Genomic DNA, 53,366 nt, shown 5'->3' on the forward strand with positions numbered 1-53,366 from the left:
GGTGGCCCTCTTCACCAACGTGCGCCCGGGCCACGTCTTCTCCAGCCCCAACGTGGAGCACCTCTACGAGGTCCCCCTCCTCCTGGAGGAGCAGGGCTTGGGAAGAGCGGTGGAGAAGGCCTTGGGGCTTGAGCCCGTCTTCCCCAACCTCGCCTTCTGGCAGGAGGCGGTCCGGGTCCTCAAGCACCCCGAGCGCACCGTCAGGATCGCCATCGCTGGGAAGTACGTGAAGATGCCGGACGCCTACCTCTCCCTCCTCGAGGCCCTCAAGCACGCCGGGATCAAGAACCGGGCCCGGGTGGAGGTGAAGTGGGTGGACGCCGAGAGCCTGGAGGAGGCGGACCTGGACGAGGCCTTCCGGGACGTCTCCGGCATCCTGGTCCCCGGGGGCTTTGGCGTGCGGGGCATTGAGGGCAAGGTGCGGGCGGCCCAGTACGCCAGGGAGCGGAAGATCCCCTACCTCGGCATCTGCTTGGGCCTCCAGATCGCGGTGATTGAGTTCGCCCGCCACGTGGTGGGCCTCAAGGGGGCGAACTCCACGGAGTTTGACCCCTACACCCCCCACCCGGTGATTGACCTCATGCCCGAGCAGCTGGAGGTGGAGGGCCTGGGGGGGACCATGCGCCTTGGGGACTGGCCCATGCGCGTCAAGCCCGGCACCCTCCTCCACCGCCTCTACGGCAAGGAGGAGGTCTCGGAGCGCCACCGCCACCGCTACGAGGTGAACCCCCTCTACGTGGACGCCCTGGAGCGGGCGGGGCTCGTGGTCTCGGCCACCACCCCGGGGATGGGGGGCCGGGGGGCGGGGCTCGTGGAGGCCATTGAGCTCAAGGACCACCCCTTCTTCCTCGGCCTCCAGAGCCACCCCGAGTTTAAGAGCCGCCCCATGCGCCCTTCCCCGCCCTTCACGGGCTTCGTGGAGGCGGCGCTAGCATTTGCAGGCTTCTAAAAAGATCGCTGTTAATCGTCAGGGGGGTTTTCGGCAAGGCGATTGCCTAAGACCTCCTTTATTTTTTCCAGAATGAGCTTGCCTCTCTCACGCAAGAAGGTTTCGTACTGATCGTCTGACAAGATGAGAGGGTTTATCTCTCCACCAGGGGTGAATTGAATGGGTAACAAAGCATTCCTTAAGCGATGGTTCGCCACATTTATACCCATACGATCCTTAAGATCGCGAATGTAGTCTGACGGATTTCTGTTTGAAAGGAGTTGATTGCTCTCGCTGGTTAGGGGTACCAAATTTGCGATAGAGTCTACCTTCTTCTTTCCACCAAAAGACCGAGGAAAAATGTGGTGAATTTCCAAAACATCTGATTCTATCCTGGAACCCGAGTAAAAATCTTCAGGGATCACCCGCCTTAAGAGGGCTTGAATGGCTTTATATCTATTATCGCTTTTTGCGAGGTTAATCAAACTTTCAAGATCAAGTTTAACCTCAGGTAGATCATCCTCTGGGATTTGCCCTTCCTCTAAAAGTTTTTGAAGGCTTTTGTAGTGAATGAAGATTCTGTAATTTGTAGCCCTAAAACCACTTTGTAAAACATTTGCGAAAAACCATTGCACCAATTTGTCTCGCTTTTCTACAAGGAATGCCTGTTGCTTCTTGGGCTCTAAATCAGCTAGAGCTCCGGCAAGAGCTACTAACTGACTTTCGCCAACATAATACCTTGGCTCGAGGCCGCACTCGCTTTGCGCCCACTTTATAGCGGAAACCAGAGCTGAAACTGCTTTATCCCAGTTTTTGTTAATGTCTTCTTTTCTAAGTTTGAGTTGTTCGCTGCGAGAAGGCTCGGTGTTTTTCTCAATAAGGACGATAATTTGAAGGATTCGTTCGCCGTCTATATCAAAGCGTTTGAGTAGATTATGAGAGCTTCGGGCTCTTTCGTATAAATTTCTAAGGTCTGGCTCTGGGAAATAACGTGCAACAGCAAGATCAAAGGTAGTTAAGCGCGTTCCGGTTGAATTTATTGTTTCAAAGATGCGGCAAATGGCCTCTATCCCCTCTTGCCCGTCCAAAAGGATATAGGGAACCTCATAATTGCGGATGGTTTCAAATATACGGTTAACTTTTTGTATCGCTTTCATTGCCTTATCTCGCTCCTCTTTAAAGAAACCCAGAAAATAGTCAATGACGTGTTTTTGCTCTTCTCCTTCGGTGACAAGATCTGCGCGCACCCACCGCCCATTATTGCGGGTTGGATCTTTCACTCCCGCAAAAGAAGTTTTCTTGATCCAATCCGACCGCTCATCTTCAAATGAGCTGTATAGCGCTTGCAGATCAAACCAATAAGTTTTCTGAGGGTGGGCGTTTAGCAATACGCGAACAATGGAGGTCATTCTTTGTTGGCCATCCAATATAAGCAATTCCTGCCCCTCAGTTGGCGTATCTTCATCTTCAGGGGGGTTTTCCGAAAGGCTATTTCCCAAGGTGGACTCTGAATCATCCACAGCAACCTGAAGAGGGCGAGTGCTTAGGCGAATCTCAGGGCTTGGCTCTAACAAAAGTAGCGATCCAATAGGGTAATTGCGCGCAATGGAGTCTATGAGTAGAGCAACCTGGGCTTCATTCCAGACAAAATCACGTTGAAATTGGGGAAGCTTAAACTGGTTGAGCCTAACTTTTTTCAACAGCTGATTCATTCGGAATGATCCTGTACGCATACCTCAAATACTGCCACGATAATTGAGCGCCTGTCAACAGCTTTGGGCGAACTGCCTGGCCGCCCGCCCGGAGAAGCCCCGGCTTAGGGCGAAGCGCAGGGCCTCCGCTTCCTCCTCTTGGGTGAGGGGGCGGCCCAGGTGGTGGGCCACGGCCCGGAGGAAGAGGGCCTTGTCAAAGGGCGGGAAGGTGAGCACGAGCCCGAAGCGCTCCGCCAGGGCCAGCTCCTCCTGGAGGGCGTCCCAGGCCTCGGGGGCCTCCCCGGGGAGGGGGTTTTCCCCCAGGCGGCGCACCAGGTGGCGGCGGTTGGAGGTGGCGAGGAGGAGGACGTTCTCGGGGGGGCCCTCGAGGCTTCCTTCCAGGAGGGCTTTAAGGTGGTGGAAGGCCTCGTCCTCGGGGTCCAAGGAAAGGTCGTCCAGGAAGAGGAAGAAGCGGTGGGGAAGGAGGGAAAGCCTTTCTAGAAGCTCCTCCAGGCGGAAAAGGGCGCCCTTTTCCACCTCCACCATGCGGGCTTCGGGCAGGTGGAGGAGGCTTTTGGCCGCGGTGCTTTTCCCCGTGCCCCGGGCCCCATAGAGGAGGGTGTGGAGGGCGGGCCTTCCGGAAAGGAAGCGCTCGGCGTTCTCCCTCAGGGCCTTGAGCTGGCCCTCGTACCCCAGAAGCTCCCCTTCTTTGGGCAGGCGGGGGTGGGGGAGGGGGCGGAGAGCCCCGTCAAAGCGGAAGGCCCTATATAGGGCGAAGGGCCAGGGCCCGTGGGCCCGCAGGACCCGCACCAGCGCCTCGGGGTCCCGGGCGAGGAGGGCCTCTAGGGCCTCTTCCTCCGCCGGGGTGGGGGGGCGTTCCCCGAGGCTTCCTAGGGGAAAGGAGGCCCGCCTTTCCTGGAGCCTTAGGAAGGCCTCCTCGAGGTCCAGCCGGATGAGGTCCAGAAGCCCGGGGGTGGGTCTCAGGGCCCGCCAGGCCCAGGGGGCTTTCAGGAGGGCCTGGGCCAGGGCGTAGCCCCAAGGCTCGCCCTGGGGGAGGTCCAGGGAGAGGAGGTCCAGGGGGCTTTGGGGAAGCTCCATGGGCCCCATCTTAAGGGAAATCCCCGGGTTTCCCCGGGGGCTTTGGTGGGCCGCACAGGACTCGAACCTGTAACCCACCGATTAAGAGTCGGTTGCTCTACCGGTTGAGCTAGCGGCCCAAACGCCAAAGGCTAGTGTAGCTTCCCCCTTTTCCCCTGTCAAGGACTTTCCCTCCGCCCCTCTTGGGGTCAGGGAGGGGCTCAGAAGAGGTAGAGCACCGCCCGGCCTTCCACTACCCGCACCCGGATGGGCCCGAGGGCCTGGTTTTCCAGGGTGAGGGTGGTGGCCTTGAGGGGCGTGGGGGGAAGGTCCCACCGCGCCCCCTCCACCCCCAGGGCGGCCTCGGGGAAGGGGAGGAGGCTGAAGGGGGTTCCGGGCTCCAGGGAAAAGGCGTGGAGGCCCGGGAGGAGGGGGAAGGCCCGGGCGAGCCCGTCCGTGAGCTCCACCCGCACCCCCTTTTCCAGGAGGAGGAAGGCGAGCTCCAGGTGGGCCAGGGTGTGGTCCAGCCGCCCGCCCAAAGCCCCCAGGAGGAGGACCTCCTCCGCCCCAAGCTCCAGGGCCTTCCGGAGGAGGGCCTCCCCGTCCGTGAGGTCCTTCTCCCGGGGAAGGACCTCCTTGGGCGCGGAAAGGGCCTCCTGGAGCCAAGGGGGGCTTGAGTCAAAGTCCCCAAGCCAAAGCTCCGGGGTAAGCCCTAAGGCCAAGGCGTGCCGCCCTCCGGAGTCCGCCGCCAGGAGGCGGTAGCCCTCAAGCCTCTCCTTCAAGGCCTCCGTGGCCAGGAGGGGGCCGCCCAAGAGGAGGGCGAAGCGCCTCATCCCTCCAAGGGTACCGCCTGGGCGGGGTCCAGGCGGAGGGCTATGGGGGCGCCCTCTTCCGGGCCCTCGGGGGCCTCGAGGTAGAGCCGCACCCCCCCCACCCGCGCCCAAAGCCCCACCCGGGGCCCGAAGAAAAGCCGCTCCTCCACCACCCCCTCCAGGCCTCCCCCAAGGGCGAGGGCCTTTGGGGGAAGGAGGTGGACCCTTGGGGGAAGGCCTAGGGCCTGGCTTTCCCCGGGGGAGAGGAGGTTCTTGTGCCCCAGGAAGCGGGCGGCCCAGGCGTCCTTGGGGCGGGCGTAGACCTCCTCCGGCCTGCCCACCTGCACCAGACGGCCTTCCCGCATGAGGGCCACCCGGTGGGCCAGGAGGAAGGCCTCCCCCTGGTCGTGGGTCACGAGGAGGGCGGTGACCCCCTCTTCCTTTAGCGTCCGGCGCAGGAAGAAGAGGAGCTCTTCCCGAAGCCTCAGGTCCAGGGCCCCTAAGGGCTCGTCCAGGAGGAGGAGCCTGGGCCTAGGGGCCAAGGCCCGGGCCAGGGCCACCCGTTGCTGCTCCCCGCCCGAAAGCTCCTGGGGGCGCTTTCTGGCGTGAGGGGTGAGCTCCATGCGCTTAAGGAGCTCCCGCACCCGGGCCTCCCTCGCCTCCCTTGGCCAGCGGGCCTCCAAAAGGCCAAAGGCCACGTTTTCCGCCACGGTGAGGTGGGGGAAGAGGGCGTAGTCCTGGAAGAGAAAGCCCACCTTCCGCCTTTCCGGGGGAAGCGGGGTGAGGTCCTCCCCAAGGAAGCGCACGAAGCCCCCATCGGGCCTAAGGAGCCCGGCGATGAGCCTGAGCAGGGTGCTCTTCCCGCTTCCCGAAGGCCCGAGGAGGGCCAGGGTCTCCCCCTCGGCCACGGAAAGCTCCACGGAGAGGCGGAACCCGGGGAAGGCCTTTTCCAAGTAGAGCTCCAGCACCCTTCCATTAAACCGGAAGGGCCTGGGGTACTCCCCAGGCCTCGTTTTCGCTTTTACCGGGGCCCCCATGCTGGCGCAAGCCAGCATGGGGTGGTATTACTTCAGGCCGAGCTTCTTCCGCTCCTCCAGCACCTGCTGGGGGGTGAGCTTCTGGGCCCGGAGCTTCTTCACCTCCTCGGCGGTGAAGGGCTTGAAGTCCTTCACCTTCTTGTCGTCGCCCCAGGCGGTGGCGATGTGGTTGAGGACCGCGGCGATCTCCTCGTCCTTTAGGCCATTGAAGGCGGGCATGGCCCCGTTGTACTTCATGCCCTTCACCTCAATCTGGCCCTGGAGGCCCCAGAGGAGCGCCTTGATGAGGTACTCCCGTCCCCCCTGTTTGGAGAGGATCTCCGCCACGTGGCCCGCGAGGGCCGGGAAGGCCCCGGGGAGGCCTTGGCCGTTTGCCTGGTGGCACCCCGCGCACTGGGCGTAGAGCTTGGCGCCGTCCGCCTGGGCCAGGGCCAGGCCGCCGAGAAGGAGGAAAGCCATTAGGGTCCGCTTCATCTTTACCCTCCGGGGTATAGGGTAGTTTGTCCCTAACCCCCCGTCAAGGGGTGTACCTTTAGCCTGGCTTAATGCACCTACCCTATTAAGGTATGGATGGGCGGTGTGGGGTAGGGGCGGGAAGCTCGTGAATGGCTACACAAAAATTGTTCCCTGCGACCCTTGATTTTCCCCTGACCGGGGGGTAAGGTATAAATGTCCCTGGGTGTACCCAGGCGGTGTACGCCATGTACGGATACCGGGTACTTTGGGTGCTCCTCCTCACGGGCCTGGCCCTGGCGGCGCCGGACTTCGGGCGCTGGTACCCCTTCCCCCAGGCCCAGACCCTGGCCGTGGACCACAGTCGGGTGCTCATGGTCTACTTCCACAGCCCCCACTGCCCCTACTGCGACCAGATGAACACCTTCGTCCTCTCCGACCCCGCCGTGGCCCGCTTCCTGGAGGAGCGCTTCGTGGTGGCCTCCGTGGGCACCGAGACCCCGGAGGGGCAGGAGCTCGCCCGGCGCTTCCGGGTGCCGGGCACCCCGACCTTCGTCTTCCTCGTCCACCGCAAGGGGACGTGGGAAGAGGTGGGCCGGCTCTTTGGCAGCCGGCCCCGGGCGGAGTTCCTCAAGGAGCTTCGCCAGATGTGTGCCAAGGGAGGTGCGTGTGAATAGGCGAGCGTTTCTGAAGGCGACCGGCGCGGCCCTTGGGGCCGTGGCCCTCTCGGGGCTTCCCGTGAGGGCCCAGGGTCTCGAGGGCGAGGACCTGGCCAACCTGGAAAAGGCCCTGAAGGAGGCCCTGGGCAAGGGCTTCAAGGACCTGACCCCCTCCAACCTGGTCAAGCTCACCATGCCCGCCATCGCCGAAAGCGGGGCCAACGTGCCCGCGGAGGTGGAGGTGAACCTGCCCTCGGCCCAGGTGAAGGCCATCCACCTCTTCGCCGACAAGAACCCCACCCCGCGCCTGGTGAGCTTCATGCCCATGAAGGCCATGCCCTACTACGCCACCCGGGTCCGCCTGGCGGAGACCACGGCCATTCGGGCGGTGGTGGAGACGGCGGACGGCAAGCTCCTTCTGGCCTCGGCCAGCACCCGGGTCACCGTGGGCGGGTGCGGTTAAGGAGGTGAACCATGGCGATTCGCGTGATCGTGCGTCTGACCCCGGCCAAGCCCAAGGCGGGCGAGGAGTTTAAGCTCCAGGCGGTGGCCCAGCACCCCAACGAGCCCGGCACCCGCCGGGACGCCGAGGGGAAGCTCATCCCCGCCAAGTACATCAACCTGGTGGAGGTCTACTTTGAGGGGGAGAAGGTGGCGGAGGCCCGGCCCGGGCCCTCCACCAGCGCCAACCCCCTCTACGGCTTCAAGCTCAAGGCGGAGAAGCCGGGGACCTTCACCGTCAAGCTCAAGGACACGGACGGGGACACGGGCGAGGGCACGGCCAAGCTGGAGTTGGCTTAAGGATGGCGCCCGGGGAAACCCCGGGCGCTTTATGGAGGGGGCTATGCGCAAGGCGGTGGGTTTGTTCCTGGCCACACTTCTCGTGGGGGTAGCCTTGGCCCAAGGGCAGGTGGACCCCCGGGAGGAGGCCAAGCGCCAGAAGCAACTCCTCTTGGAGACCGCGGGCATCCTCCCCACGGAGCTCATCGTGGCCCAAGGGGAGGAGCTCTTTAACCGCAAGGGCCCGAGCGGCAAGACCATGGCCGAGTGCGACTTCGGCCTGGGAAAGGGGGTCCTGGAGGGGGCGGCGGCCAGGCTTCCCCGCTACTTCCTGGACACGAACCGGGTTGAGGACCTGGACAGCCGCATCGTCACCTGCATGACCCGGGTACAGGGCTTCAAGCCCGAACAGGTGAAGCGCTCCGAGGTGGTGGCCATCGCCTTCTACATCGCCAGCAAGTCCACGGGGCACAGGATCCAAGTCCGCCTCCTTTTCCCCGAAGAGCGGGAACTCTACGCCCTTGGGGAAAAGCTCTTCTACGCCCGGAGCGGGGCCAGGGACGTGGGCTGCGCCACCTGCCACGTGACCTACGTGGGCCGGCGCGCCGGGGTCCTGCCCTACGCCGACGTCCTGGGCAAGGACAAGTCCTGGACCCACTGGCCCGCCTACCGCTACTCCAACGACCAGACCTGGACCATGCAGGACCGCATCCGGGCCTGCTACGGCAACATCGCCCACCCCCAGCCCGCCCTTTACTCCCAGCCCATCCTGGCCCTGGAGCTCTTCCTGGCCTACAACAACAACGGGGCCGTGGTGGAGGAGTGGCCCGCCTTCGTGCGGTGAGGAGGGAGCATGCGTAAGGTTCTCGTAGCCCTTTTTGCCCTGGCCCTGGCCCTGGCCTTCGCCCTGGCCCAGCGCTACCTCACCGAGGAGGAGCTGAAGCGGATTCAGGCCGGGGGTAAGGCCTACGCCGAGGTCTTCGTCAACCAGCGCCCCGACCAGGCCCTCTGCTCCATCCACCGGAACCGCCTCCCCGCCGACCTCCTTCCCAAGTTCCTGGAAGAGCAGCGGGCCCTGATCAAGTACCCCGCTTCCGGGAAGCTCATGGGGGACTGGAGGAAGGGCGGGGCCATCTTCAACAACCTGCAGAAGGCCAACTGCTTCTCCTGCCACTATGGCTCCCCCGAGCATCTGGGGGGCGATGTGGGCCCGAGCCTGGAGAAATACGGCCGCAATCGGGGCCAGTCGGAGGCGGTGCAGCGGTACACCTACGAGGTGATCTACAACGCCTGGGCCTTCTTCCCTTGCACCGTCATGTACCGCTTCGGGGCCCAGGGCCTCCTCACCCCCGAGGAGATCGCCGACGTGGTGGCCTACCTCCTGGACCCGGAAAGCGACTTCAACACCAAGCCGGCGGTGGGGTCTAGATGAACCGGAGGGAGCTCCTTCAGCTTCTTTCCGCCCTGGCGGTCCTGGGGCCCAGGGGCTTGGCGAAGGCCCTCGAGGACCCCAGGTCCCTCTACGACCTCCCCCCTTACGGGGACGCCACCCTCCTCTTCTTCTCCGACCTCCACGGCCAGGCCTTCCCCCACTACTTCATGGAGCCCCCGAACCTCATCGCCCCCAAGCCCCTCATGGGCCGCCCGGGCTACCTCACGGGAGAGGCCATCCTCCGCTACTACGGCGTGGAGCGGGGCACGCCCCTCGCCTACCTCCTCTCCCACGTGGACTTCGTGGAGCTGGCCCGGGCCTTCGGCCCCATCGGGGGGATGGGCGCCCTCACCGCCCTCATCCGCGACCAGAAGGCCCGGGTGGAAGCGGAGGGGGGCCGGGCCTTGGTCCTGGACGGGGGGGACACCTGGACCAACTCGGGCCTCTCCCTCCTGACGAATGGGGAGGCCCTCGTGGAGTGGCAGAACCTCACCGGGGTGGACCACATGGTCACCCACTGGGAGTGGACCCTGGGGCGGGAAAGGGTAGAGGAACTCCTGAAGAAATTCCGGGGGGAGCACCTTTCCTACAACGTGGTGGACGAGCTCTTCGGCGACCCCCTCTTCCCCGCCTACCGCATCCACCGGGTGGGGCCTTACGCCCTGGCGGTGGTGGGGGCCACCTACCCCTACGTCAAGGTCTCCCACCCCGAGACCTTCACCGAGGGCCTCTCCTTCGCCCTGGACGAGAGGCGGCTAAAGGAGGCGGTGGACCAGGCCCGCGCCGAGGGGGCGGACGCCGTGGTCCTCCTCTCCCACAACGGGATGCAGCTGGACGCCGCCTTGGCGGAGCGGGTCCGGGGCATTGACCTCATCCTCTCCGGCCACACCCACGACCTCACCCCCAGGCCCTGGCGGGTGGGGAAGACCTGGGTCGTGGCGGGAAGCGCCGCCGGCAAGGCCCTCATGCGGGTGGACCTGAAGCTTTGGAAGGGGGGGATCGCCAACCTCCGGGTGCGGGTCCTGCCCGTCTTGGCCCAGCACCTCCCCAAGGCCGAGGACGTGGAGGCTTGGCTTGCGGGGCGGGTGGGGCCCCACCGGGAGCGCCTCTTCACCCCCTTGGCCCTTTCCGAGACCCTCCTCTACAAGCGGGACACCCTCTACTCCACCTGGGACCAGCTGGTGGGGGAGGCGGTGAGGGCCATTTACCCCGAGGTGGAGGTGGTCTTCAGCCCGGCGGTGCGCTGGGGGACCACCATCCTCCCGGGGCAGGCCATCACCTGGGACCACCTCTACGCCTACACCGGCTTCACCTACCCCGAGCTTTACCTCTTTTACCTCCGGGGGGAGCAGATCAGGGCGGTGCTGGAGGACGTCGCCAGCAACGTCTTTACCCCTGACCCCTTCTACCAGCAGGGGGGGGACGTGAGCCGGGTCTTTGGCCTCCGCTACGTTCTGGACCCCGACGCCCCCACGGGGCAGCGCATCCGGGAGGTGGAGGTGGGGGGCAGGCCCCTGGACCCGAACCGCCGCTATTTGGCGGCCGCCTACGGGGGGAGGCTCCAGCGGGTGGGGGAGGCCAAGCCGGGCTACGAGCCCAGGCCCATCTACGAGGTTCTCGCCGAGTACCTGAAGGCCGTGGGCCGGGTGCGCGTCCGGCCCGAGCCCAACGTGAAGGTCATCGGGCGCAACTACCGCGTGCCGGAGGTGTGGGAATGAGGAGAAAAGCGGTTTTGGCTTTTGGGGTTTTGCTCCTGGGCCTGGGGCTTTCCCAAGGGCCTTTTCGGGCCCGCCTCGAGGCCGCCATCCAAGGAGGGGGCCCCAGGTTCGCCCAGGTGATGCTTTCCCAGGACAAGGCCCAGGCCCTCTGCACCCAGTACCGGGACCGCCTGCCCGCCGACCTCGTGCCAAAGTTCCTGGAGGAGCAGAAGGCCCTCATCAAGTACCCGGCCTCGGGGAAGCTCATGGGGGACTGGAGGAACGGGGAGAAGGTCTTCACCGACCCCAAGCGGGGCAACTGCTACGCCTGCCACGCTGGGGACCCCAAGGAGGTGGCCCACGGGACCATGGGGCCGAGCCTCACGGGCTACGGCCAGCGGGGGCAGTCGGAGGCGGTGGTGCGCTACACCTACGAGAAGATCTACAACGCCTGGGCCTTCGTCCCCTGCTCCCTCATGTACCGGGGCGGGGTGCACGGCCTCTTCACCCCCGAGGAGACCGCCGACCTGGTGGCCTTCCTCCTGGACCCCAACTCCCCCATCAACCGGAGGTGAGCCGTGAGCGTGCGGAAGAAGCGTCTGATCCTGCTGGCCGGGGTGGCCTTTGGGGCGCTGGCGGGGCTTGCGGCGTACACGCAGCAAAGCAAGCCCCTGGACCCCTTTGAGGAGGCCATGCGCCAGCGCCAGATGTACCTGGAGACCTTCGGGGTCCTGCCCGGCGACCTCTTCGTGGAGGAGGGGAAGGAGCTCTTTTACCGGAAAGGCCCCTCGGGCAAGACCCTGGAGGAGTGCGACTTCGGCAAGGGGAAGGGGGTTCTGGAAGGGGCCTACGCCCTCTTGCCCAAGTACTTCCCCGACACGGGCCGGGTGGAGGACCTGGAGACCAGGGTCTACACCTGCATGCAGCGGGTCCAGGGCTTCAAGCCCGAGGAGATCAAGCGGGACGAGGTGCGGGCCATCACCACCTACATCGCCAGCTTCTCCTCCAAGGCCAAGATCCAGGTGGTGCCCAAGCACCCCCAGGAGCTCGCCATGTACAACCTGGGCCGGGAGCTCTGGTACACCCGGGCCGGGGCCAGGGACATGAGCTGCGCCGTCTGCCACGACCAGCACGCGGGGCAAAGGGTGCGGCTTTCCCCGGTGCGGAGCCCTAGGCAGGGCCTTGGCAACGAGTGGCCCGCCTACCGCTTTGAGGAGGACAAGCTCTACACCATGGAGGACCGCATTGACTTCTGCTACGAGTCCATCGCCATCCCCAAGCCCGAGTTCTACTCGGACGTGCACATCGCCCTGACCCTGTACATGCTGGCCGAGGCCACGAAGGCGGGGCACTCCTTTGAGGAGCTCCCCTTCTTCACGAGGTAGCCATGCGCCGCCGGGACCTCCTCGCCCTCTTCCCCTTCCTCGCCCTGGGAAGGGCCCAGGGGGAGGGGGACTGGACCCAGGCCTTCGGCCAGTTCCTCAAGCGGGTGCCCCCGGCGGGCTACCTGGTCTACCCCACGGAGGCCCGGGACCTTCTCCTCTTTGAGCCCTTCGTCCTGGACGTGCGCACGGAGGAGGAGCGCAGGAAGGGGTACATCCCGGGTTCCGTGCACATCTACGCCGGGGAGGTCCCGGACCGCCTGGGGGAGCTCCCCAAGGACAAGGAGGCCCTGATCCTCGTCTACTGCAACTCGGGGAGCGTCTCCGCGGTGGTGGCGGCCTTTCTGCAGGCCAAAGGCTACAAGAACGCCAAGAACATCGCCCATGGCTTCAAGGGCTGGCTGGACGCCGGCCTAGAGGTGGAGGGAGGATCATGAAAAGACTGGTGGCCGTTCTCATGGTTTTGGGCCTGGCCCTCGCCCAGTCCCTGGTGGTGGAGGTCCAAGGCGCCTTGGAGGAGGTGGAGGCCAAGACCCTGAAGGCCCTGGAGGCGGCGGGCCTCCAGGCGGACCGGGTCTTGAACCTGGGCGAGCAGGTGCGCCAGGTGACGGGCCCAGGCTTCCCCGACTACCGGCTCGTGGTGCTCAAGCCCGAGGCGGGGAGCGTGGAGGCGGTGAGCAAAAACCCCATGGCCGCCATCGTCCTGCCCCCCACAGTCTTCATCACCGGCGAGGGGAAGCGCTACACGGTGGGCACCTTTGACGGGAGGCTCCTCTTCTCCATGCTTGGGGTCTACGGGGGCGAGGTGGAGCGCCTGGTGTGGCGCCTCGAGGCCGCCTTGGGCCGCCTGGGCCCCGTGAAGCGGGTGGCCCCCGCCCTCATGCCCGACCCCAGCAGCGGCCTGATGCCCGCCCTCCTCTACCGGGTGCCCTCGGCCAAGGTGGAGGACGTGGTCCTCCTCGTGGAGACCGAGCTCACCTCCAACGGCCTAAACCTTCTCCCCAACGTGAAGGTGGGCCCGGTGACCGTGATCATGCCCTGCAAGAGCGAGTGGGCCCGCATCATGTTCCTCACCCAGCCCGCCGGGGGCTTCGCCGCCCCCTGCCGCTTCTTCGCCATGCAGATGGGGCAGGACGTCCTGGTGGGGGCCATTGAGCCCATGCTCATGACCATCATGCCGGGGGTCATGGGAAGCCCGGCGGTGGCCATGCTGCAGGAGGCGAAGCGGGTGATGACGGAGATCCTGGAAGCCACGGGCGGGAAGCCGTACCGCCCGGGTCAATGAGGAGGCCGTATGGGAAAGGTGAACCGCAGGGACCTTCTTAAAACCGGGGCGGCCCTGGCCGCGGCCGGGGCCTTGGGTGGCAAGGGCTTCGCCCAGGAGTTCTACGCGAGCCCCCCCACCCTCCTCCCCCGCACCCGGGCCCCCCGGGTGGTGGTGGTGGGGGGCGGCTGGGGCGGCACCACGGTGGCCCGCAAGGTGAAGCAGCAGGCCCCCGAGGTGGAGGTGGTGCTCGTGGAGCAGAAGCCCATCTTCATGTCCTGCCCCATGTCCAACCTCTTCCTGGCGGGGGTGAAGCCCTTGGAGTGGCTCGTCTTTGACTACACCAACGTGGTCAAAGACGGGGTCATCTTCGTTCAGGAGAAGGTCCTGGACATCAACCGCGACCGCCGCCTGGTGCGCACCACGGGGGGCTACCTGGCCTACGACCTCCTGGTCCTCGCCCCGGGCATTGACTACATGTACGAGGCCATCCCCGGGTATGCCGAGGTGAAGCACCTCCTGCCCGTGGGCTTCAAGCCCTTTGAGCACGTCGCCCTCCGCCGCATGCTGGACCAGTTTGACGAGACCGGGGGGGAGCTTGTCATGTACATCCCCAACCCCCCCTACCGCTGCCCCCCTGGCCCCTACGAGCGGGCGGCCATGCTGGCCTGGCGGCTCAAGACCAAGGGGGTGAAGGGGAAGGTCATCGTCTTGGACGCCAACCCCCAGCCCGTCTCCAAGGCCCCCGGGTTCTTGGCCGCCTACAACGAGCTCTACAAGGACTACCTGGAGTATGTCCCCAACACCCGCATCACCGGCCTGGACTACGGGAAGAAGGTGGTGATGACCGAGCTCGGGGACGTTCCCTTCGCCCTGGCCAACGTCATCCCCCCCATGAAGGCCGGGGAGCTGGTGCGCACTGCGGGCCTTGGGGAGCGCTGGGCCAACGTGCGCATCCCCTACTTCCTCTCGGAGAAGGACGACCGCATCTACCTGGTGGGGGACATCACCGGGAACACCCCTTACCCCAAAAGCGGCATGGTGGCCTACGTCTCCGGCACCATCGTGGCCCGGCAGATCGTGGAGCGCCTTAAGGGCAAGCCCCTGGCGGAGATTCCCCCCGAGCTTCCCAACAACATCTGCTACTCCTTCGTGGACTCCGAGGAGGCCATCTGGGTCTCCGCCAACTACTCCTGGGACGAGGCGGCCAAGCAGATCAAGGCCCAAAGCGCCGTGGACAACCAGCGCTCCCAGGCCAACGCCACCGCCGCTTTCGGCTGGGCCACGGGGCTTTGGAACGACATGTTCGGCCCGGCCTAAGGGCCTTTCCCCCCGCCCCAAAGGGGCGGGGGTTTCCCTTGCCGGAAAGGGATACACTAGGAGGGTATATGGACCGAAGGAGGTTTTTCCGAATCCTGGGCGCGGGAGGGCTTTTGGGCCTCCTCAAGGCCAAGGCCCAGGGCCTTCCCTGGACGGAGGAGACCTTCGCCCCCACCAAGACCTTAGGGGCCCCCCTTTCCGAGTACGGGGAGCGGAGCCCCTTTGAGGCCGAGGTGGTGCGCTACATCTCCCCCAACCTCCGCACCCGCCACTCGGGGGCCGACTTCGCCCCCCTGGAGCGGTTGGAGGGGGTCATCACCCCAAACGGCCTCCACTTTGAGCGCCACCACGCCGGGGTTCCCCAGGTGGACCCCAAGTACTACCGCCTGGTGATCCACGGGATGGTGGAAAGGCCCCTGGTCTTCACCCTGGAAGAGCTCAAGCGCTTCCCCTCCGTGACCCGCACCTACTTCATTGAGTGCGCCGGGAACGGGCAAAACGGCTACCGCAACCCCCCCGACCCTAACCTCACCGCCACCCGCAGCCGGGGCCTCGCCTCCAACGCCAGCTGGACCGGGGTGCCCCTGGCCCTCCTCCTCAAGGAGGCGGGGGTGAAGCCCGGGGCCAAATGGCTCATCCCCGAGGGGATGGACGCCGCCATGTACACCCGTTCCCTCCCCCTGGAGAAGGCCATGGAGGACGTCTTGGTGGCCTACGCCCAAAACGGGGAGGCCCTGAGGCCCGAGCAGGGCTACCCCGTGCGGCTGGTGGTGCCGGGGTGGGAGGGGAGCATCCAGGTGAAGTGGCTGAGGCGCATCCTGGTCACGGACCTCCCCGCCATGGCCAAGGACGAGACCAGCGAGTACACGGACGTCATGGCGGACGGCCGGGTCCTCGCCTTCACCTGGGTCATGGACCCCGAGTCCATCATCACCTACCCTTCTGGCCTGCAACAGATCAAGCCCGGCTTCCACGAGATCCGGGGCCTGGCTTGGAGCGGCCACGGGCGGATCACCAAGGTGGAGATCTCCTTTGACGAGGGCCGGACCTGGCGGGAGGCCGCCCTCGAGCCCCCGGTGGAGCGGTACGCCTTCGTGCGCTTCAAGATGCCCTGGTACTGGGACGGCAAGGAGGTGGTCCTCTGGAGCCGGGCCTGGGACGAGAGGGGGAACACCCAGCCCACCCGGGAGGAGTTCTTCAAGAAGTGGGGGAGGAACAACCGCTACCACTACAACGCCATCCAAGCCTGGCGCGTTCTGCCGGACGGCCGGGTGGTGAACGGCGACCGCCCCCTGGGCGGCCAGGCCTCTGGCCCCGCCGGGGGGTGCGGGGGGGAGGTGTTTGATGTTTAGGCGCGCGCTTTTGGCCCTGGCCCTGGCCGGTTTGGCGGTGGGGGCCCGGTACCAGCTCGGCACCCCCATCACCGAGGAGCTCGCCGCCCAGTACGACCTTAGGCCCGTGGTCCTCCCCGACGGCCGGGGGCTTCCCCCGGGGGAGGGCAAGGTGGCTGAGGGGGAGCGCATCTACGCGGAGAAGTGCGCCTCCTGCCACGGGGCCCGGGGGGAGGGTTACCCCTTCAACCGGCTGGTCTCCGAGCCCTTCCCCATCACCCCGGACACGGAGCCCGTGGAGTACGCCATCGGCAACTACTGGCAATACCCCACCACCCTCTTTGACTACATCCGCCGGGCCATGCCCTTCGGGCAGGAGGGGACGCTCACGGACGAGGAGGTCTACCACCTGGTGGCCTTTCTCCTCTACATGAACGGGATCACCGAGGCGGACACCCCCATCAACCAGAAGACCCTGCCCACCATCCGCATGCCCGCCCGGGAGCTTCTGGACCTGGACCCCGAGACCAAGCGCCGCTTCCCCTGGCTCACCCTGCCCTAGGATGGAGGCATGACCCTTTCCCTGACGGCGGCCTTCTTGGCGGGGGTGCTCTCCTTCCTCTCCCCCTGCGTCTTGCCCCTCGTTCCCACCTACCTCTTCTACCTGGGGGGGGAGCGGGGGCGCCCCCTCTTCAACGCCCTCTTCTTCGTCCTGGGCTTCGGGGTGGTGTTCTTCCTCCTGGGCCTGCCCTTCACCTTCTTGGGCGGGCTCCTCTTTGAGCACCGGCAGACCCTGGCCCGGGTGGGGGGGGTGGTGCTCATCCTCTTCGGCCTTTACATGCTGGGCCTGAGGCCCAGGTGGGGGGTGGCCCTCCGCTACGAGGGGGAGACGGGCCGCCCCTTGGGGGCCTTCCTCCTCGGGGCCACCCTAGGGCTGGGCTGGACCCCCTGCATCGGCCCCATCCTGGGGGCCATCCTCACCCTCACCGCCGTGGGGGGCGGGGTGGGGTTCCTCCTGGCCTACATCCTGGGCCTGGCGGTGCCCTTCCTCCTGGTGGCCCTCTTCGCCGAGCGGCTCAAGGGCTGGCTCAGGCGGGCCGGGCGGCTTTCCCACTACGTGGAGGTCTTCGCGGGGGTGGTCCTCATCGCCGTGGGGGTGCTCCTCCTCACCGACACCTTCACCGCCCTCAACACCTTCTTCCTCCGGATCACCCCGGAGTGGTTGCAGAAGTACCTGTGAACCCCTTGCCCTAAACTGGGGTAGGCATGCTCCTTCGCCTCGAGGCCCTCTCCAAACGCTTCGGACGGGACTGGGTGATCCGCGACCTGAGCCTCTCCCTGGACCGGGGGGAGGTGGTGGCCCTCCTGGGCCCGAACGGCTCGGGCAAGACCACCCTCCTCCGCCTCATGGCGGGGCTTTTGAAGCCCACCCGGGGCCGGGTGGAACGCCAGGGCCATGCCCTCTTCCTCCCCAACCCCCCCGCCTTCCACCGCCACCTCACCGCCCGGGAGCACCTCCTCTTTGACCTGGCCTTCCACGGGGCAGCGGGGGACTGGGAAGGGGCCTTGAAGCGCTTCGGCCTTCCCGCCGAGCTTCCCCTCGCCGCCTTTTCCAGCGGGATGAAAAAGCGCCTCGCCCTCGCCCGCCTCACCCTCCTGAGGCCCGACCTCTGGCTTTTGGACGAGCCAGAGACCGCCTTGGACCAGGAGGGTAGGGCCCTTCTTCAGGAGACCATCCGGGAAGCTCGCAAGGGGGCTTCCGTGGTCCTCGCCACCCACGACCGGGCCCTGGCCGAGGCGGTGGCCGACCGGGCGGTGTGGCTGGGGGCGGCGTGAGGCGGGTGTGGCTTTTGGCCCTTAGGGACCTCCGCCTCGAGGTCCGCGACCGCGCCGGGCTCCTTTCCGTCCTGGCCTTCCTCGGGGTGACCCTCTTCACCATGGCCCTGGCCCTGGGCCCCGAGGAGGCCCCCCTGCGCCGGGCGGCCCCGGGGGTCTTGTGGGTGGCCCTGGCCTTCCTCTCCACCCTCCTCTCCACCCGGGCCTTCGCCCTGGAGGTGGAAGAGGGCACCTTAGAAGACCTCCTCCTCGCCCCGGGGGGAAAGGAGTGGATCTACTTCGGCAAGCTCCTCTTCCAGATGCTCCTCCTCCTTCCCCTAAGCCTCCTCGCCCTGTTCCTGGCCGCGGGGCTCTTTTACCTGCCCTTGGAGAAGGGCCTTCCCCTCTTCCTCACCCTGGCTTTGGGCACCTTAGGCTACGCCAGCGTGGCCACCTTCTACGCCGGGCTTCTAAGCCGCCTAAGGGGGCGGGAAGCCCTTCTGCCCCTCCTCCTCTTCTCCCTGGTGGTCCCCGTGGTCCTGGCCTCGGTGCGGGCCACGGCGGGGCTTCTGGAGGGGCTTCCCCTGGAGGAGGTGGCCTCCTGGTGGCAGCTCCTCTTGGTCTTTGACGCCGTCTACGTGACGGCCAGCGCCCTCCTCTTCCCCCTGGTGATGGACGGGTGAGGCCACAGACTTCTAAGCCGAAGAGGGCCTATCCTGAAAAGGGAGGTTTGCGATGCTAAACGCGGCTCATCCGGAACGCCCCGACGCCCTGACCTGGGTTTTCCTGGGCCTGGGGCTTCTTCTTCTGCCGCTCGGGCTCTACCTGGCCCTGGCGGCCCCTCCGGACGTGAACCAGGGCTATCTGGCCCGCATCATGTACCTGCACGTGCCCGGGGCCTGGCTCGGCTACCTGGCCTTCGCCGTGACCTTCGTCTACTCCCTCCTCTACCTCTTCCGCCAGGACCCGCGGTACGACCGGGTGGCCTCCGCCAGCGCCGAGATCGGCCTCGTCTTCATGGGGCTCGCCCTGGTGACGGGGATGCTCTGGGCCCGGCCCACCTGGGGGGTCTACTGGACCTGGGAGCCCAGGCTCACCACCACGGCCATCCTCTTCGCCGTCTACGTGGGCTACTTCCTCCTCCGGGGGGCCATAGAGGACCCCGAGCTTCGCCGCAAGGCGGCGGCCGCGGTGGGGATTCTGGGCTTCCTCAACGTGCCCATCAGCTACATGTCGGTGAAGTGGTGGCGGAGCCTCCACCAGACCCAGTCCATTGACCTCACCACGGGAAAGATCCACATGGACCCCGCCATGCTCCAGGCCCTTCTCCTTAACCTGGTGGTCTTCACCTTCCTCTACCTGGGTTTCGTGCGCTTCCGGGGGTTTTTGGCCGCCCTGGAGGAAAGGAAGGAGGAGGCGTGATGGAAGTCTTCGTCACCTGGGTCTACGCCCTCACCTACCTCACGGTCTTCGGCTACCTCGCCTACCTCTTCTGGCGCTACCGGAGGGTGCGGTGAAGCCCAAATACCTCCTCGGCCTCCTCGTCATCCTGGGCGCCTTGGGGTACATGGTCTTCGGGGGGCTCGGGCGGAACCTGGTCTACTTCCTCACCCCCTCGGAGTACCTCCAGGACCAGGCCAGGTACCAGAACCGCCCCGTGCGCCTCGGGGGGCTCGTGAAGCCGGGAACCGTCCAGTACGATAAGGACCGCTTGGAGCTCCGCTTCGTCCTCACGGACGGGGTGGCCGAGGTGCCCATCCTCCACAAGGGCACCCCTCCGGGCATGTTCAAGGAGGGCCAGGGGGTGGTGGTGGAAGGCCGCTTCCAGGGAGGGGTCTTCCAGGGCACCAACCTCCTGGTGAAGCACTCGGAGACCTACCAGGCCCCCAAGGCGGGCTGGACCCCGGAGGAGGTGCGCAAGCTGATTGAGGAGGCCAAATGACCCCGGCCCTTCTCGGCAACCTAAGCGTGAGCCTGGCCCTGGCCTTTAGCCTCCTGGGCCTCGCCCTCGCCCTCCTCGCCTACCTCCAGGGGGACGGGCGCTTCCTAAGGGGGGCGAGGGCCCTCGTGCTCCCCGCCTTCCTCGCCGCGCTCGCCGCCTTCCTCGCCCTGGAGTGGGCCCTCCTCGCCCACGACTTCAGCCTGGCCTACGTGGCCAGGAACCACTCCACCAAAGACCCCCTCTGGGTGACCCTGGTGACCCCCTGGGCGGCCCTCGAGGGCAGCATCCTCCTCTGGGGCCTCCTCCAGACCCTATATACCCTCCTCGCCAGCCGCAAGCCCTTGGACCCCTGGCGGGCCTCTTTGGTCCTCGCCGTGCTTTATGGCATCCAGGTCTTCTTCTTCGGGGTCATGGCCACCATCGCGAGCCCCTTCCAAACCCTTCCCAACCCGCCCCAAGACGGCGTGGGCCCGAACCCCCTCCTCCAGAACCACTGGATGATGGCCGTCCACCCCGTCCTCATGTACCTGGGCTTCGTGGGCCTGAGCGTGCCCTACGCCTACGCGGTGGCGGCCATGGTCGCCCGGCGCTACCAGACCTGGGTGGAGGAGACCCGTTGGTGGACCCTCATCGCCTGGGGCTTCCTCACCGCGGGGAAGGTGGCGGGGATGTGGTGGAGCTACGAGGTCCTGGGCTGGGGCGGGTACTGGGCCTGGGACCCCGTGGAAAACGCCAGCTTCGTCCCCTGGCTCCTGGCCACCGCCTTCCTCCACACCGCCCTCGTGCAGCAGACCCGGGGGGCCTTTAAGGCTTGGAACTTCGCCTTCGTGACCCTGGCCTTCGCCGCCACCGTCCTCGGCACCTTCCTCACCCGAAGCGGGGTCATCCAGTCCGTCCACGCCTTCGCCGAGGGCCCCGTGGGGCCCGCCTTCCTCGGCTTCTTCCTCCTCGCCACGGGGCTTGGCCTTGGCCTCCTCTCCCGGGTCTCCCGGGAGGTGCGGGACACCGCCCTTTTCCACCCCTTTTCCCGGGAAGGGGCGCTTCTCCTCGGGGCCTTCTTCTTCGCGGGCTGGGCCCTCGTGGTGGTTCTCGGCACCTTCTACCCCCTTCTTGTGGAGGCCTTTGCCAAGGCCAAGGTGAGCGTGGGGGCCCCCTTCTTCAACCAGGTCTCGGCCCCCCTGGGGGCGGGGATCCTCCTCCTCATGGGGGTGGGACCCCTTTTGCCCTGGCGAAGGCCCAGGAAGGAGGTCTTCCGCAACCTGTACCTGCTCCTTTCGGTCCTGGCCCTGGGCACCCTCCTCGGCCTCCTTAGGGGCTACACCTTGGGGGCTTCCTTGGCGGTGGGGCTTTTCCTCTACAACGCCGCCGCTATCTACCTCCTGGCTCGGGAAGGGGTCTTGGCCCGGGTGCGGGCGGGGCTTTCCCCCTGGGGCTTCCTGGCGAACCGGAGGCGGGTGGGAAGCCTCGTGGTCCACTTCGCCGTGGCCCTCATGGGGCTTGGCATCGCCTTCAGCCAGACCTACCGCCTGGAGAGCGAGAAGACCCTCTACCGGGGAGAGGCCTGGGAGGTGGGGGGCGTGCGCCTGACCTTCCAGGGGGTTCGGGCCCTGGACGAGGGGCGGCGCTTCGCCGTGGAGGCCCTTCTTGGGACGGGCCGCTTCGGGGAGGTGAGGCCCAGGCTCCACTTCTACCCCCAGATGAATAGCCCCCTTCCCGCCCCCAAGGTGATTTACACCCCGGGGAACGACTACTACTTCCTCCTCATGGACTTTGACCGGGAAAAGGGAGAGTGGGCCTCCATCCGCCTCATCGTCACGCCTTTGGTCTTCTGGATGTGGGTGGCAGGGGCGCTCATGGCCCTGGGCACCCTCTACATCCTCTGGCCCGTGGGCCGGGCCGAGGAGGCTAGGGGGGTGAGCCCGGCGTGAGGGGGTGGCTCTGGCTCCTCCTGGTCCTGGCCCTTGGGGGCCTTTTCTGGTGGGGGATGCAACGGAACCCCAAGGAGCTCCCCTCCGTCTTGGCCAAGGAGCGGAGGCCCGCTCCCGAGTTCACCCTCCCCCTCCTTCCCCCTTACCGGGCGGAGTGGGGGGAGACCTTCCGCCTCGCCGACCACCTGGGCAAGAGGCCCATCGTCCTCAACTTCTGGGCCAGCTGGTGCTACCCCGCCTGCTACGAGGAGGCGCCCATCTTGGAGGCCTCCTGGCGCCGCCACCGGGAGGAGGTCCTCTTCGTGGGGGTGAACACCCAGGACAAGGAGGAGGAGGCCCTAAAGTTCATCGCCCAGTTCGGCCTCACCTTTCCCCAGGTCCATGACCCCCGGGGACGGGTGGGGGTGGACTACGGGATGTACGGGGTGCCCGAGACCTTCTTCATAGACCGGGAGGGCCGGGTCCTCGCCCGGCACGCGGGGGCCATTGACGAGGCCGTCTTAGCGCGTTACCTAGAGGAGGCCTTGCGATGAGGTGGGTTGTCCTGCTCTTGGCCTTTCTCCTTCCCGCCCTGGCCCAGGAGGCGCCGCCCCCAGACCTCTCCCCGGAGGTCTTCCGCATCGCCCGGGAGCTCCGCTGCCCCGTCTGCCAGGGGGAGTCGGCGGCGGAGAGCAACTCGGGGGTGGCGGTGGAGATGCGCCGGATCATCGCCGAGATGCTTCGGGAGGGCAAGACGGAGGAGGAGATCAAGGCCTTCTTCGTGGAGCGGTATGGGGATTGGATCCTCTACGCGCCCCCGAGGCGGGGGGTGACCCTTTGGGTCTGGGTGCTCCCCGTCTTGGGGCTTCTCCTCCTCGGCCTTGGCCTTTTCGCCTACTTCCGGCCCAAACCGCTTCCCAAGGAGCTTCTGGAGGAGGCGGAGCGGCGCCTTAAGGAGCCCCCGAGATGACGGCCACCCTGCTCTTCCTCGCCCTCTTCCTCCTCGGCCTCCTCCTCGCCCTAAGGCCCCTCCTCGGCCCCAGGGAGCCCTTCCCCGAGCCGCCTAGGCGGGAGGAGCTTCTGCGGGAGCTAGAGGTCCTCAAGGAGGAGGTGGAGGCCCTGGAGGGGGAGGAAAGGAAGCGGGCCCTCGCCCGCATGGTGGAGGTGGAAAGGCTTTTGGAGGGCTACCGCCCCCCCGCCCCCCGGCCCTTCAACCCCTGGCCCGTGGCCCTGGTCCTGGGGGCGGTGGTCCTCCTCGGGGTGGGCCTTTGGCGCTACACCCTCCCCCGCCTCCCCGGGGAGACCACGGTGACCCAGCGCCAGGAGGCCCGGGAGCTTAAGGCCCTGGCGGACAAGGCCAAGCGCACGGGAGAGGTGGAAGACCTTTTGGCTTGGGGGCGGAAGGCCTACGAGCTCCAGGCCTTTGACCAGGCCGCCGAGGCCTACCTGGAGGTCCTCAAGAAGGACCCCAGGAACGTGGAGGCGGTGCGCCGGGTGGGGATTCTCCTCTTCATGGGGGGGAGGCTGGAGGAGGCCCGGCTCTTCCTGGAGATCGCCCAGCACGCCGACCCCAAGGCCGCGGAGGGGTGGCTTTTCCTGGGGAACCTCTACTTCCAGGAGGGGAGGATGGAGGAGGCCATCGCCGCCTGGGAGAAGTACCTGGAGGCCGGGGGCGAGGCCAAGGAGCGGGTGGAGGGCCTCATCGCCATGGCCAAAGCCCAAGCCCAAGGGGGAAAGGACGGGAAGAGCGTCTACCAGGCCCGCTGTGCCGCCTGCCATGGCCTCCAGGGGGAAGGGGGCGTGGGCCCGAGGCTTAAGGGGAACCCCATCCTGAAGGCCCCGGAGGCGGTGCGGGAGATCGTCTTAAAGGGCCGGGGGCAGATGCCCGCCGTTCCCCTCTCCGAGGAGGAGCTTAAGGCCCTCTTGGACTACTTGGGAAGCCTCTAGCCATGAAGCGGCGCGACCTCGTCTTCTACCTCCCCGTGGCGGTGGCCGGGGGGTTTTTCGCCTGGTTCGGGGTGCGCACCTACAACCTCCGCTTCCGCCCCCGGCCCGAGGCAGGGGCGCCCACCTGGAAGGCGGGGCCCAGGGTGGCCGTGGCCCGGCTCGGAGAGCTTGGGGTATGGCAGGCGAAGCCCTTCCTCTACCCCCTTCCCTTGGGGGAGCTTAAGGCCTTCCTCCTCCGCCTGCCCGCGCCCGCCCCCGGGGGGCTTTCCCTGGGGGAGGAGCACTACGCCGCTTTTAGCCGCATCTGCACCCACCAGGGGTGCACGGTGAACCTCGTCCCCGATCCCGAGGCGGCCTCTCTCCTCTACAACTTCCGCTACGAGCGGCCCTTTCTGGGCTGTCCCTGCCACTTCGGGGCCTTTGACCCCCTGCTTGGGGGAAAGGCCATCTACGGCCCCCCCCGGTTTCCCTTGCCCCGCCTGCGCCTCGAGGCGGAAGGGGAGACCCTCTACGCCACGGGCCACGAGGTGCCCCTAAGGCCCATGGAGGGGGGCTAAGTACCCCGCCTCGGCGGGGGCCCCAGGGAGGGGCGGGCCCTCAGTCCCCGAGCCGCACCCGCACGAAGCGGTCCCTGCCCCGCTGCAGGATGCGGGGCCGGGAGAGGTCCACCTGGAGCATGGGGTCGGTGAGGACCTCCCCGTCCAGCCTCAGGCCCCGGTTCTGGATGAGCCTCCTCGCCTCGGCGTTGGAGGGGGTGAGGCCCGCTAAGGTAAAAAGCCTCGCCACCCAGATCCGGCCTTCCTTGAGCTCCGAGGGGGGGATGGTGACCTCGGGGATCTCCTCGGGGATCCCCCCTTTGGCCACCTCGTCGTAGCGGGCCTCCGCCCTCCTTACCTCCTCGGGGCCCGCCTCCTTGTCCCGGCCGAAGGCCTCCCAGGCGTAGCCCAGGCCCTCGTAGAAGGCCCGGTCTAGGCGGGGGGGGATCTGGGGCCGGGCGTAGGCGGCGGTGAGAAGGCGGGCGAGGACCCGGTGGGCGGGGACGGGGCCCGCCTTCAGGAGGGCCTCTACCTCCTCCTCCTCCAGGTCCGTGAGGAGGCGGAAGTAGCTTGGGAGGAGAGGGTCCGGCACCCGCATGAGCTTCTTGAACATCACCTCCGGGGGCTCGGCCACCCCGATGTAGTTGTCCAGGCTCTTGCTCATCTTCTCCCGCCCGTCTAGGCCCACCAGAAGGGGCATGAGGAAGGCCACCTGGGGGGGTTGCCCGTAGGCCTTCTGCACCTCCCGGCCCACCAGGAGGTTGAAGCGCTGGTCCGTGCCCCCCATCTCCACGTCGGCCCTTATGGCCACGGAGTCGTAGGCCTGGGCGAAGGGGTAGAGGAACTCGTGCAAGGAGATGGGCACCCCCTCCTCGTAGCGCCTCTTGAAGTCCTCCCTTTCCAGCATCTGGGCCACGGTCATGAGGGAGGTGAGGCGCACCACCTCCTTGAAGGTGAGGCCCTCCAGCCACTCGGAGTTGTAGCGGAGCTCAAAGAGGTGGGGCTCCTGCCTCAGGATCTTCCCCGCCTGCTCCACGTAGGTCTTGGCGTTTTCCCGGGTCTCCTCGAGGGTGAGGGGGGGCCGGGTCTTGGATCGGCCCGAGGGGTCCCCGATCATCCCGGTGAAGTCGCCGATGATGAGGACCACCTTGTGGCCGAGCTCCTGGAACTGGCGCATCTTCCTCAGGACCACCGCGTGGCCTAGGTGGAGGTCGGGCCGCGTGGGGTCGGCGCCGAGCTTCACCGTGAGGGGCCGCCCCTCCTTGAGCTTTTCCAAAAGCTCTTCCTCGGGGACGATCTCCTCGGCCCCCCGCTTGAGGAGGGCGAGGGCCTCTTCCGGGGTGTGGCCAATGCCCGCCATGTGCCCAAGTATACTTAGGCCAATGCGGAGCCTGCTCTTTTTGGCCCTGGCCGCCCTTGGCCTCTACTGGTACGCCGAGCGCTATGGCCTGGCCGTGGGCTACCCGCCCTTCCTCCCGGTCTTCTACTGGAAGTACACCGGGGAGGCCCAGTACCCCATCCGGGTCACCGGCCTTTACGATGCCCTGAAGATGAAGGTCTCGGGGAAGCTGGAAGAAGGAAGCCTGCGGCTCGTCCTCCTGCGCGAGGGCCGGGAAGTGGGAGAAAGGACCTATAGGGGCGCCTTCCAGGAGGAGGTGCGCTTCGGCGTGAGCCCCGGGGACTACCTCCTGCGCCTGGAGCTTCGGGGGGCCAAGGGCCAGGTGCGCTACGACTGGGTGGCCACCAAGTTTGCCCCTTAGGCTTGGGGTGTGCTACACTTAGGCCTGGCTTGCCCTTAGGGGCACGAAGGGGAGAGCGATGGCAGAGAAGAAGCCTAAGAGGAACCTATCCGCCCTCAAGCGGCACCGGCAGTCCCTGAAGCGCCGGCTTCGCAACAAGGCCAAGAAGTCGGCCATCAAGACCCTGAGCAAGAAGGCCGTCCAGCTGGCCCAGGAGGGCAAGGCCGAGGAGGCCCTGAAGATCATGCGCAAGGCCGAGAGCCTGATTGACAAGGCGGCGAAGGGCTCCACCCTCCACAAGAACGCCGCTGCCCGCAGGAAGTCCCGGCTCATGCGCAAGGTGAACCGGCTCCTCGCCGCGCAAGGGGCGAGCGCCTGAGGGGGTAGGGCATGGGTAAGGGCGACCGCCGCACCCGCAGGGGCAAGATCTGGCGGGGCACCTACGGGAAGTACCGCCCCCGCAAGAAGAAGTAGCCTCCCTTCGCTTTCCACCCCAGCCTAGGCCGGGGTGGGTTTGTGCCACCCCATGCGGGCTTGGGCCAGCATGGGGCCCCGGCGCAACAGGGAGAGCGGGGATTACCCCTCCTCCTTTTCCATCTCCCAGAGGAGGTCCCTGAGGAGCCAGCCCCGGCCCGGAGGGGCGATCTCCCCGGAGGCCAGGGCCTGGACCAAATAGCGGCGCACCAGGCCCACGGGCACCCCTTGGGCGATGACCTCCCCGAGGTTGCGGGAGCCGTCCAGGAGGCCTTGGAGCTGGCCGAACTCCTCCAAGGTCTTGGCCCTTTTCCCCTGGTAGCGGATGCGCAGGGCGTACCAGGCGTAGCGGCGAAGGGGGTAGAGGTCCCCTTCCCGCACCCCCATGTAGGCCCGCTCCATGGCGATGAGGAGGGGCACCCCCCAGGCCTTGGCCGCCCCCCGCACGCTCTTTCCCCCCTGGAAGACCTCCAGGGGAGGCTTGGGGCGGATGGCCTCCAGCACCCGGCTCGGGGAGTCTAGGAGGGTGCGGAACCGGTCCCACTCGTCGTTTACCCGGGCCCACTCCCCGAGGAGGGTGGCGAAGGGGAGAAGGGGGGGGTCGGCGGCCGGGGAGCTGGGCTGGAAGCGGAAGGTTCCCTCCTTGGGGTGAAGGGGGAAGGTGAAGAGGGCCTCGAGGCCCTCCCAGTCCAGGATCTGGGCCCCCACCACCTCGCCCTGGGCGAAGCGGAGGGTAAGGGGAAGAGGGCCAGCCCGCACCTCCAGGGTGCCAGAGCGGCGCTGGCCGTGGACGAGTTCCAGGACCTCCGTGAGGGGAATGAGGTTTAAGGCGCCTTCCACCGGTATCCCTCCCCGATGCTCAACACCAGGGTACGCCCCTCTCCCCGGTAGGGGGCAAGGGCTTTCGCCACCTCCTTTTCCTCCCCCTCCCGCACCAGGGCGGCCAGGGTGGGGCCCGCCCCGCCCACGAAGGCCGCCAGGGCCCCGGCCTCCAGGGCGCGTTCTATGGCCCCCAGCACCCCGGGCATCAGGTGGGCCCGGTGGGGCTGGTGAAGCCGGTCGCGGCAGGCCTCCCTTAGGGCCTCGAGCCTCCCCGAGCAAAGCGCCGCGGGCCAGAGGGCGCCTCGGGCCAGGTTGTAGACCGCGTCCTCCAGGGGCACCTCCCGGGGCAGGGCCTCCCGGGCGAGGGGGGTGGGGACCTCGTAGGGGGGCACGGCCAGGACGAAGCGCACCCCTTCGGGCCTCGGCAGGGGGATGGCCAAGGGGGGATGGCTCAGGGCCGCCACGAACCCCCCGTAGACCGCCGGGGCCACGTTGTCGGGGTGGCCCTCGAGCTCCGCCGCCACCCGGAAGACCCCCTCCCGCCCAAGCCTTCCCCCGGAGAACCGGTCCGCCAGGGCCACCCCGGCCACCAGGGCGGCCGAGGAGCTCCCCATCCCCCGGGCCAGGGGGATGGGGTTGAAGGCCCGCACCCACAGGGGCCGGGGCTCAAGCCCCAGGGCCCGCATGCCCGCGCGGTACCCCTCGTGGATGAGGTTGTCCGTGCCCTCCACGTGGCCTTCCCCCTCGTAGAGGAAGGCGTCCTCCGGGGCGGGGTGGGCCTCCACCTCGAGGTAGAGGTCCAGGGCCACGCCCAAGGCGTCAAAGCCCGAGCCCAGGTTGGCCAGGGTGGCGGGGACATAGAGGCGGAAAAGGGGCTCCATAGGTCCCGCCCTAGCATACCAGGACTTTCCCTGGGGCCTTGACAAGAAGAAGCCCTATTTTAGGGGTGGAGGTGGTACAATGAAGCTGGCTACGCTGGGAGGGCTTGTGTTTATGGTCTTGGGTTTGCCGGTGGCCATGGCTCAAGCCATGCCCTTCCCTCAAGAAGGGCTTTCTTGCCCATCGCCGGCCGATGCTTGTAGTGTTGTCGTCTTCAACGAGTGTAAAAAGCAGTGCGAGCCAGTATGTTGGTAAAGGGAGGATGTGGCCATGCTCCTTTTAAACAGAGAAGTTCTGAGAAAAGCCCTGAAAGGCCTGTTCTCGCTTGGCGCGTTCCTGGCTTTTGCGGTTCTTGCCTACCTCTTTGAGCAGTGGAGCCTATGGAGTGGGATTCAGTTCCTACTGGGCTTGGGTGCGGTGTTGGTTTCCCACTTGGCCTGGGGTAAGGGTGTTACCCTTAATCCGCCCAAGGCGTTGGCTGTTTCTCTCCTTGGCTTAGTCCTTTTTTACGTTGTTCTAGATGGTGTTTTTCCCGGGGCTTTAGCCCAACGGGTAAGCGACTTGGCCGTAGAGCCCTTCACCGCTGGTGTTCTATTGGGCTTGTTTCTCTTTAGCCCGATACCTCAGCTAGAAGCCGAGGGCAAGGCTATTCGCTGAATGGGGGTAGGAAGGGGTGCTCATACCCGGGAAAAGGGCCAGGGGGTCCGCCCCTCCGTCAAAAGCTTCCTTGCCCGGGGCAAAGCCTCCGCCACCTCCCGGGCGAGGAGCCCCACCCCCTTCTCCTCCGCCAGGAGGTCCCCGGCGAGGCCGTGGAGATAGACCCCAAGCCTGGCCGCGTCAAAAGGCCTAAGCCCCGCCGCGAGAAGGGCGGCGATGGCCCCTGCGAGGACGTCCCCCGTCCCCCCGGTGGCCAGGGCGGGGTTTCCCGTGGGGTTCACGGAAAGCCTTTCCCCTTCGGCCACCACCGTGGGGTTCCCCTTGAGGACCACGGCGAGGCCCGTCCGCTCGGCGAGGGCCCGGGCCGCCCCTAAGGGGTCTTCGGCCACCTCCTCGGGGGAAGCCCCAAGGAGCCTCCCCGCCTCCCCCGCGTGGGGGGTGAGGACGGCGGGGACGCCCGCCTTCCGGTAGGCCTCGGCCACCTCCGGGTGGAGGGCGTCCGCGTCCAAGACGGTGGGAAGCCGGGCCTCCAGGGCCTTTAGGGCCCACTCCTTCCCCCACGGCCCCCCGCCCATCCCCACGGCCAGGGCCTCTACCTTGAGGGGGGGAAGGGCGGGGTGGGGGACGGGGTGGAAGACGGCCTCGAGGGGCTCAAGGGGTGTGCCCTCCGGGACCACCAGGTGCACGAGCCCCGCCCCCATGCGGTAGGCCCCGAGGGCGGCGAGGAGGGGCGCCCCGGCGTAGCGGAGGCCCTCCCCCCGGTACCCCCCCAGGACCCCCACCCGGCCCACGCTCCCCTTGTGGGCGGTGAGGGGACGCCTGGGGAGGAGGGGCCTTAAGGCCTCGGGCGCCGCCACCTCGGGGAGGTCCTCCCTTTCCAGAATGGCCTTGGGCAAGCCGATCTCCGCCAGGTAAAGCTTTCCACAGGCCTCCCTCTGGAGGAGGTGAGGGGTCTTGAGGGCGGCGAAGGCCACGGTGGCCGTGGCCCGCACGTGGGGGCTGTAGGGGAGGCCCGAGGGGAGGTCTAAGGCGAGGACGGGAAGGCCTGCCCGGTTCACCCGCTCCACAAGCCCTGCGTAGAAGCCGGAAAGGGGTCCCTTGAGCCCGGTGCCGAAGAGGGCGTCCACCACCACCTCCCCCTCCCGGAAGAAGGCCTCCTCCAGGGGCCCTACCTCCACCCCGTGGGCGAGGAGGGCCTGGAGGGCGAGGAGGGCGTCCCCGGTCTGGCCCTCCGCGGCGTAGACCCGCACCCCTACCCCCTCCAGGAGGAGGTGCCGGGCGAGGACCAGGCCGTCCCCGCCGTTATTCCCCTTGCCCGCGAGAACGAGGGCGGGGGCCTTGCCGAAAAGCTCCAGGTAGACCTTCGCCGCCTTCATCCCCGCCCACTCCATGAGGAGGAGGCTCGGGTAGCCCCGCTCCACGGCCTTCCGGTCCGCTTCCCGCATGGCCTCGGGGGTGAAGAGCCTCATGGGTTAAGGATACGATGGGGCCATGGAGCGCTTGGAGGAAGCCCGGAAGCGCCTGGAGGAGGCGAGGCGGGTGGCGGTCCTCACGGGGGCGGGCATCTCCAAACCCTCCGGCATCCCCACCTTCCGGGACGCCGAGGGCCTTTGGAAGAACTTCAACCCCTTGGACTACGCCACCCCCGAGGCCTACGCCCGGGACCCGGAGAAGGTCTGGGCCTGGTACGCCTGGCGCATCCAGAAAGTGCGGGAGGCCAAGCCCAACCCGGCCCACCACGCCCTCGTGGAGCTGGAGAGGCGCGTCCTCTCCCGGGGGGGAAGCTTCCTCCTCGTCACCCAGAACGTGGACGGCCTCCACGCCCTCGCGGGAAGCCAGAACCTGGTGGAGCTCCACGGCAACCTCCTCAGGGCCCGGTGCGAGGCCTGCGGGAAGCGGTTTCCCTTGCCGGAGGCCTTCACCCCGCCCCCCTTCTGTCCCCTTTGCGGCCACCGGGCCCGGCCCGACGTGGTCTGGTTTGGGGAGCTTCTGCCGGAAGGGGCCTGGGAGAGGGCGGAAAGGGCCTTCGCCGAGGCCGACTTCGCCTTGGTCATCGGCACCAGCGCCGAGGTGGAGCCCGCGGCCTCCCTGGGCCGGATCGCCTTCGCCTCGGGGGCCTACCTGGTGGAGGTGAACCCCGAGCCCACCCCCCTTACCCCCCTGGCCCACCTCTCCTTGCGGACGGGGGCGGTGGAGGGGATGGCGCTACTCCTCCCGCCTGCCCCGGAAGACCAGGCGGAAGGGGACCTCCCTTAGGCCCAGGTCCTCGCCGATGCGGTTTTTCAGGTAGTTCTCAAAGGCCCGGGTGACGAACTCCGGGTGGTTCACGAAGAAGACGAAGGTGGGCGGGGCCACCTCGGGCTGGGTGGCGTAGAGGATCTTGAGGGGCTTGCCCTTGAAGTTCGGCGTCTGCACGCGGCTCGTCCAGACGGCCACCCAGCGGTTGAGCTCCGAGGTGGGGACGCGGGTGTGGTTGAGCTCGTGAAGGCGCACCGCCTCGCGGAAGATCCGGTCCAGGTTCTGCTTGGTGAAGGCCGAGGTGTAGACCCAGGGGAGGTGGTCCAGGTGGGCGAGCTTTTCCCGGAGGAGGCGCCGCACCTTGGGGGCGTCTTCCTTGCTCACCAGGTCCCACTTGGTGATGACCAAAAGGACGGGCTTGCCCCGTTCCAGAGCCTCGTTGGCGAGCTTCAGCTCCCGGTCCCCCACCTGGAAGGGGTCCACCACCAGAAGGACCACGTCCGCCTCGTCCATGGCCCGGAGGCTCCGCCTGATGGCGAGCTCCTCCACGAGGCTTTCGGGCCGCTTGCGGATCCCGGCGGTGTCCACCAGGACGAAGCGCTGGCCGCCGAAGAAGAACTCCACGTCAATGGCGTCCCGGGTGGTGCCGGCCTCCTCGGAGACGATGACCCGCTCCTCCCCCAGGATGGCGTTCAAGAGGCTAGACTTCCCGGCGTTAGGCCGGCCCACGATGGCGAGGCGGATGCCCGCCACCTCGGGCTCGGTCTCTATGTGCCGCACGGGAAGCCTCTCCCAGATGGCCTCCACGAGTTCCTCGAGCCCCCTCGCGTGCTCGCTGGAGGTGGGGATGGGGTCGCCGAAGCCCAAGGCGTAGAGGGGGCCCAGGTAGTGCTCGTGCTTGGGGTCGTCCACCTTGGTGGCCACCAGGATCACGGGCTTGCCCTTCTTGCGCAGGTACTCGGCCACCTCGAGGTCCGCCGGGGTGATCTCCGCCCTCCCGTCCACGGCGAAGAGCACCACCTCGGCGTCCTCCAGGGCCTGGTCCACCTTCTCCTGGATCTTCTTCTCCCACTTGTCCCCGGACCAGAGCCCCCCGGTGTCCACCAGGAGGAAGCGGCCCCGGTCGGTTTCCACCACCCCCTCCTTGAGGTCCCGGGTGACCCCGGGGACATCGGCCACCACCGCGCTCCGCTTCTTCAGGAGGCGGTTGAAAAGGCTGGACTTGCCCACGTTGGGCCTTCCCACGATCACGACCTTGTGCATCTTGACCCCACGAAAAGGGGCGGGGAGGCCCCCGCCCGCGCTACCCCCTAGTATAGCACGGCGGGTATACTTTTTGGGATGGAGCGGCTTGCCCGTTTCTTGCTCCGCCTTTTCGGCTGGACCTTGAAGGTGGAGCCTCCTCCCGTTCGGAGTTACGTCCTCATCGGCGCCCCCCACACCTCTAACTGGGACTTCGTGGTGGGCCTTCTGGCCCTTTGGGCGGCGCGCATCCCCGCCCGGTGGCTCGGCAAAAAGGAGCTTTTCCAGCCCCCCTTGGGCTTCCTCATGCGGGCCTTGGGAGGCATCCCCGTGGACCGCTCCCGGCGGGAGGGCCTCGTGGACCAGGTGGCCCAGGTCCTTCGGGAGCGGGAGGTGGCCGTCCTCATCACCCCCGAGGGCACCCGGGGCAAGGCTCCCTACTGGCGCACCGGGTTTTACTACATGGCCCTGAAGGCGGGGGTGCCCATCGCCTTGGGCTACGTGGACTTTCCTCGCAAGGAGGTGGGCATCGGGGGGTACCTCTACCCGACCGGGGACCTCCGCCAAGACTTCGCCGCCATCCGGGCCTTCTACCAGGACAAGGTGGGCCTGAGGCCGGAGAAGCAGGGGCCCATCCGTATCCGGGAGGAAGCGGAAGAGGTGGCCTAGAGCCAGGCTTCCCTTCCTAGGCCCCACCTGATACGCTCGTGGCACCCCTCTCGCGGACGCGGAGCGGACCTGGGCGGCGGAGGTTTCATCCGCCTCGTGCCCTAGCCTCGAGGACCACCACCGCCAGGGCCATCCCCCGCTCGTGGCTTAGGGAGAGGTGGGCGAAAAGCCCTTCCTCCGCCATGCGGGCCCCTATCCGGGGGGCGAAGCGAAGGGCGGGCCTTTTCCCTTCCATCCCCACCCAGACCTCCTTCCAGGAGAAGCTTTCCGGCCAGCACTTCTGGAAGGCCTCCTTGGCCGCGAGGCGGGCGGCGAGGCTCGGGAAAGGGTTTTGGCGGGCCAGGGCGTAGGCCACCTCCTCCTCGTGAAAAAGCCTCTTTAAAGCCCTCTCCCCGTGGCGGGCAAGCAGCCTTTCCACGCGGGCGATCTCCACCAAATCGGCCCCGAGGGCGACGATCATGGGCCCATGGTATCCCTTGAGGCCTTCGGGCCTTCCGTGCTAGGGTACTCGGGTGCTACCCAAGGCCTTCCTCTCCCGCATGGCCGAGCTTCTGGGCGAGGAGTTTCCCGCCTTCCTCAGGGCCCTCACGGAGGGGAAGCGCACCTACGGCCTACGGGTGAACACCCTGAAGCTTTCCCCCGAGGCCTTTAGGAAGATCTCCCCCTGGCCCCTCAGGCCCATCCCCTGGTGCGAGGAGGGGTTTTACTACCCCGAGGAGGCCAGGCCCGGCCCCCACCCCTTCTTCTACGCCGGGCTCTACTACATCCAGGAGCCGAGCGCCCAGGCGGTGGGGGTCCTTTTGGACCCGAACCCCGGGGAAAGGGTCTTGGACCTGGCGGCGGCCCCGGGGGGCAAGACCACCCACCTGGCGGCCCGCATGGGGGGGAGGGGGCTTCTTTTGGCCAACGAGGTGGACGGGAAGCGCCTCAGGGGCCTTCTGGAAAACGCCGAGCGCTGGGGGGCACCCCTCGCCGTGACCCAGGCCCCTCCCAGGGCCCTGGCCGAGGCCTTCGGGGCCTACTTCCACCGGGTCCTCCTGGACGCCCCCTGCTCGGGGGAGGGGATGTTCCGCAAGGACAGGGAGGCGGTGCGCCACTGGGGCCCCTCGGCGCCCAAGAGGATGGCGGAGGTGCAGAAGGCCCTCCTGGCCCAGGCGGCGAGGCTTGTGGGGCCTGGGGGGGTGCTGGTCTACTCCACCTGCACCTTCGCCCCCGAGGAGAACGAGGGGGTGGTGGCCCACTTCCTCAAGGCGCACCCGGAGTTCCGCCTCGAGGACGCCCGCCTCCACCCCCTTTTCGCCCCGGGGGTGCCGGAGTGGGGGGAGGGGAACCCGGAGCTTCTCAAGACCGCGAGGCTCTGGCCCCACCGCCTCGAGGGGGAAGGCCACTTCCTCGCCCGCTTCCGCAAGGAGGGGGGGGCCTGGAGCACGCCCCGCCTGGAACGCCCTTCCCCCCTCTCCCCGGAGGCCGCGCGGGCCTTTAGGGGCTTTTTGGAGGAGGCGGGGCTTTCCTTGCAAGGCCCCCTTCTTGACCGGGCGGGCCACCTCTACCTCCTCCCCGAGGGGCTGCCTGACCTCTCGGGCCTCAAGGCCCCCGCCCCGGGCCTCTACCTGGGCAAGGTGCAGAAGGGCCGCTTCCTCCCGGCCAAGGCCCTCGCCCTCGCCTTCGGGGCCACCCTCCCCTGGCCCGAGGGGCTTCCCCGCCTCGCCCTCCTCCCCGAGGACCCCAGGGCCCTGGCCTTCGCCACGGGGGAGGGGGTGGCCTGGGAGGGGGAGGACCACCCCCTGGCCCTCGTGGTCCTGAAGACAGAGGTGGGGGACTTCCCTTTGGACTTCGGCAAGGCCAAGGGAGGGGTGCTTAGACCGGTGGGGGTTACGCTCTAGGGCGTTCACGGAGGATTCACAAAAAGCCCCTGTTTTCTTCACGGCTTCCTTCCTACCCTAGGGCTGACCCTGGTAGGGGTCGGAAAGGAGGAAGGAAGATGAAACGGCAAGCGTGGATGGTTCTCGTGGGGGTGGCGGCGCTGGGAATGGCCTTGGCCTACGGGCCCCGGTTCGGGGCGGGGCTGGGCGCGGGCGCGCCCCAGGCTGGGGTTGCGGCGGGCTTGGCGGGTACCCTGCACGACGAGGTGGCCGCGCTTTTGGGCGTGACCCCCGAGGAGCTCATCGCCCTCCACCAGCAGGGGAAGACCCTGGCCCAGATCGCCCAGGAGCTGGGGGTGGATTTAGGGAAGCTGGAAGCTCAGCTCGTGGAGGTGCGCAACGCTGCCATTGACGAGGCGGTGGGGGCGGGGAGCCTCGCCCAGGCCCAGGCGGCGCTCATGAAGACCCGCACCCAGGCCGTGGTCCGGGCGATGCTGCAGCGGGAGGTGGGCCCCGCGGCGGGGTTCGTCTACGGTCCGGCCTACGGGGCCCAGGCTTGGGGGAAGCGCACCGGCCAGCCGGTAGCCCCGGCGCCCGGCTACCCCACCTGCCCGTACTTCCCGCAGGGCGGGGCTTTCGGGCCCTTTGGCCCGGCGTGGAACAGGTGAGGGCTTTCTGACGGCCCTGCCCCGGGAAGGGCGGGGCCGCTAAGCTTTAGGTATGCCGGGAGAGCTGGTGCTGGTGGTGGAGGACGAGCCCCAGATCGCCGACACCTTGGAGCGCTACCTGCGGGCCTACGGCTTTCGCACGGAGCGGGCCGGTGATGGGGAGCGGGCTTTGGAATTGTGGCGGGTTCTGAGGCCCGACCTCGTCCTTCTGGACCTGATGCTGCCCAAGCTGGATGGCCTTGAGGTCCTGAAGCGCCTGCGCCAGGGGGACCGGACCCCGGTCATCGTCCTCACCGCTAGGGCGGAGGAGGCGGACCGGCTTTTGGGCTTGGAGCTAGGCGCCGATGACTACGTGGTAAAGCCCTTTAGCCCCCGGGAGGTGGTGGCCCGGGTGCGTGCGGTCCTTCGCCGGGCCCAGGGCCTGGTGCGCCCTCCCAGCCACCTGCGGGTGGGGCCCTTGGAGGTGGACATGGAGGCCTTCAGGGCCCGGTGCCGGGACCAGGAGCTTTCCTTGACCCCCACCCAGGTCCGCCTCCTGTACCTCCTCATGGCCCGGGCGGGCAAGGCGGTCTCGCGCCAGGAACTCCTGGATGGCTTGGGAACGGAAGCGGACGAGCGCACTGTGGACGCCCACGTCAAGAACCTGCGGGCCCGCCTGGGCCCTTGCACCCCCCTCCTGGAGACGGTGCGGGGTTACGGCTATCGTCTACGGGAGGGGCAGGAGGAGGGATGAAGCTTCTTCCCCGCCTGGCCTTGGCCATGGCGCTGGTGGCGGTGTCGGTGGCGGGCTTGTCCGGATTTTTGGCTTACAGGGTGGCGGCGGAGCACGTGGGCCGGGCCTTGGCCTTTAGCGACGGCCTGGGCAACCCCGGGGCGCCCCGGGTGGGTTTGCGCCAGCAGCGCCTTTTGCAGAACCTCCGTTCTTCCCTTTGGATCGCGGTGGGGGGGGCGCTCTTGCTGGGCCTCGGGGTGGGTACCCTTCTCGCCCGGGGCCTCGTGCGCCCGGTCCAGCAGCTGGCGGAGGCGGCGGAGGCCTACCGCCAGGGGGACAGGCGCCGCCGGGCCCGGGTGGTGGGCCAGGACGAGGTGGCCGAGGTGGCCAGGAGCTTCAACCTTCTCCTGGATACGCTAGAGCGTAAGGAGGCCGAGGAGAAGCGGCTTTTCGCCGACATCGCCCACGACCTGCGCACCCCCCTCACCGTCCTTCAGGCGGACCTCGAGGCCATGGAGGACGGGCTTATGCCCTGTAACCCGGAGAACCTGCGGAGGCTTCAGGAGGAGGTGCGCTTTTTGGCCCGGCTCGTGGAGGATATCCGGCTCCTCACCCAGGCCGAGGAAGGCGCGCTGCGGCTATCCCCGACGGCCCTGGATCTCAGGGCCTTCTCCCAAAGAATATTAGACCGTTTTCACACTCGGGCAGAAACCAAGGGGGTGCGCCTTTCCCTGGAGGGGAAGGCTCTTTTGGCTTGGGCGGATGCGGAGGCCTTTTCCCGCATCTTGCAGAACCTCTTGGACAACGCGGTGCGCCATACCCCGCCGGGGGGCAGGGTGGAGGTGGCCCTGGAGGAGGAGGACCGCTGGGCCCGGGTGGAGGTGCGGGATACGGGGCCCGGCCTCCGCCCCGGGGAGGAGGAGAAGGTGTTCCAGCGCTTTTACCGGGGGGACCCTGCCCGCACCCGGGGCGGAAGCGGCTTGGGGTTGGCCATCGCCAAGGCCCTGGCCGAAGCCATGGGAGGGAGGCTCGAGGCGGCGAACCGGGAGGAAGGGGGGGCGGTTTTTGCCCTCCGGCTTCCCAAGGCCCCGGAGGGCCAGGTACCCCCTTAAGCTACGCCCTGGGATTAGGTCCTCAAGAGCCCGAGCCCCTTGAGCTCCTCCCGCCAGGCGCTGTAGGCCTCCCGAAGGAGGCCTTCGGGTAAGGGGCGCACCACAAGCCTCCCCGGGGCCAGGGGCACCACCCAGTGGAGGCTTTCCGAGACCTTCTTCTTGTCCCGGAGGAGGTAGGGGAGGAGGTCTTCAAAGGCGAAAGGCGGCAGGGGAGGGGGGGAGAGCCAAAGGAGGAGGCGGCGCACGGGGAGCAAAAGGTCCTCGCCCCCCAGGGCCCTTCCCAGAAGGGCGGCGTAGAGGAGGCCGTAGGCCACGGCCATCCCGTGGGGGAGGGCGTGGCGGGTTTGGGCCTCCAGGGCGTGGCCCAGGGTGTGGCCGAGGTTTAGAAGGCGCCTTTTCCCCTTTTCCAGGGGGTCTTCCTCGGTGATCCGCACCTTCACCGCCACCGCCCTGGCCAAGAAGGCCTCGAGGCGGGGGCTTTGCGGCGTGAGGTCCTCCACCTTGAGAAGGGCCTCGTCCCCGGCGATGAGGCCGTGCTTGAAGGCCTCCACCAGGCCCTCCTTGAAGGTGGGGAGGGGAAGGGTCCTGAGCGCCCTAAGCTCGGCGTAGACCCCTTGGGGGAAGTGGAAGGCCCCCACCAGGTTCTTCCCCTCGGGGAGGTTGATCCCGGTCTTCCCTCCCACGCTTGCGTCCACGATGGCCAAGGTGGTGGTGGGGAAGGCGAGGTAAGCCACCCCCCGGAGGTAGGTGGCGGCCACGAAGCCCCCCAGGTCCGTGAGGGTCCCGCCCCCCACCACGAGGAGGGTGGCGTTCCGGGGGAGGCCCCTTTCCGCAAGCCAGGAAAGGACCTTCCCGTAGACCTCCAGGGACTTCGCCCCTTCCCCCCCGGGAAGGCCCAGGAGGTGGGGCACCCCAAAGGCCTCGGCCACCTCTTGGGCGAAGCCCTCCACCTTCTCGTCAAAGAGGAGGGCGGCGGGGCCCGGCAAGGGGGGCGCTGCTTCCAGGACACCCTCGCCGATGACGATGGGGTAGGAAACGGGGTTACGGACGTCTAGCCTTCGCATAGGCCCAAAGCTTCTCCACGATCTCCGCCACCACCTCCTCCACCTTCCTGCCGTCCGTGGACACGTGGATGTGGGCCTCCTGGTAGACGGGCCTTCGGGCCTCCAGGAGGGTGCGGATGCGCTCCAGGGGGTTTTCCACCTGGAGGAGGGGCCTCTCCCCGGGCTTGCGCAGGGTCCTTTCCAGGATGGTCTCGGGGCTTGCCCAGAGGGCCACCACCGGCCCCCGCCCGAGGAGGGCCTTCCGGTTCTCCGGGTCCACGAAGGTGCCCCCGCCCAAGGAGAGGACCAGGAAGTCCTTTCCCAAAAGCTCCCGCACCGCCTCCTTTTCCATCTTCCGGAAGGCCTCCTCCCCGAGGTGGCGGAAGATGTCGGGGATGGAGATCCCGGTGCGCCGCTCTATGTAGCGGTCCAGGTCAATGAAGTGGAGCATGAGCGCCCGGGCAAGCTCCTTGCCGATGCGGCTTTTCCCCACCCCCATGAACCCGGTGAGGCTCACGAAGGTGGCGGGGCGGGGGACCTCGAGGCGGGCCATCCTCCTATCCTACCCGGGCTCAGTAGGCCCGCACCCGCTCCCGGTAGCGCTCCACCCGCTCCTGGACTTCCTCCAGGGTATCCCCCCCGAACTTCTCCAGATAGGCCTGGGCCAGGACGATGGCCGAGAGGGCGCAGAGGATGACGCTCGCCGCGGGCACCGCCGTGGTGTCGCTTCTCTCCCTGGCGGCGTCCTCGGGCTCGTGGGTCACCACGTCCACGGTGGGGAGGGGCTTCATCAGGGTGGCGATGGGTTTTAAGGCGGCCCGGACCACGAGCTCCTCCCCCGTGGTCATGCCCCCTTCCAGCCCCCCTGCCCGGTTGGTCTTCCGGTAAAAGCCCCGCTCCGGGCTCCAGTAGATGGCGTCGTGCACCTCGGAGCCCCGCTTCATGGCGTTGGCGAAGGCGGGGCCGATCTCCACCCCCTTCACCGCCGGGATGGAGAGGGCCATCTGGGCGAGCCTTCCGTCCAGCTTCCGGTCCCAGTGGACGTGGCTCCCCAGGCCCGGCACGAGCCCCCGGAAGCGGGCCTCTATCACGCCTCCCAGGGTGTCCCCTTCCGCCTTGGCCTGGTCAATGCGGCGGATGGCCTCGGCCTCGGCCTCGGGGTCGGTCATGCGCAAGGGGCTTTCCTCAATGCGGGGCAAAAGGTCCCAGGAGAAGGGCACCTTGGCCCACACCCCCGCCATCCCCGGCACATACCCCACCCCCTCCACCCCGAGGAGGGAAAGGAGCTTCATGGCCACGGCCCCCACGGCCACCCGCATGGCCGTCTCCCGGGCGCTTGCCCTTTCCAGCACGTCCCTCAGGTCCTTGTGCCCGTACTTCATGCCCCCGGCGAGGTCGGCGTGGCCCGGCCTGGCCGCGGTCAGGGCCCGCTTCCTGGGCCAGTTTCCCGGGGCGGGGTCCATGATCTCGGCCCAGTTCTTGAAGTCGGCGTTCCTTATGGCCAGGGCCAGAGGGGCGCCCGTGGTGCGGCCCGCCCTCACCCCGGCGCGAAACTCCACCCGGTCGCGCTCAATGACCATGCGCCGGCCCCGGCCGTAGCCCTTCTGCCGCTTCTCCAGCCACGGGTTGATGTCCTCTTCCGTGAGGGGAAGCCCGGCGGGAAGCCCTTCAACGATGGCGAGAAGCTCGGGCCCGTGGGACTCGCCTGCCGTGAGAAACCTCATGGGGTCATTGTAGGGAGGAAAGGGCCCAGGGTCCAGGGGAAAAGGGCGGGGCCTCCTAAGGCCCCACCCTCTGGGCCATGCCGCGGGGCTTAAGTACCCCACCGCGGCTTTCGCCGCGGTGGGGGCCCCAAAAGGACCTTCCCAAGCCTTATTTGGGGCAACCCGTGTTGCGAAATCAACGTGCAGCCACTTAGCGGGAGGCCGTCTCCTTCAGGATGTCCGCGGTGATGACCACCAGAAGCTCCCGGTCCGTGGTCTCGTTGGTCCGTTGCTTGAAGAGCTCCCCGATGAGGGGGATGTCCATGAGGAGGGGCACCCCCTGCTGGGTCTGGTTGTTCTCCTGGGAGGTGAGGCCCCCGAGGACCACGGTCTCCCCGTCCCTCACCCGGAGGGTGGTGGTCACCACCTGCTTGGTGAAGCGGTCCACGTCCCCGTCCACGGGGTTGCGCTGGACGTTCCCCGAGACCTCGGCCTTGATGTTGAGGAGGATCTGGCCGTCGGCGGTGATCTGCGGGGTGACTTCCACGATGATGCCGATGTCAAAGGGCACCCGCTCCACCTGGTCCCCCACCACCCGGCGGATGAGGAAGGTTTCGCCGGACTGCAGGCGGGCAGTCTGGTTGTTGAGGACGGTCTGGTTCACGTCCCGCAGGGCCCGGGAAAGGCCCTGGCGCTGGAGGGCCTCGAGGGTGGCCAGGATGTTGAGGGCGGCGAGGCTACGGGTGGAGTCAAAGATGAGGGAAAGCCCCGAGTCCAAAACGCTCGCCACCACGTTCCCCCCGGCCACGGTGTTCCACTTGAGGCCGAGGTTGCGGGTGAGGTTGGACTGCACCTCTTGGATACGCACCCGGAGGTTCACCTGGGGCACCGCCTGGTCCAGCCTGGGGATGAGGCCCTCCACCAGGGCCAGGTCCTCCTGGGTGCCGGTGACGATGAGGGTGTTGGTGCGCTCGTCCGCCACCACGGTGGCCTGCCGGGCCTGGGCTTGCCCCTGTTGCCCGCCTTGCCCTTGGGGCTTTTGCGCCTGCAGGGCCTCCTGCAAGACCTTGGCCAGGTCCGCCGCCTTGGCGTTGGAGAGCTGGTAGGCCCGCTGGAAGACGGGGGGGCCCTGCTCGGGGGCCCGGTCAATCTGGGCGAGAAGGCTTTCCACCTCGGCAAGCTGCTTCTCCGTGCCCCGCACCGAGAGAACGGGCTGGCCCGGAACGGTCTGCACCACGATCCCCGGCACCTCCCGGGCCAGGAAGGGGGCCACCTTCTCGGCGTCGGCGAAGCGCAAGGGGTAGAGGCGCCTTAAGGTGGCCTCCTGGGGGGCTTCGGGGGCCTGGGGAGGGACGTCGGCGGCCTTCAGGAGCTCGGCGAAGAGGGCGTGCTCCGCCTCGGGGGCCTCGAGGAGGAGGGCCTTGGGGTTGCCGGGGACCCCCTCCAGGCGGGCTCCCTTGAGCTCCTTTTCCAGGAGGGGCTTTAGGCGCTCCTGGGCCTCCCTAAAGGTGAGGTTCTGCAGGGCGTAGACCTTCCGGACGGTCTTGGGGACGTCGGCCGTCTTCAGGAGCTCGCTCAAGCGGGCGTGGTCCTCCTCGGTGGCGAGGACGATGGCCCTTTGGGGGTTGGTGGGGACCACGCTGATCTGGGCCTCGGGGAGGCGGGACTGAAGGAAGGCGAGGAGGTCGGGGAAGGTGGCGTAGGTGAGGGTGTAGGTCCTCTCCACCCGGGGCTTGGGCTGGGCCAGGGCGGGGAGGGGGCGGAAGTCAATCCCCGCCCGCTGGAGGATGTCGGAGAAGCGGGCGTGCTGCTCGGGGGTGGCGAGGACGGAGAGCACGGCCTTGAGCCTCCCGCCCTCCTCCACCACGATCCAGTTCACATTGAGCCCCGCCGCCTCCCGGGAGAGGAAGGGGAGGAGGTCGTTTTGGACCCAGGTCTTGGCGCCCTCAATGTTGACCACGGTGCGGGTCTGGCCCTGGGCGTCCGTCTCCGTGCGCTTGTAGGCGATCTCGGGGATGCCCACGATGTAGGGCCTGCGCTCCATGGCCCCTGTGCGGCTCGGGGCGTCCACCAAAGCGGTGATCACCTGGGTAGGGGCCACCACCACCACGTCGGGGGGCAGGAAGAGGTAGTCCAGCCCGAACTGGGCTCCGTAGGTGGCGAACAGGAGGTCCCACACCTCCCGGAAGGGCTTGCCCTGGAAGTCCAGCTTGATGTTGGGCAGGGGGGGCTGGGCCTTGGCGGGGTCTCCGCTTGGATCGTAGGCCCGGTAGATGAGGGGCTGGAGGCCCACGCTCCTCGCCAGGGCCTCGAGGACCACGTCCAGGGGCAGGGTGAGCCCGGCCCGCACCTGGCTTTCCGAGACCTTGAGGTCCACCTTGGTGGCGAATCGGGGCTCGTTGGGGAAGCTCCCCGCCAGGGCCAGGGAAGCCGAGATCAAGATCCATACCTTAAGAATGCCTTTCACCGCTCACCTCCAGCTTCCGCGCTCGTCAGGGGGATTTCTAAGCGCTCGTCCTTCAGGGCGAGGACCACGCGGTCGCCCTCCACCCGGCGGATCACCGCCTCGCTCCCGGGGATGGGGCTTCCCACGGGAAGGACCAGGTAGCCTTCCTTGCTCTCCAGGATGGCCACGCTCACCGGGCCTAAGAGGGTTCCGGCGAGCTTGAGCCCCTTTTCCTCCACGAGGGCTTGCAAGGGGCTTTTGGGGGCACCTTCGGGCTTGGCCTCGGGAGGGGAGGCTTCGGGAAGCGGGGCCTCCACCAGGCCCGAAGGGGCCGAGGGAAGGACGGGGGGCTCCGGCGGGGCCGAGGGGGCCTCCACCTTGGGCCTGGGGCTGAGGACCTTGGGGGCGGGAAGGGCCCCGCTGGTGCCGGGAAGGGGTCTGGGGGAGGCTTGCCCTGGCGTGGGGAGGGGGGTGCCCGGGCTCACCCGCACCGGGGGGCCCTGGGGGACGGGGGTGGGCCTGGGGAGGGAGGTGGGCGTGGGCGCGGGAGGGGAGGGGGGTGGGGCCTCCACGATGAGGGGCACGAAGGGGTTGGGGGGAGGAGCCTCCTTCTTGGCCTGGGGGAGGGGAAGCGCCTTGGGCTTGACCTCCTCCGGGGTGGGGGGTTGCGCCTGGGGAGGAGGGGAGGGCTGGGGAGGTTGCTGGGGGGAAGGCTCGCTCAAGGGGGGGATGGGGGCCACCTCGAGGGCCTTGGGGGCTTCCTGGGGAGGGAGGCTTGGGGTTGAGGCCTCCGCGGGCACCTGGGCGGGGAGGTAGAAGCCCACGTACCAGAGGCTCACCGCGCCTACCAAAAGAAGCCCCGCCAGGAGGAGCTTGGTGGACTGGGGGAGGTTCTTCCAGGCGCCCGTGAGGCGGGTCCAGAGGTCCTTCACCGGCCACCTCCTTCCTGTCCGCTTTCTTCCAGGTCCTTGGCCAGCATGTAGAGGGTGAGGGTGAGGCTTGTGGAGAGGAGGGGGTTGGCCTCCTGGCCCTGGACGCTCAGGTTGAGCCCGGAGAGGGAGCTGAAGCGGGAAAGGCCCTCAAGCCGCCTTAAATAGGCGTAGGTTTCCGGGAAAGGGCCTTCCAGGGAGAGGGCCAGGTTCACCGCCCGCACCTCGGGCACGGGGGCCGTGGTGGGGGAGCGGGTGAAGGAGCGCACCGTGACCCCGCTCCGGGCGGCTTCTCCCAGGATCTCCGAGAGCACCTCGGCCAGGCGCTCCTCCTTGGGAAGGGCCCGGAGGAAGGCCTGCCGCTCCGCCTGGAGCTGGGCGATGGCCGCGCGAAGCTCGGGCAGGGCCCGCTGGGCCTGGCGCCCCCGATCCCTTTGGGGGATGAGGGTTTCTATCTCCTGCCGAACCGCCCCGATCTCCTGCCTCAAGGGGGCGATGCCCAGGTAGTACCAGAGGAGGCCCACCACCGCGGTGAGGGCCATGGCGATGAGGGCCCACTCCCTTTGCCCCAGCCTAGCGAGCACCTTCCTCACCTCCCACCACGCCCACCCGGGCGCTGAAGGTGTAAAGCCCCCGGTTCTGGTCCAGGGAGGCCCCCTGGAACTCTATGCCGAAGCGGGGCGAGGTTTCAAAGGCCCGCACGAAGCGCACCAGGGCGTTTTGGTTCAGGGCCTCCCCCTGCAGGGCGAACTCCACCCGCACCTCCTTGCCTCCAAAGGCCCCGTTTTGGGCCTGGCCTTTGGCCTCCTCGAGGGAAAGGGCCCGGCCGCTCACGGAGCGCAGGGCCACGGGGAAGCGGCCGCCTTCCCTGGGGATCTGCCCGATGAAGGCTGCCAGGTACTCGGACCAGGGGACGAAGTTCTTCCTAAGGCCTTCCCGGATGGCGAGGAGGGCCTCGAGGGCCTTCCTCTCCTGGACCAGGCGGTTCTGCTCCTCTATGAAGGGCTTCAAGGCCTCTACCTCCGCCTTCAGGGCGTCCCGCTCCGATTTGGCCAGGGAAAGCTCGGTGTAGGCGGTGTAGTGGAGGAAGCCCAGGGTGCCGAGGACCAATAGGGCGAAGAGGGCCGCCGAAAGCCGCCACCATCCGGGCTCCACCCGGCGGCGGAGGTTCTTGGGGAGGAGGTTCAGCCTAATCAAGGGGACTCACCCCCCTCAAGGCGAGCCCCACGGGCACCATCCACTCGGGGCCGAACTCTTTGAGCTTTTCCGGGTCAAAGCGCTTGGGGTCAAACCGCAGCCCCTCCCAGGGGGAAGGGGTGAGGAAGTTCACCCCGAGCACGTCCCCTAGCAGGGTGGAAAGCCCCCTTAGGTGGCTTCCCCCCCCGTAGAGGAAGCCCACCTCCGGGCTCACCTCCCCGAGCTGCACGCGGAAAAACTCCAGGCTCCGGCGGATCTCCTGGGTGAGCTCCACCAGGACGGGGCGGATGGCGTCGTAGATCCTTCCGGGGCTGTACCGCTCCCTTTCCGCGTCAAAGTCCAAGAGGAGCTCCTCGTCCTCCGTGGGGAGGGTGGCCAGGCCGTAGGTGCGTTTGACCTCCTCGGCGGTGAGGAAGTCCAGGCCGAAGCTCTTGGCGATGGCCTCGGTGAAGTCCTTCCCCGAGAGGGCGAGGACGCGGACGGCCAGGGGGCGGTCCCCCCTAAGGAGGAGAAGGCTGGTGCTCTCCGCCCCGATCTCTATGGCCACCGTCACCCGGTCTGGCTCGCCCTTCAAGGTCTCCTCCAGGGGGTAAAGCCCGGCGAAGGGCTTCACGTCCAGGACCACGGGGATGAGCCCCGCCCCCCGCAGGGCCTCAATCAGGGAGGCCACCGCCTCCTGCCTCGCGGCGGCCACCATGACCTCCACCTGTTCCCCCTCGGCCACCTCGGCCAGGGGGTCCAAGGGGGCGTAGTCCAGGACCACCTCGTCAATGGGGAAGGGAATGTAGCGCTCCGCCTCCCAGCGCACCGCCTCCTCCATCTCCTTGGGGGGCATCTTGGGCACCTGGAGGGTGCGCAGGATGACGCCCGAGTTGGGCACGGCGCTCACCACGTACCGCTTCCTGGTGCGGGCCTCGAGGAGGAGCTCCTTGATCTCCTGGGCCAGGGCCTGGGGTTCGGCGACCAGGCCCTCCACCAGGGTGCCCGGGGGCAGGGGGCGACTGGCCAAGGCCCTTAGGGTGGGGGGCTGGCCCGAAAGCTCCACCAGCTTCAGGCTCGAGGCCCCCACCTCGAGGCCTAGGGCTTCCACCCGGGGTTTGAATAGCTTGCTAAAACCCGAAAACACGTCACCTCCCTTTTTAGTCAACCGAGGCTGGAGTCATAGCCGAACCTGCCCTTAGTGTATCCCACTCAGGCCAAAAGGGGAAGACTCTTTTCCCTTTCCCATCTTACCTCCTCAAGCCCAAAGCCCCCCGGACGAACCGGGGGGCGGAGCGGAGAAGATGGAGGCTAAAGGGCCTTTAGCGCCTCCACCACCTTCTGGGTGAAGGCTTCCGTGGTGGCGTTTCCGCCGAGGTCCGGGGTGCGGGGGCCCTTTTCCAGCACCAGGTCCACCGCCTGCTCCACCTTCCTCGCCGCCTCCTTCTCCCCCAGGTAGTCCAGCATCATGGCCGCGGAGAGGATGGCCGCCGTGGGGTTGGCGATGCCCTTGCCCGCGATGTCGGGGGCGGAGCCGTGGACGGGCTCAAAGACCGCGGTGGCGTCCCCGACGTTGGCGGAAGGGGCCAGGCCCAACCCCCCCACGAGCCCGGCGGTGAGGTCGGAGAGGATGTCCCCCAGGAGGTTGGTGGTGACGATGACGTCAAAGCGCTCGGGCCGCATGACGAGCTGCATGGCGCAGTTGTCCACGATGATGTCCTGCACGTTCACCAGGGGGAAGTCCTTGGCCACCTCCTTCACCGTGTCCAGGAAAAGCCCCTGGGTGAGGGGGAGGACGTTCGCCTTGTGGGCGATGTGGAGGGTCTTCCGGGGGCGGCCCTCGGCGATCCTCAAGGCGGCCCGGCCGATCCTTTCGCTCGCCTTTTTGGAAATCACCGCGTCGGCGATGGCCACGTCCAGGTAGCGCCTTTCCTGCTCCACGTAAAGCCCCTCGGTGTTCTCGCGGACGATGACCAGGTCCACGCCGGGGCGGCTTCCCGGGATGGGGCGGCTTTTGGCGGGGCGGACGTTGGCGTAGAGGTCCAGCCTGCGCCTTAGGTAGCGGATGGCCCCGAAGAAACCGGGGACCTTGCGGGTGGGGCTGGTGGCGGCCCCGAAGAGGGTGGCGTGGCAGGAGAGGATTTTCTCCACCGTCTCCTCCGGCACGGAGGTCCCTCTTCGCTCAAAGGTCTCCCAGCCCGCCTCGGCCTCCACGAACTCCAGGGGGAGGCCCGTGGCCTCCAGCACCTTTCTCGCCGCCGGGATCACCTCGTGCCCGATGCCGTCGCCTTCAATCAAGCAGATGCGGTACGCCATTTCTCCTCCGGGTCAGGGGTACCCCCCTCAACGGGAATATACACTACACAAAGCCCGAAGGGGGCTAGGAACGGAGCGCCAAAAGCCCCAGGACCAGGGTCAGGTAGACCAGGGTGCGGAGGGCCGCTTGGCGTAAGGGGAGGCGGAGGCCCGCCGCCTTCAGGGCGCCTTCCACCACCACGCCCGCGAGGCCCAGGAGGATGAAGAGGTCCCCCGGGCTCACCACCTTGCGCAAGGGGGGTAAGGGGATCACGTCCCCTAAGAAGGGCAGACGCGTGTTTTCGTCCAGAAGGGCGTGGACCGCGTCCCCTTTGGTGCGCAGGAGGCTTGCAAACTCCGCGATGCCCGCCCGCTCCAGGGCGGCGAGGCTCACCGGCATGTGCCCCCCGTTGGCGAAGATCGCCAGGGTGTTGAGGAAAAGGCCCAGGAGCACCAGATAGAGGCTTTTCAGGTGGCGGTTTCGGTAGAGGCCGTAGCCCACCAGAACCAGCACCAGCGCCTTGGCCAAAGGCCCGGCCACCTCCGGGGGGAAGAGGCCCCGGTAGGTGCCGTAGGCCAGCCCCCCCTCGGCCAAGGCGGCGGTGAGGAAGGCCCAAGGGGCCTTGAGCTCTATTCCTCCGAGGTCCTTGAGCCGGGCTCCGAGGGCGAGGGCGAGTCCGAAGCCGAAGAGGGCTGCGAAGAGGTAGAGCGTGATACCGATCCCTCCTTTGCCGCCAGGTAGGCGTGGCGGTCGCGCCAGATGGGGTTCTGCGCCCAAAGCTCGGCGAAGGCCTCCACCAGCCTGGGGTCAAACTGGTGGCCGGAGGACTCCTGGACCTCCTTTAGGGCTTCCTCCGAGGTCTTGGCCTCCCGGTAGGGGCGGCCCGCGGTCATGGCCTCGTAAGCGTCCGCCAGGCCCACGATGCGGGCCTCCTCGGGGATCTCCTGCCCGGCGAGGCGCTCTGGGTAGCCCCGGCCGTCCCAGCGCTCGTGGTGGTAGAGGATGACGTTGTAGACCAGCTGGTCAAAGGCCACCTTCCGCGCCGGGGCGAGGAGCTCGGCGCCTTTGGTGGGGTGGCTTTGGATGGCGGCAAACTCCTTCGGGGTCAGGGGTCCCGGCTTGAAGAGGATGCGCTCGGGGATGGCGATCTTGCCGATGTCGTGGAGCCGGGCGGCCCGGTAGACGGCCTGGGCGTAGGCCTCGTCCCCGTTTTTTACCTTCCGGGCCAGGTCGCGGGAGATGTCCGCCACGCGCTCGGAGTGGAGGCGGGTCATGGGGTCCTTGGCCTCCAGGGCGTTCATGAGAAGCTCCAGGGTAGTGTCAAAGGCCTGCTCCAGGCGCACCTTCTCGTCCCAGTAGAAGCGGCTGTAGTAGAGGGGGATGAGGAAGAAGAGCACCGTCCACCCGCCCCAGCCCGCGAGAAGGGGCGTCTCGTAGGCCCGGGCCAGGAGGAGGGCGATGGGGGAGAGGAGGAGGTAGCTGAGGGCAAGCCAACTGAAGTTTTTCCGCCACGCCTCGCGCCAGGGAACTTTGTTGGCCAGGTGGATGGCGGTGGTCACCAGGGTGGTGTTGGCGAGAAAAAAGGCCAGAGATGCTACGGCAATACCCATCCCCCCGGATAAGTTCCAGGAACCGAGGTAAACGGGGTTCTGCTGGAAAAACTGCCAGGCCAAAGCCGCCAGGGCGGTGGCTATGCCGTCCTGGGAGCGGTTGAAGAGGTTCTTATACCAAACTTTTTTGCTCCAACGAGCAAAGAAGCTAACCAGAGGTGCGACCCAAGGTGGGCTTAATATGACTAAGGCCAGCGCAAACAGAAAAAGCTGACTCATGCTGGCGCTTAGTGGGAGGGGAACGCGGACAGCTATGCTCCAGAAGATGAGGCCACCCCAGAAAAGTAAGTCTAGGAGGCTTAAGCGGAGGGGCATATCCCCGTAGGCCCAAAGCAGGAAACCCTCCAGGGCCAGGAAGCCCAGGAAGGCCGAGAGGACCAAAAAGAGCACCCGCGGCGGGGGAAGCTCCAGGCGTTTAAAGGCCATGGTGGCCTGAGTGTAGCAAATCCCCACCGCTAGAGCAAGTGAAAAAAGGCCAGCTAAGCTGGCCCGGTTTTTATTCCCACTGCGCAGAAGCCCCAGCCGCGAGCCCAAGAGCGATCAAGCTGCCGAGAAGAACCAACACACGTGCGATCAGCTTCTTCATCTTCATCCCTCCTTTTCTTCCGCTTCCGGGGGGTCGGCCCCGTTTGCTTGTCTTTCACTTTAGGGGGGTGGGTCAATGCTGTCAAGAGGGAAAGAATAGGTATCAAAACGATAAAAATTGCTCCTTCTGCCACATAAGATTGGAACTACTCAAAGATACGCTACCCAGCTTAGCACACCCTGTGCTGGCTGGGTAGCCACCTGGCCCGGTGGGGGGAAGCCTTCGGGGTTTGAGGGGAAATGGCCTACCAAATACAGGGGCCCGTGGGGAGGCGAGCCCCCACACGGACCCAGGAATGGCTTAGTTTGAACACACCCCTAGAATGCACGGGCAATACGAAAAATACCTGCGAAATCGCCCCAAGAATGCCTGGCCCAAATACCGCCCCGAAATGGCTGAACGCTTCCTTCGGCTTCCCACCCCCTTCGGGGGTATTCTACCAAACCCCTGGGGGCGGGGGAAGCGCTATGGGAAGCTCGCCCCTGGACCTTTTCCTGCGGAGCCTTTACCCTGGGGAACATGTACGAGGGGAAGATCCTCTACGAGGGGCTCACCTTTGACGACGTCCTCCTTCTGCCCGCCTACTCGGAAGTGTTGCCCAAGGAGGTTTCCGTCAAGACCCGGCTCACCAAGCGCCTCACCCTGAACATCCCCATCCTCTCTGCCGCCATGGACACGGTGACCGAGGCGGAGATGGCCATCGCCATGGCCCGGGAGGGGGGGCTTGGGGTCATCCACAAGAACCTCCCCATAGAGGCCCAGGCGGCCATGGTGCGCAGGGTGAAGCGCTCCGAGGCGGGGATGATCCAGGACCCCGTGACCCTTCCCCCCACGGCCACCCTCGAGGACGCCGAGCGCCTCATGCGGGAGTACCGCATCGGGGGGCTTCCCGTGGTGGACCTCTACGGGAGGCTTTTGGGCCTCGTCACCAACCGGGACATCCGCTTTGAACGGGACCTGAAGCGCCCCGTCACCGAGGTCATGACCCCCTTTGAGCGCCTCGTCACCGCGCCCCCGGGGACCACCTTGGAGGAGGCGGAAGAGATCCTGCGCCGCCACAAGGTGGAGAAGCTTCCCCTGGTGGACGAGTCGGGAAGGCTTAGGGGGCTTCTCACCCTGAAGGACATCGTCAAGCGCAAGCAGTACCCCAACGCGGCCAAGGACGCCCTGGGGCGCCTTTTGGTGGGGGCGGCGGTGGGGGCGAGCAAGGACCTCCCCGAAAGGGCCCAGGCCCTGGTGGAGGCGGGGGTGGACGTTTTGGTGCTGGACTCGGCCCACGGCCACTCCAAGGGCATTCTGGAGGCCCTTGTCTACCTCAAGGAGACCTTTGGGGAGAAGGTGGAGGTCATCGCCGGGAACGTGGCCACCCGGGAGGGGGCGAGGGCCTTGGCCGAGCGGGGGGCGGACGCGGTGAAGGTGGGCATCGGGCCCGGCTCCATCTGCACCACCCGGGTGGTGACGGGGGTGGGGGTGCCCCAGATCTCGGCCATCCTCGAGGCGGTGGCCGGGGTGGAGGGCCTGGACGTGCCCGTCATCGCCGACGGGGGCATTAAGTACACCGGGGACGTGGCCAAGGCCATCGCCGCCGGGGCCCACTCGGTGATGCTCGGCAGCATGCTTGCGGGCACGGACGAGGCCCCGGGGGAGGAGGTCTTGAAGGACGGGCGCCGCTACAAGCTCTACCGGGGCATGGGCTCCCTGGGGGCCATGAAGCAGGGCTCCGCCGACCGCTACTTCCAAGACCCCGGCAAAGGCGGGGAGACCGAGGCCAAAAAGCTCGTGCCCGAGGGGATTGAGGGGATGGTGCCCTACAAGGGCCCGGTGGCCGACGTCCTCTACCAGATCGTGGGGGGCCTGAGGAGCGCCATGGGGTATGTGGGCGCGCCGGACATAGAGACCTTCCGCCGGAAGGCCCGCTTCGTGCGCATGACCATGGCCGGGCTCATTGAGAGCCACCCCCACGACGTGGTGGTGGTCAAGGAGGCCCCCAACTACTCCCGCTGAGGGCGGGGCCCTCAGTCTTCAAAGAGCTTGGCGAAGGCCTCCCCGCCGCCCCGCTTGCGGGCCAGGCGGTAGGTGCCTTCCTTTTCCTCCACCTTGCCCTCCTGCGCCAGGGCCTTCAGGGTGTCCTGAAGCTCCTTTTTGGAGAAGGGCTCTCCTTCCTCGTCCAGGTAGCGCTGGATCTCCTGGAAGGTGGCGAAGCGGAGGGCCTCGAGGGCGCGCATGACCCAACCCTTGCGGTCCATGGCACCATCCTACCCCTTGGGCCGTGGCATCCTGGGGGCGTGGACCCTTACCGGGAGTACCAGGACTACGCGGTGGCCTCGAGGCTCCTCGTCGCCCAGGGGCTTTCCCGGGAAATCCTTTCCCTTTCCCAGTACGCCCGCCTCCGCCTGAGGCGGCTGGAGCTTGCCCGAAGGGGGGAGTGGGGGGCTCTGGAGGCCTTAGACGAGCGCCTGCGCTACGGCTTCTGGACCAACCCCTGGCGCCTGAAGGAGGCCCTGAAGCGCCTGGGCCATGCCCCTTACCTGGCCTCCCCGGAGGCCTTTGAGGGGCTTCTTTTCCCCGAGGAGAAGGCCCGGCTTCGCTACCCCGGGCAGGCCGGGGAGTACTACCTGGGGTTTTTGCGCCTCCCCGCCCTCCTCATGGACCCCGAGGCCTTTGAGGAGGCCCTAAGGGAGCAGGAGGCCCGGGGGGAGCGCCTGCCCCTCTTTCTGAACGCCTTCCACCGGGTCCTGGGCTAAAAGAAACACCCCCACCCTCGGGTGGGGGTACCTTGGTGGGCGATGGTGGACTTGAACCACCGACCTCACGCTTATCAGGCGTGCGCTCTGACCACCTGAGCTAATCGCCCCCGCACGCAACGCTTAGCATAGCGGGAAGGGCCTTCCCCGTCAAGATGGCGCCTTTGGCCGAAGGCGAAACCCTGCCCCCAAAGGGGCAGGGCCTTTTGGTCGGGGAGGCCGGATTTGAACCGACGACCACACGCACCCCAAGCGTGTGCGCTACCAGGCTGCGCTACTCCCCGGCGCGCAAAGGTTAGTCTAGCCCGCCCCAGGCCCTCCGTCAAGTACACTTGGGGCATGGAGATCCGGGATGTGAGGAGCCTGGCGCGCTACGACCCGGAGAAGATGGCCAAGATCCCCGTTTTCCACTCCGAGAAGATGTTCTACGACCTCTACGCCCTCCTTCCCGGGCAGGCCCAGAAGGTGCACGCCCACGAGGGTTCGGACAAGGTGTACTACGTCCTGGAAGGGGAGGTGGTGGCCCGGGTGGGCGAGGAGGAGGCCCTTCTGGCCCCGGGGATGGCCGTCTTCGCCCCCTCGGGGGTGCCCCACGGGGTGCGGAACGAGTCGGCAAGCCCCGCCCTGCTCCTCGTGGTCATGGCCCCCAAGCCCTAGGTTTTCACGGGGTTTTCAAGGGCTGGCCCTATACTCCAAGCGGTGGTCCAGAGCCTTCCCGCCGACCTGGCCTTCCTCGCCGACCTCTTGCGCCGCTACCCGGTGCAGGTGGTCTGGCGGGGGACGGTCCTGCCCGAGGGGCCTTTGCGGGGGGAGAAGCTTTGGGAGGAGGGGGAGGTGGCCCTTTACTGGACGGGAAGCCGCCCCCCTTCTCCGGAGACCCTCGAGGCCCTGCGCCTCCTCCTTAAGGCCTTCCAGGAGGTCCTGACCCTTAGGGAGCGGGAGCTTGCCCTCCTCAAGGCCCAGGACGAGACGGGGAGGCTCCTTAGGCTTCTCCTCCACGAGATCAAAAACCCCCTGATGAGCGTCCTCGGGGCCCTGGAGCTCACCCTGGAGACCGAGGGCCTGCCCGAGGAGGCCAAGGAGCTCTTGGAGATCGCCGAGCGCTCCGCCCGGCGCATCCAGGAGCTTCTGCAGAAGGCCCAGGACTACCTGAGGCTCGGCCAGGGGGTGCGCCTCAAGAGCGAGCGGGTGGACCTGAAGGTCCTCCTCCGCCAGGCGGCCGAGGAGGTGAGGCCCCTCGCCCGAAGGAAGGGCATCGCCTTAAGGCTCGCCCTGCCTCGAGGGGAGGCCTGGGTCTACGGGGACCCGGACTGGCTCTACCAGGCGGTCCTCAACGTGCTGAACAACGCCATTAAGTACACCCCCGAAGGGGGCCGGGTGAGGGTGCGCCTCCTGGTGGGGCGGGACCATTACGGCATCGCCGTGGCCGACACCGGGCCGGGCATCCCCGAGGAGGAGCAGGCCAAGGTCTTTGAGCCCTTCTACCGGGCCTCTACCCGGGGGGAGGTGGAGGGCACGGGGCTTGGGCTCGCCCTGGTGAAGCGGGTCCTCGAGGCCCACGGGGGCGAGGTGCGCCTGAGAAGCCGCCTGGGCCGGGGAAGCACCTTCCTCCTCCTCCTGCCGAGGCCCAGGCCCGGACAGCGGGCCCCCGTGGGGCGGCTCCTCCTCCTCATGGTGGCCCTCATCGCCCTGGCCCGCCTCCCCCTCTTCCCGGCCCCCCTGGGCTCCAAGGCCTTCGGGGAGGTGCCT

Annotated in this window: 61 protein-coding genes and 3 tRNA genes (2 of these 64 running past the window's edge); 38 read left to right on the forward strand and 26 right to left on the reverse strand. The window is 67.4% G+C overall.

Going from position 1 to position 53,366, the window contains the following annotated elements; all coding sequences use genetic code 11:
• Positions 1–949, forward strand: the 3' portion of a protein-coding gene (locus tag BLP62_RS00655) for a CTP synthase (RefSeq protein ID WP_093004852.1). The gene continues 698 nt to the left of window position 1, outside the view; the window shows 949 of its 1,647 coding nt (coding positions 699–1,647); the start codon falls outside the window, past its left edge; it ends in the stop codon at positions 947–949.
• 11 nt (positions 950–960) lie between these two features.
• Here the strand turns inward: BLP62_RS00655 and BLP62_RS00660 are convergent, their stop codons facing one another.
• The 6 genes from BLP62_RS00660 to cycA form a co-directional block, all read right to left on the reverse strand.
• Complete coding sequence (locus tag BLP62_RS00660; RefSeq protein ID WP_176758107.1) at positions 961–2,628, reverse strand: GmrSD restriction endonuclease domain-containing protein; 1,668 nt, start codon at positions 2,626–2,628, stop codon at positions 961–963.
• Between the two features lie 66 nt (positions 2,629–2,694).
• Positions 2,695–3,717, reverse strand: coding sequence for a DUF815 domain-containing protein (locus BLP62_RS00665; protein WP_420918344.1), 1,023 nt, complete (start codon positions 3,715–3,717; stop codon positions 2,695–2,697).
• Positions 3,718–3,760: 43 nt separating this feature from the next.
• Positions 3,761–3,836 (reverse strand) — tRNA-Lys (locus tag BLP62_RS00670).
• Between the two features lie 81 nt (positions 3,837–3,917).
• Entirely contained in the window at positions 3,918–4,529 is a 612-nt protein-coding gene (locus BLP62_RS00675; protein ID WP_093004858.1) for a thiamine diphosphokinase, read from the reverse strand.
• Entirely contained in the window at positions 4,526–5,476 is a 951-nt protein-coding gene (locus tag BLP62_RS00680; protein WP_176758108.1) for an ABC transporter ATP-binding protein, read from the reverse strand. The genes BLP62_RS00675 and BLP62_RS00680 overlap by 4 nt, the downstream gene beginning before the upstream one ends.
• A 96-nt stretch (positions 5,477–5,572) precedes the next feature.
• Positions 5,573–6,019, reverse strand: coding sequence for a cytochrome C-552 (gene cycA, locus BLP62_RS00685; protein WP_093004862.1), 447 nt, complete (start codon positions 6,017–6,019; stop codon positions 5,573–5,575).
• A gap of 227 nt (positions 6,020–6,246) precedes the next feature.
• Here cycA and BLP62_RS00690 point away from each other — a divergent pair, with 227 nt between their 5' ends.
• The 23 genes from BLP62_RS00690 to BLP62_RS00800 all read left to right on the forward strand — a co-directional run bounded on the left by BLP62_RS00690 (position 6,247) and on the right by BLP62_RS00800 (position 24,031).
• Positions 6,247–6,675 (forward strand): SoxW family protein, encoded by a 429-nt coding sequence (locus BLP62_RS00690; RefSeq protein ID WP_093004988.1) that lies wholly within the window; start codon positions 6,247–6,249, stop codon positions 6,673–6,675.
• Positions 6,668–7,120 (forward strand): thiosulfate oxidation carrier protein SoxY, encoded by a 453-nt coding sequence (soxY, locus tag BLP62_RS00695; RefSeq protein WP_093004864.1) that lies wholly within the window; start codon positions 6,668–6,670, stop codon positions 7,118–7,120. Before BLP62_RS00690 ends, soxY begins: the two co-directional genes overlap by 8 nt.
• Before the next feature lie 11 nt (positions 7,121–7,131).
• Positions 7,132–7,458, forward strand: coding sequence for a thiosulfate oxidation carrier complex protein SoxZ (gene soxZ, locus BLP62_RS00700; protein ID WP_093004866.1), 327 nt, complete (start codon positions 7,132–7,134; stop codon positions 7,456–7,458).
• A gap of 43 nt (positions 7,459–7,501) precedes the next feature.
• The gene (soxA, locus tag BLP62_RS00705) at positions 7,502–8,281 is read left to right on the forward strand and encodes a sulfur oxidation c-type cytochrome SoxA (protein WP_093004868.1); all 780 of its coding nucleotides are present in this window, start codon (positions 7,502–7,504) and stop codon (positions 8,279–8,281) included.
• Positions 8,282–8,290: 9 nt separating this feature from the next.
• Positions 8,291–8,869 (forward strand): sulfur oxidation c-type cytochrome SoxX, encoded by a 579-nt coding sequence (gene soxX, locus BLP62_RS00710; protein ID WP_093004870.1) that lies wholly within the window; start codon positions 8,291–8,293, stop codon positions 8,867–8,869.
• Entirely contained in the window at positions 8,866–10,587 is a 1,722-nt protein-coding gene (gene soxB, locus BLP62_RS00715) for a thiosulfohydrolase SoxB (RefSeq protein WP_093004872.1), read from the forward strand. The genes soxX (BLP62_RS00710) and soxB overlap by 4 nt, the downstream gene beginning before the upstream one ends.
• Positions 10,584–11,141 (forward strand): sulfur oxidation c-type cytochrome SoxX, encoded by a 558-nt coding sequence (gene soxX, locus BLP62_RS00720; RefSeq protein WP_093004874.1) that lies wholly within the window; start codon positions 10,584–10,586, stop codon positions 11,139–11,141. The genes soxB and soxX (BLP62_RS00720) overlap by 4 nt, the downstream gene beginning before the upstream one ends.
• Before the next feature lie 3 nt (positions 11,142–11,144).
• A complete protein-coding gene (soxA, locus tag BLP62_RS00725) occupies positions 11,145–11,951 on the forward strand; it encodes a sulfur oxidation c-type cytochrome SoxA (protein WP_093004876.1) in 807 nt (268 codons plus the stop codon).
• Between the two features lie 2 nt (positions 11,952–11,953).
• Complete coding sequence (locus BLP62_RS00730; RefSeq protein ID WP_093004878.1) at positions 11,954–12,385, forward strand: rhodanese-like domain-containing protein; 432 nt, start codon at positions 11,954–11,956, stop codon at positions 12,383–12,385.
• Positions 12,382–13,233: a translation initiation factor 2 gene (locus tag BLP62_RS00735; RefSeq protein WP_093004880.1), complete on the forward strand. Its 852-nt coding sequence runs from the start codon at positions 12,382–12,384 to the stop codon at positions 13,231–13,233. The genes BLP62_RS00730 and BLP62_RS00735 overlap by 4 nt, the downstream gene beginning before the upstream one ends.
• 9 nt (positions 13,234–13,242) lie before the next feature.
• Positions 13,243–14,532: an FAD-dependent oxidoreductase gene (locus tag BLP62_RS00740; RefSeq protein WP_093004882.1), complete on the forward strand. Its 1,290-nt coding sequence runs from the start codon at positions 13,243–13,245 to the stop codon at positions 14,530–14,532.
• 68 nt (positions 14,533–14,600) lie between these two features.
• Positions 14,601–15,884 carry a sulfite dehydrogenase gene (soxC, locus tag BLP62_RS00745; RefSeq protein WP_093004884.1) on the forward strand — a complete coding sequence of 428 codons (1,284 nt, stop codon included), beginning with the start codon at positions 14,601–14,603 and terminating at the stop codon, positions 15,882–15,884.
• On the forward strand, positions 15,877–16,425 hold the full coding sequence (locus BLP62_RS00750; protein ID WP_093004886.1) for a c-type cytochrome: 549 nt from the start codon (positions 15,877–15,879) through the stop codon (positions 16,423–16,425). The genes soxC and BLP62_RS00750 overlap by 8 nt, the downstream gene beginning before the upstream one ends.
• 9 nt (positions 16,426–16,434) lie before the next feature.
• Positions 16,435–17,103 (forward strand): cytochrome c biogenesis protein CcdA, encoded by a 669-nt coding sequence (ccdA, locus tag BLP62_RS00755; RefSeq protein WP_093004888.1) that lies wholly within the window; start codon positions 16,435–16,437, stop codon positions 17,101–17,103.
• A gap of 26 nt (positions 17,104–17,129) precedes the next feature.
• A complete protein-coding gene (locus BLP62_RS00760) occupies positions 17,130–17,699 on the forward strand; it encodes an ABC transporter ATP-binding protein (RefSeq protein ID WP_093004890.1) in 570 nt (189 codons plus the stop codon).
• On the forward strand, positions 17,696–18,361 hold the full coding sequence (locus BLP62_RS00765; protein WP_093004892.1) for a heme exporter protein CcmB: 666 nt from the start codon (positions 17,696–17,698) through the stop codon (positions 18,359–18,361). The genes BLP62_RS00760 and BLP62_RS00765 overlap by 4 nt, the downstream gene beginning before the upstream one ends.
• A 52-nt stretch (positions 18,362–18,413) precedes the next feature.
• On the forward strand, positions 18,414–19,100 hold the full coding sequence (ccsA, locus tag BLP62_RS00770) for a cytochrome c biogenesis protein CcsA (RefSeq protein WP_093004894.1): 687 nt from the start codon (positions 18,414–18,416) through the stop codon (positions 19,098–19,100).
• 91 nt (positions 19,101–19,191) lie between these two features.
• Positions 19,192–19,620 carry a cytochrome c maturation protein CcmE gene (ccmE, locus tag BLP62_RS00775; protein ID WP_093004896.1) on the forward strand — a complete coding sequence of 143 codons (429 nt, stop codon included), beginning with the start codon at positions 19,192–19,194 and terminating at the stop codon, positions 19,618–19,620.
• Positions 19,617–21,548, forward strand: coding sequence for a heme lyase CcmF/NrfE family subunit (locus BLP62_RS00780; protein ID WP_093004898.1), 1,932 nt, complete (start codon positions 19,617–19,619; stop codon positions 21,546–21,548). Before ccmE ends, BLP62_RS00780 begins: the two co-directional genes overlap by 4 nt.
• Positions 21,545–22,081 (forward strand): TlpA family protein disulfide reductase, encoded by a 537-nt coding sequence (locus tag BLP62_RS00785; RefSeq protein ID WP_093004900.1) that lies wholly within the window; start codon positions 21,545–21,547, stop codon positions 22,079–22,081. The genes BLP62_RS00780 and BLP62_RS00785 overlap by 4 nt, the downstream gene beginning before the upstream one ends.
• Positions 22,078–22,497: a cytochrome c-type biogenesis protein gene (locus BLP62_RS00790; protein WP_093004902.1), complete on the forward strand. Its 420-nt coding sequence runs from the start codon at positions 22,078–22,080 to the stop codon at positions 22,495–22,497. Before BLP62_RS00785 ends, BLP62_RS00790 begins: the two co-directional genes overlap by 4 nt.
• Positions 22,494–23,474, forward strand: coding sequence for a c-type cytochrome (locus tag BLP62_RS00795; RefSeq protein WP_093004904.1), 981 nt, complete (start codon positions 22,494–22,496; stop codon positions 23,472–23,474). Before BLP62_RS00790 ends, BLP62_RS00795 begins: the two co-directional genes overlap by 4 nt.
• Before the next feature lie 2 nt (positions 23,475–23,476).
• A complete protein-coding gene (locus BLP62_RS00800) occupies positions 23,477–24,031 on the forward strand; it encodes a Rieske 2Fe-2S domain-containing protein (RefSeq protein WP_093004906.1) in 555 nt (184 codons plus the stop codon).
• 40 nt (positions 24,032–24,071) lie between these two features.
• Here BLP62_RS00800 and tyrS read toward each other — a convergent pair whose 3' ends face one another.
• On the reverse strand, positions 24,072–25,370 hold the full coding sequence (gene tyrS / locus BLP62_RS00805; protein WP_093004908.1) for a tyrosine--tRNA ligase: 1,299 nt from the start codon (positions 25,368–25,370) through the stop codon (positions 24,072–24,074).
• A gap of 22 nt (positions 25,371–25,392) precedes the next feature.
• Between tyrS and BLP62_RS00810 the strand changes: the two genes are divergently transcribed.
• From BLP62_RS00810 to BLP62_RS00820, 3 genes are read left to right on the forward strand one after another with little or no spacing between them, the layout of a single operon-like run.
• Entirely contained in the window at positions 25,393–25,770 is a 378-nt protein-coding gene (locus tag BLP62_RS00810; protein WP_093004910.1) for a hypothetical protein, read from the forward strand.
• Positions 25,771–25,828: 58 nt separating this feature from the next.
• A complete protein-coding gene (gene rpsT, locus BLP62_RS00815; protein WP_093004912.1) occupies positions 25,829–26,128 on the forward strand; it encodes a 30S ribosomal protein S20 in 300 nt (99 codons plus the stop codon).
• Positions 26,129–26,139: 11 nt separating this feature from the next.
• Positions 26,140–26,223, forward strand: a complete 84-nt coding sequence (locus tag BLP62_RS00820) for a 30S ribosomal protein THX (protein ID WP_008632889.1) — start codon at positions 26,140–26,142, stop codon at positions 26,221–26,223.
• 102 nt (positions 26,224–26,325) lie between these two features.
• Here BLP62_RS00820 and BLP62_RS00825 read toward each other — a convergent pair whose 3' ends face one another.
• Both BLP62_RS00825 and thrB read right to left on the reverse strand, forming a co-directional pair.
• Positions 26,326–27,063, reverse strand: coding sequence for a DUF4388 domain-containing protein (locus BLP62_RS00825; protein ID WP_093004914.1), 738 nt, complete (start codon positions 27,061–27,063; stop codon positions 26,326–26,328).
• Complete coding sequence (gene thrB / locus BLP62_RS00830; protein ID WP_093004916.1) at positions 27,048–27,926, reverse strand: homoserine kinase; 879 nt, start codon at positions 27,924–27,926, stop codon at positions 27,048–27,050. The genes BLP62_RS00825 and thrB overlap by 16 nt, the downstream gene beginning before the upstream one ends.
• A gap of 268 nt (positions 27,927–28,194) precedes the next feature.
• Between thrB and BLP62_RS00835 the strand changes: the two genes are divergently transcribed.
• Positions 28,195–28,581 carry a hypothetical protein gene (locus BLP62_RS00835; protein ID WP_143004328.1) on the forward strand — a complete coding sequence of 129 codons (387 nt, stop codon included), beginning with the start codon at positions 28,195–28,197 and terminating at the stop codon, positions 28,579–28,581.
• A gap of 20 nt (positions 28,582–28,601) precedes the next feature.
• Here the strand turns inward: BLP62_RS00835 and BLP62_RS00840 are convergent, their stop codons facing one another.
• Complete coding sequence (locus BLP62_RS00840; RefSeq protein WP_093004920.1) at positions 28,602–30,050, reverse strand: NAD(P)H-hydrate dehydratase; 1,449 nt, start codon at positions 30,048–30,050, stop codon at positions 28,602–28,604.
• A 22-nt stretch (positions 30,051–30,072) separates the two neighbouring features.
• Between BLP62_RS00840 and BLP62_RS00845 the strand changes: the two genes are divergently transcribed.
• Positions 30,073–30,837 carry an SIR2 family NAD-dependent protein deacylase gene (locus BLP62_RS00845; protein ID WP_093004922.1) on the forward strand — a complete coding sequence of 255 codons (765 nt, stop codon included), beginning with the start codon at positions 30,073–30,075 and terminating at the stop codon, positions 30,835–30,837.
• Here the strand turns inward: BLP62_RS00845 and der are convergent.
• Entirely contained in the window at positions 30,787–32,082 is a 1,296-nt protein-coding gene (gene der, locus BLP62_RS00850) for a ribosome biogenesis GTPase Der (RefSeq protein ID WP_093004924.1), read from the reverse strand. The two genes, BLP62_RS00845 and der, sit on opposite strands and share 51 nt — an antisense overlap.
• A gap of 78 nt (positions 32,083–32,160) precedes the next feature.
• Between der and BLP62_RS00855 the strand changes: the two genes are divergently transcribed.
• A complete protein-coding gene (locus BLP62_RS00855; protein WP_093004926.1) occupies positions 32,161–32,730 on the forward strand; it encodes a lysophospholipid acyltransferase family protein in 570 nt (189 codons plus the stop codon).
• Positions 32,731–32,815: 85 nt separating this feature from the next.
• Here the strand turns inward: BLP62_RS00855 and BLP62_RS00860 are convergent, their stop codons facing one another.
• Positions 32,816–33,190: a 4'-phosphopantetheinyl transferase superfamily protein gene (locus BLP62_RS00860; protein WP_093004928.1), complete on the reverse strand. Its 375-nt coding sequence runs from the start codon at positions 33,188–33,190 to the stop codon at positions 32,816–32,818.
• A 52-nt stretch (positions 33,191–33,242) separates the two neighbouring features.
• Here BLP62_RS00860 and rsmF point away from each other — a divergent pair, with 52 nt between their 5' ends.
• From rsmF to BLP62_RS14280, 4 genes are all read left to right on the forward strand, one after another.
• On the forward strand, positions 33,243–34,613 hold the full coding sequence (gene rsmF / locus BLP62_RS00865) for a 16S rRNA (cytosine(1407)-C(5))-methyltransferase RsmF (protein ID WP_093004930.1): 1,371 nt from the start codon (positions 33,243–33,245) through the stop codon (positions 34,611–34,613).
• A 98-nt stretch (positions 34,614–34,711) separates the two neighbouring features.
• Positions 34,712–35,260, forward strand: coding sequence for a hypothetical protein (locus BLP62_RS00870; RefSeq protein ID WP_093004932.1), 549 nt, complete (start codon positions 34,712–34,714; stop codon positions 35,258–35,260).
• Between the two features lie 52 nt (positions 35,261–35,312).
• Positions 35,313–35,993 carry a response regulator transcription factor gene (locus BLP62_RS00875; protein WP_093004934.1) on the forward strand — a complete coding sequence of 227 codons (681 nt, stop codon included), beginning with the start codon at positions 35,313–35,315 and terminating at the stop codon, positions 35,991–35,993.
• Entirely contained in the window at positions 35,990–37,084 is a 1,095-nt protein-coding gene (locus tag BLP62_RS14280; RefSeq protein ID WP_093004936.1) for a sensor histidine kinase, read from the forward strand. The genes BLP62_RS00875 and BLP62_RS14280 overlap by 4 nt, the downstream gene beginning before the upstream one ends.
• 14 nt (positions 37,085–37,098) lie before the next feature.
• Here BLP62_RS14280 and BLP62_RS00885 read toward each other — a convergent pair whose 3' ends face one another.
• The 11 genes from BLP62_RS00885 to BLP62_RS00935 all read right to left on the reverse strand — a co-directional run bounded on the left by BLP62_RS00885 (position 37,099) and on the right by BLP62_RS00935 (position 48,713).
• A complete protein-coding gene (locus tag BLP62_RS00885) occupies positions 37,099–38,148 on the reverse strand; it encodes a 3-dehydroquinate synthase (protein ID WP_093004938.1) in 1,050 nt (349 codons plus the stop codon).
• Complete coding sequence (locus BLP62_RS00890) at positions 38,126–38,680, reverse strand: shikimate kinase (RefSeq protein WP_093004940.1); 555 nt, start codon at positions 38,678–38,680, stop codon at positions 38,126–38,128. Before BLP62_RS00890 ends, BLP62_RS00885 begins: the two co-directional genes overlap by 23 nt.
• A gap of 19 nt (positions 38,681–38,699) precedes the next feature.
• Positions 38,700–39,851 (reverse strand): chorismate synthase, encoded by a 1,152-nt coding sequence (gene aroC, locus BLP62_RS00895; RefSeq protein WP_093004990.1) that lies wholly within the window; start codon positions 39,849–39,851, stop codon positions 38,700–38,702.
• Between the two features lie 190 nt (positions 39,852–40,041).
• Positions 40,042–42,270 (reverse strand): secretin N-terminal domain-containing protein, encoded by a 2,229-nt coding sequence (locus BLP62_RS00900; protein WP_277621048.1) that lies wholly within the window; start codon positions 42,268–42,270, stop codon positions 40,042–40,044.
• Positions 42,271–42,293: 23 nt separating this feature from the next.
• Positions 42,294–43,208, reverse strand: a complete 915-nt coding sequence (locus tag BLP62_RS00905; RefSeq protein ID WP_093004944.1) for a competence protein — start codon at positions 43,206–43,208, stop codon at positions 42,294–42,296.
• Positions 43,205–43,789, reverse strand: a complete 585-nt coding sequence (locus tag BLP62_RS00910) for a type IV pilus inner membrane component PilO (RefSeq protein ID WP_093004946.1) — start codon at positions 43,787–43,789, stop codon at positions 43,205–43,207. Before BLP62_RS00910 ends, BLP62_RS00905 begins: the two co-directional genes overlap by 4 nt.
• Complete coding sequence (locus BLP62_RS00915) at positions 43,779–44,402, reverse strand: flagellar protein FliT (RefSeq protein ID WP_093004948.1); 624 nt, start codon at positions 44,400–44,402, stop codon at positions 43,779–43,781. The genes BLP62_RS00910 and BLP62_RS00915 overlap by 11 nt, the downstream gene beginning before the upstream one ends.
• Positions 44,395–45,528 (reverse strand): type IV pilus assembly protein PilM, encoded by a 1,134-nt coding sequence (gene pilM / locus BLP62_RS00920; protein ID WP_093004950.1) that lies wholly within the window; start codon positions 45,526–45,528, stop codon positions 44,395–44,397. Before pilM ends, BLP62_RS00915 begins: the two co-directional genes overlap by 8 nt.
• 164 nt (positions 45,529–45,692) lie before the next feature.
• The gene (locus BLP62_RS00925) at positions 45,693–46,697 is read right to left on the reverse strand and encodes a homoisocitrate dehydrogenase (RefSeq protein WP_093004952.1); all 1,005 of its coding nucleotides are present in this window, start codon (positions 46,695–46,697) and stop codon (positions 45,693–45,695) included.
• 64 nt (positions 46,698–46,761) lie between these two features.
• Entirely contained in the window at positions 46,762–47,256 is a 495-nt protein-coding gene (locus BLP62_RS00930; protein ID WP_093004992.1) for a DUF5317 domain-containing protein, read from the reverse strand.
• Between the two features lie 50 nt (positions 47,257–47,306).
• The gene (locus tag BLP62_RS00935; RefSeq protein WP_093004954.1) at positions 47,307–48,713 is read right to left on the reverse strand and encodes an HD-GYP domain-containing protein; all 1,407 of its coding nucleotides are present in this window, start codon (positions 48,711–48,713) and stop codon (positions 47,307–47,309) included.
• 679 nt (positions 48,714–49,392) lie between these two features.
• On the opposite strand from BLP62_RS00935, the gene guaB reads away from it, so the two are divergent.
• Complete coding sequence (gene guaB, locus BLP62_RS00940) at positions 49,393–50,877, forward strand: IMP dehydrogenase (RefSeq protein ID WP_093004956.1); 1,485 nt, start codon at positions 49,393–49,395, stop codon at positions 50,875–50,877.
• An 11-nt stretch (positions 50,878–50,888) separates the two neighbouring features.
• Here the strand turns inward: guaB and BLP62_RS00945 are convergent, their stop codons facing one another.
• Complete coding sequence (locus tag BLP62_RS00945) at positions 50,889–51,119, reverse strand: hypothetical protein (RefSeq protein ID WP_093004958.1); 231 nt, start codon at positions 51,117–51,119, stop codon at positions 50,889–50,891.
• A gap of 39 nt (positions 51,120–51,158) precedes the next feature.
• Between BLP62_RS00945 and BLP62_RS00950 the strand changes: the two genes are divergently transcribed.
• Complete coding sequence (locus BLP62_RS00950) at positions 51,159–51,617, forward strand: hypothetical protein (RefSeq protein ID WP_093004960.1); 459 nt, start codon at positions 51,159–51,161, stop codon at positions 51,615–51,617.
• 33 nt (positions 51,618–51,650) lie between these two features.
• Here the strand turns inward: BLP62_RS00950 and BLP62_RS00955 are convergent.
• Positions 51,651–51,727, reverse strand: a tRNA-Ile gene (locus BLP62_RS00955).
• Between the two features lie 97 nt (positions 51,728–51,824).
• Positions 51,825–51,901, reverse strand: a tRNA-Pro gene (locus BLP62_RS00960).
• 55 nt (positions 51,902–51,956) lie between these two features.
• Between BLP62_RS00960 and BLP62_RS00965 the strand changes: the two genes are divergently transcribed.
• Both BLP62_RS00965 and BLP62_RS00970 read left to right on the forward strand, forming a co-directional pair.
• Positions 51,957–52,274: a cupin domain-containing protein gene (locus BLP62_RS00965; protein WP_093004962.1), complete on the forward strand. Its 318-nt coding sequence runs from the start codon at positions 51,957–51,959 to the stop codon at positions 52,272–52,274.
• A 42-nt stretch (positions 52,275–52,316) separates the two neighbouring features.
• A protein-coding gene (locus BLP62_RS00970) for a sensor histidine kinase (protein WP_093004964.1) crosses the window boundary here: on the forward strand, positions 52,317–53,366 show its 5' end (the start). The gene runs 1,116 nt beyond the window's last position; only the first 1,050 of its 2,166 coding nucleotides appear in the window; its start codon is at positions 52,317–52,319; its stop codon lies off the right edge, out of view.

Origin of the sequence: Thermus arciformis (assembly GCF_900102145.1) — a bacterium.
GTDB lineage: Bacteria > Deinococcota > Deinococci > Deinococcales > Thermaceae > Thermus > Thermus arciformis.

Coding starts and splice junctions, on each gene's coding strand:
- BLP62_RS00810 (WP_093004910.1), top strand. CDS start 25,393: ATGCGGAGCCTGCTCTTTTTGGCCCTGGCCGCCCTTGGCCTCTACTGG.
- BLP62_RS00925 (WP_093004952.1), bottom strand. CDS start 46,697: ATGGCGTACCGCATCTGCTTGATTGAAGGCGACGGCATCGGGCACGAG.
- soxB (WP_093004872.1), top strand. CDS start 8,866: ATGAACCGGAGGGAGCTCCTTCAGCTTCTTTCCGCCCTGGCGGTCCTG.
- BLP62_RS00750 (WP_093004886.1), top strand. CDS start 15,877: ATGTTTAGGCGCGCGCTTTTGGCCCTGGCCCTGGCCGGTTTGGCGGTG.
- tyrS (WP_093004908.1), bottom strand. CDS start 25,370: ATGGCGGGCATTGGCCACACCCCGGAAGAGGCCCTCGCCCTCCTCAAG.
- BLP62_RS00780 (WP_093004898.1), top strand. CDS start 19,617: ATGACCCCGGCCCTTCTCGGCAACCTAAGCGTGAGCCTGGCCCTGGCC.
- soxZ (WP_093004866.1), top strand. CDS start 7,132: ATGGCGATTCGCGTGATCGTGCGTCTGACCCCGGCCAAGCCCAAGGCG.
- BLP62_RS00800 (WP_093004906.1), top strand. CDS start 23,477: ATGAAGCGGCGCGACCTCGTCTTCTACCTCCCCGTGGCGGTGGCCGGG.
- BLP62_RS00885 (WP_093004938.1), bottom strand. CDS start 38,148: ATGCGAAGGCTAGACGTCCGTAACCCCGTTTCCTACCCCATCGTCATC.
- aroC (WP_093004990.1), bottom strand. CDS start 39,851: ATGAGGTTTCTCACGGCAGGCGAGTCCCACGGGCCCGAGCTTCTCGCC.
- soxA (WP_093004868.1), top strand. CDS start 7,502: ATGCGCAAGGCGGTGGGTTTGTTCCTGGCCACACTTCTCGTGGGGGTA.
- BLP62_RS00965 (WP_093004962.1), top strand. CDS start 51,957: ATGGAGATCCGGGATGTGAGGAGCCTGGCGCGCTACGACCCGGAGAAG.
- BLP62_RS00945 (WP_093004958.1), bottom strand. CDS start 51,119: ATGGACCGCAAGGGTTGGGTCATGCGCGCCCTCGAGGCCCTCCGCTTC.
- soxX (WP_093004870.1), top strand. CDS start 8,291: ATGCGTAAGGTTCTCGTAGCCCTTTTTGCCCTGGCCCTGGCCCTGGCC.
- BLP62_RS00835 (WP_143004328.1), top strand. CDS start 28,195: ATGCTCCTTTTAAACAGAGAAGTTCTGAGAAAAGCCCTGAAAGGCCTG.
- BLP62_RS00840 (WP_093004920.1), bottom strand. CDS start 30,050: ATGAGGCTCTTCACCCCCGAGGCCATGCGGGAAGCGGACCGGAAGGCC.
- soxX (WP_093004874.1), top strand. CDS start 10,584: ATGAGGAGAAAAGCGGTTTTGGCTTTTGGGGTTTTGCTCCTGGGCCTG.
- BLP62_RS00760 (WP_093004890.1), top strand. CDS start 17,130: ATGCTCCTTCGCCTCGAGGCCCTCTCCAAACGCTTCGGACGGGACTGG.
- BLP62_RS00730 (WP_093004878.1), top strand. CDS start 11,954: ATGCGCCGCCGGGACCTCCTCGCCCTCTTCCCCTTCCTCGCCCTGGGA.
- BLP62_RS00855 (WP_093004926.1), top strand. CDS start 32,161: ATGGAGCGGCTTGCCCGTTTCTTGCTCCGCCTTTTCGGCTGGACCTTG.
- BLP62_RS00735 (WP_093004880.1), top strand. CDS start 12,382: ATGAAAAGACTGGTGGCCGTTCTCATGGTTTTGGGCCTGGCCCTCGCC.
- BLP62_RS00820 (WP_008632889.1), top strand. CDS start 26,140: ATGGGTAAGGGCGACCGCCGCACCCGCAGGGGCAAGATCTGGCGGGGC.
- BLP62_RS00845 (WP_093004922.1), top strand. CDS start 30,073: ATGGAGCGCTTGGAGGAAGCCCGGAAGCGCCTGGAGGAGGCGAGGCGG.
- soxC (WP_093004884.1), top strand. CDS start 14,601: ATGGACCGAAGGAGGTTTTTCCGAATCCTGGGCGCGGGAGGGCTTTTG.
- BLP62_RS00790 (WP_093004902.1), top strand. CDS start 22,078: ATGAGGTGGGTTGTCCTGCTCTTGGCCTTTCTCCTTCCCGCCCTGGCC.
- guaB (WP_093004956.1), top strand. CDS start 49,393: ATGTACGAGGGGAAGATCCTCTACGAGGGGCTCACCTTTGACGACGTC.
- BLP62_RS00870 (WP_093004932.1), top strand. CDS start 34,712: ATGAAACGGCAAGCGTGGATGGTTCTCGTGGGGGTGGCGGCGCTGGGA.
- cycA (WP_093004862.1), bottom strand. CDS start 6,019: ATGAAGCGGACCCTAATGGCTTTCCTCCTTCTCGGCGGCCTGGCCCTG.
- ccdA (WP_093004888.1), top strand. CDS start 16,435: ATGACCCTTTCCCTGACGGCGGCCTTCTTGGCGGGGGTGCTCTCCTTC.
- BLP62_RS00665 (WP_420918344.1), bottom strand. CDS start 3,717: ATGGAGCTTCCCCAAAGCCCCCTGGACCTCCTCTCCCTGGACCTCCCC.
- BLP62_RS00675 (WP_093004858.1), bottom strand. CDS start 4,529: ATGAGGCGCTTCGCCCTCCTCTTGGGCGGCCCCCTCCTGGCCACGGAG.
- der (WP_093004924.1), bottom strand. CDS start 32,082: ATGCACAAGGTCGTGATCGTGGGAAGGCCCAACGTGGGCAAGTCCAGC.
- BLP62_RS00795 (WP_093004904.1), top strand. CDS start 22,494: ATGACGGCCACCCTGCTCTTCCTCGCCCTCTTCCTCCTCGGCCTCCTC.
- BLP62_RS00890 (WP_093004940.1), bottom strand. CDS start 38,680: ATGGCCCGCCTCGAGGTCCCCCGCCCCGCCACCTTCGTGAGCCTCACC.
- ccsA (WP_093004894.1), top strand. CDS start 18,414: ATGCTAAACGCGGCTCATCCGGAACGCCCCGACGCCCTGACCTGGGTT.
- BLP62_RS00935 (WP_093004954.1), bottom strand. CDS start 48,713: ATGGCCTTTAAACGCCTGGAGCTTCCCCCGCCGCGGGTGCTCTTTTTG.
- BLP62_RS00860 (WP_093004928.1), bottom strand. CDS start 33,190: ATGATCGTCGCCCTCGGGGCCGATTTGGTGGAGATCGCCCGCGTGGAA.
- BLP62_RS00690 (WP_093004988.1), top strand. CDS start 6,247: ATGTACGGATACCGGGTACTTTGGGTGCTCCTCCTCACGGGCCTGGCC.
- thrB (WP_093004916.1), bottom strand. CDS start 27,926: ATGGAGCCCCTTTTCCGCCTCTATGTCCCCGCCACCCTGGCCAACCTG.
- BLP62_RS00875 (WP_093004934.1), top strand. CDS start 35,313: ATGCCGGGAGAGCTGGTGCTGGTGGTGGAGGACGAGCCCCAGATCGCC.
- BLP62_RS00740 (WP_093004882.1), top strand. CDS start 13,243: ATGGGAAAGGTGAACCGCAGGGACCTTCTTAAAACCGGGGCGGCCCTG.
- BLP62_RS14280 (WP_093004936.1), top strand. CDS start 35,990: ATGAAGCTTCTTCCCCGCCTGGCCTTGGCCATGGCGCTGGTGGCGGTG.
- rpsT (WP_093004912.1), top strand. CDS start 25,829: ATGGCAGAGAAGAAGCCTAAGAGGAACCTATCCGCCCTCAAGCGGCAC.